50 protein-coding genes and 5 pseudogenes are annotated in these 44602 nt (G+C 57.1%); 36 read left to right on the top strand and 19 right to left on the bottom strand.

All coding sequences use genetic code 11. The annotated features are described in order from the left end of the window. Positions 1–182: 182 nt before the first annotated feature. Positions 183–385, top strand: a pseudogene (locus tag GGQ85_RS05095) (DUF6496 domain-containing protein); the annotation flags it as partial. 28 nt (positions 386–413) lie between these two features. Next, the gene (locus tag GGQ85_RS05090) at positions 414–1541 is read left to right on the top strand and encodes a YihY/virulence factor BrkB family protein (RefSeq protein ID WP_309773644.1); all 1128 of its coding nucleotides are present in this window, start codon (positions 414–416) and stop codon (positions 1539–1541) included. A 439-nt stretch (positions 1542–1980) separates the two neighbouring features. Here the strand turns inward: GGQ85_RS05090 and GGQ85_RS05085 are convergent, their stop codons facing one another. Further along, entirely contained in the window at positions 1981–2133 is a 153-nt protein-coding gene (locus GGQ85_RS05085) for a hypothetical protein (protein ID WP_173816036.1), read from the bottom strand. Between the two features lie 39 nt (positions 2134–2172). Beyond that, positions 2173–2535, bottom strand: a complete 363-nt coding sequence (locus tag GGQ85_RS05080) for a PRC-barrel domain-containing protein (RefSeq protein ID WP_079447966.1) — start codon at positions 2533–2535, stop codon at positions 2173–2175. A gap of 866 nt (positions 2536–3401) precedes the next feature. Here GGQ85_RS05080 and GGQ85_RS05075 point away from each other — a divergent pair. Beyond that, positions 3402–3593 (top strand): LOG family protein, encoded by a 192-nt coding sequence (locus GGQ85_RS05075; protein ID WP_309773643.1) that lies wholly within the window; start codon positions 3402–3404, stop codon positions 3591–3593. Between the two features lie 363 nt (positions 3594–3956). On the opposite strand, the gene GGQ85_RS05070 is transcribed toward GGQ85_RS05075, so the two are convergent. Genes GGQ85_RS05070 through GGQ85_RS05060 form a run of 3 tightly spaced genes read right to left on the bottom strand, consistent with a single transcriptional unit; the run spans position 3957 to position 7346 of the window. Continuing rightward, positions 3957–4736, bottom strand: coding sequence for a sulfite exporter TauE/SafE family protein (locus GGQ85_RS05070; RefSeq protein WP_309773642.1), 780 nt, complete (start codon positions 4734–4736; stop codon positions 3957–3959). A 14-nt stretch (positions 4737–4750) separates the two neighbouring features. After that, on the bottom strand, positions 4751–6415 hold the full coding sequence (locus tag GGQ85_RS05065; protein ID WP_309773641.1) for a bifunctional protein tyrosine phosphatase family protein/NAD(P)/FAD-dependent oxidoreductase: 1665 nt from the start codon (positions 6413–6415) through the stop codon (positions 4751–4753). A gap of 43 nt (positions 6416–6458) precedes the next feature. Beyond that, positions 6459–7346: an MBL fold metallo-hydrolase gene (locus GGQ85_RS05060; RefSeq protein WP_309773640.1), complete on the bottom strand. Its 888-nt coding sequence runs from the start codon at positions 7344–7346 to the stop codon at positions 6459–6461. A 421-nt stretch (positions 7347–7767) separates the two neighbouring features. Here GGQ85_RS05060 and GGQ85_RS05055 point away from each other — a divergent pair, with 421 nt between their 5' ends. The 7 genes from GGQ85_RS05055 to GGQ85_RS05025 all read left to right on the top strand — a co-directional run bounded on the left by GGQ85_RS05055 (position 7768) and on the right by GGQ85_RS05025 (position 13650). Continuing rightward, complete coding sequence (locus tag GGQ85_RS05055; protein WP_309773639.1) at positions 7768–8400, top strand: peroxiredoxin; 633 nt, start codon at positions 7768–7770, stop codon at positions 8398–8400. Beyond that, entirely contained in the window at positions 8397–8792 is a 396-nt protein-coding gene (locus GGQ85_RS05050; RefSeq protein ID WP_079447973.1) for an ArsR/SmtB family transcription factor, read from the top strand. Before GGQ85_RS05055 ends, GGQ85_RS05050 begins: the two co-directional genes overlap by 4 nt. A gap of 82 nt (positions 8793–8874) precedes the next feature. After that, on the top strand, positions 8875–9843 hold the full coding sequence (locus GGQ85_RS05045; RefSeq protein ID WP_309773638.1) for a DUF3732 domain-containing protein: 969 nt from the start codon (positions 8875–8877) through the stop codon (positions 9841–9843). 161 nt (positions 9844–10004) lie between these two features. Beyond that, the gene (gene tnpA / locus GGQ85_RS05040; protein ID WP_309773637.1) at positions 10005–10526 is read left to right on the top strand and encodes an IS66 family insertion sequence element accessory protein TnpA; all 522 of its coding nucleotides are present in this window, start codon (positions 10005–10007) and stop codon (positions 10524–10526) included. Continuing rightward, positions 10523–10882 carry an IS66 family insertion sequence element accessory protein TnpB gene (gene tnpB, locus GGQ85_RS05035; RefSeq protein WP_009798194.1) on the top strand — a complete coding sequence of 120 codons (360 nt, stop codon included), beginning with the start codon at positions 10523–10525 and terminating at the stop codon, positions 10880–10882. The genes tnpA and tnpB overlap by 4 nt, the downstream gene beginning before the upstream one ends. A 71-nt stretch (positions 10883–10953) precedes the next feature. After that, positions 10954–12495, top strand: a complete 1542-nt coding sequence (tnpC, locus tag GGQ85_RS05030; RefSeq protein WP_309773636.1) for an IS66 family transposase — start codon at positions 10954–10956, stop codon at positions 12493–12495. Between the two features lie 414 nt (positions 12496–12909). Further along, a complete protein-coding gene (locus tag GGQ85_RS05025; RefSeq protein WP_309773635.1) occupies positions 12910–13650 on the top strand; it encodes a DUF4336 domain-containing protein in 741 nt (246 codons plus the stop codon). Positions 13651–13947: 297 nt separating this feature from the next. Here the strand turns inward: GGQ85_RS05025 and GGQ85_RS05020 are convergent, their stop codons facing one another. Next, positions 13948–15006 carry an AI-2E family transporter gene (locus GGQ85_RS05020; protein WP_309773634.1) on the bottom strand — a complete coding sequence of 353 codons (1059 nt, stop codon included), beginning with the start codon at positions 15004–15006 and terminating at the stop codon, positions 13948–13950. A 434-nt stretch (positions 15007–15440) separates the two neighbouring features. On the opposite strand from GGQ85_RS05020, the gene GGQ85_RS05015 reads away from it, so the two are divergent. The 4 genes from GGQ85_RS05015 to GGQ85_RS05000 all read left to right on the top strand — a co-directional run bounded on the left by GGQ85_RS05015 (position 15441) and on the right by GGQ85_RS05000 (position 18197). After that, the gene (locus tag GGQ85_RS05015; protein ID WP_309773633.1) at positions 15441–15659 is read left to right on the top strand and encodes a hypothetical protein; all 219 of its coding nucleotides are present in this window, start codon (positions 15441–15443) and stop codon (positions 15657–15659) included. A 1005-nt stretch (positions 15660–16664) separates the two neighbouring features. Then, a complete protein-coding gene (locus GGQ85_RS05010; RefSeq protein ID WP_309773632.1) occupies positions 16665–16832 on the top strand; it encodes a hypothetical protein in 168 nt (55 codons plus the stop codon). A gap of 98 nt (positions 16833–16930) precedes the next feature. Then, positions 16931–17125, top strand: a complete 195-nt coding sequence (locus tag GGQ85_RS05005) for a hypothetical protein (RefSeq protein ID WP_309773631.1) — start codon at positions 16931–16933, stop codon at positions 17123–17125. 871 nt (positions 17126–17996) lie between these two features. Next, the gene (locus GGQ85_RS05000; RefSeq protein ID WP_309773630.1) at positions 17997–18197 is read left to right on the top strand and encodes a hypothetical protein; all 201 of its coding nucleotides are present in this window, start codon (positions 17997–17999) and stop codon (positions 18195–18197) included. A 923-nt stretch (positions 18198–19120) separates the two neighbouring features. Here the strand turns inward: GGQ85_RS05000 and GGQ85_RS04995 are convergent. After that, positions 19121–19381 (bottom strand): GlsB/YeaQ/YmgE family stress response membrane protein, encoded by a 261-nt coding sequence (locus GGQ85_RS04995; protein ID WP_309773629.1) that lies wholly within the window; start codon positions 19379–19381, stop codon positions 19121–19123. A gap of 33 nt (positions 19382–19414) precedes the next feature. Then, positions 19415–19877 (bottom strand): annotated as a pseudogene (locus GGQ85_RS04990) (YidB family protein). 350 nt (positions 19878–20227) lie between these two features. Here GGQ85_RS04990 and GGQ85_RS04985 point away from each other — a divergent pair. The 13 genes and pseudogenes from GGQ85_RS04985 (at position 20228) to GGQ85_RS04925 (ending at position 27045) form a co-directional block, all read left to right on the top strand. Further along, a complete protein-coding gene (locus GGQ85_RS04985) occupies positions 20228–20578 on the top strand; it encodes a hypothetical protein (protein ID WP_309773628.1) in 351 nt (116 codons plus the stop codon). Between the two features lie 467 nt (positions 20579–21045). Beyond that, positions 21046–21309, top strand: a complete 264-nt coding sequence (locus GGQ85_RS04980; RefSeq protein WP_309773627.1) for a hypothetical protein — start codon at positions 21046–21048, stop codon at positions 21307–21309. Positions 21310–21822: 513 nt separating this feature from the next. Then, positions 21823–22296: a DUF1810 domain-containing protein gene (locus GGQ85_RS04975; protein WP_309773626.1), complete on the top strand. Its 474-nt coding sequence runs from the start codon at positions 21823–21825 to the stop codon at positions 22294–22296. 15 nt (positions 22297–22311) lie between these two features. Beyond that, positions 22312–23082, top strand: a complete 771-nt coding sequence (gene xth, locus GGQ85_RS04970) for an exodeoxyribonuclease III (protein ID WP_309773625.1) — start codon at positions 22312–22314, stop codon at positions 23080–23082. A 120-nt stretch (positions 23083–23202) separates the two neighbouring features. Continuing rightward, positions 23203–23634 carry a pyridoxamine 5'-phosphate oxidase family protein gene (locus GGQ85_RS04965; RefSeq protein WP_309773624.1) on the top strand — a complete coding sequence of 144 codons (432 nt, stop codon included), beginning with the start codon at positions 23203–23205 and terminating at the stop codon, positions 23632–23634. Between the two features lie 3 nt (positions 23635–23637). Beyond that, positions 23638–23852, top strand: a pseudogene (locus GGQ85_RS21065) (nickel/cobalt efflux protein RcnA); the annotation flags it as partial. 368 nt (positions 23853–24220) lie between these two features. Beyond that, positions 24221–24652 carry a PRC-barrel domain-containing protein gene (locus GGQ85_RS04955; protein ID WP_309773623.1) on the top strand — a complete coding sequence of 144 codons (432 nt, stop codon included), beginning with the start codon at positions 24221–24223 and terminating at the stop codon, positions 24650–24652. Positions 24653–24934: 282 nt separating this feature from the next. Further along, positions 24935–25123: a hypothetical protein gene (locus GGQ85_RS04950; protein ID WP_309773622.1), complete on the top strand. Its 189-nt coding sequence runs from the start codon at positions 24935–24937 to the stop codon at positions 25121–25123. A gap of 346 nt (positions 25124–25469) precedes the next feature. After that, positions 25470–25643, top strand: a complete 174-nt coding sequence (locus GGQ85_RS04945) for a hypothetical protein (RefSeq protein WP_309773621.1) — start codon at positions 25470–25472, stop codon at positions 25641–25643. Between the two features lie 64 nt (positions 25644–25707). Then, positions 25708–25971, top strand: coding sequence for a hypothetical protein (locus GGQ85_RS04940; protein WP_309773620.1), 264 nt, complete (start codon positions 25708–25710; stop codon positions 25969–25971). An 85-nt stretch (positions 25972–26056) separates the two neighbouring features. After that, a complete protein-coding gene (locus tag GGQ85_RS04935) occupies positions 26057–26263 on the top strand; it encodes a hypothetical protein (RefSeq protein ID WP_309773619.1) in 207 nt (68 codons plus the stop codon). Positions 26264–26326: 63 nt separating this feature from the next. After that, positions 26327–26674 (top strand): hypothetical protein, encoded by a 348-nt coding sequence (locus tag GGQ85_RS04930; RefSeq protein WP_309773618.1) that lies wholly within the window; start codon positions 26327–26329, stop codon positions 26672–26674. Positions 26675–26814: 140 nt separating this feature from the next. Continuing rightward, a complete protein-coding gene (locus GGQ85_RS04925) occupies positions 26815–27045 on the top strand; it encodes a hypothetical protein (RefSeq protein WP_309773617.1) in 231 nt (76 codons plus the stop codon). Positions 27046–27177: 132 nt separating this feature from the next. On the opposite strand, the gene GGQ85_RS04920 is transcribed toward GGQ85_RS04925, so the two are convergent. Both GGQ85_RS04920 and GGQ85_RS04915 read right to left on the bottom strand, forming a co-directional pair. Continuing rightward, positions 27178–27627: a hypothetical protein gene (locus tag GGQ85_RS04920; RefSeq protein WP_309773616.1), complete on the bottom strand. Its 450-nt coding sequence runs from the start codon at positions 27625–27627 to the stop codon at positions 27178–27180. Positions 27628–28313: 686 nt separating this feature from the next. Next, the gene (locus tag GGQ85_RS04915) at positions 28314–29438 is read right to left on the bottom strand and encodes a DNA topoisomerase IB (protein ID WP_309773615.1); all 1125 of its coding nucleotides are present in this window, start codon (positions 29436–29438) and stop codon (positions 28314–28316) included. 314 nt (positions 29439–29752) lie between these two features. Between GGQ85_RS04915 and GGQ85_RS04910 the strand changes: the two genes are divergently transcribed. After that, complete coding sequence (locus GGQ85_RS04910) at positions 29753–30709, top strand: manganese catalase family protein (RefSeq protein WP_309773614.1); 957 nt, start codon at positions 29753–29755, stop codon at positions 30707–30709. A 205-nt stretch (positions 30710–30914) separates the two neighbouring features. On the opposite strand, the gene GGQ85_RS04905 is transcribed toward GGQ85_RS04910, so the two are convergent. The 3 genes from GGQ85_RS04905 to GGQ85_RS04895 form a co-directional block, all read right to left on the bottom strand. After that, on the bottom strand, positions 30915–31850 hold the full coding sequence (locus tag GGQ85_RS04905) for a hypothetical protein (RefSeq protein WP_309773613.1): 936 nt from the start codon (positions 31848–31850) through the stop codon (positions 30915–30917). A gap of 568 nt (positions 31851–32418) precedes the next feature. Continuing rightward, positions 32419–33591 carry a zinc-dependent alcohol dehydrogenase gene (locus GGQ85_RS04900; RefSeq protein WP_309773612.1) on the bottom strand — a complete coding sequence of 391 codons (1173 nt, stop codon included), beginning with the start codon at positions 33589–33591 and terminating at the stop codon, positions 32419–32421. 33 nt (positions 33592–33624) lie between these two features. Further along, positions 33625–34410 (bottom strand): SDR family NAD(P)-dependent oxidoreductase, encoded by a 786-nt coding sequence (locus GGQ85_RS04895; RefSeq protein WP_309773611.1) that lies wholly within the window; start codon positions 34408–34410, stop codon positions 33625–33627. 379 nt (positions 34411–34789) lie between these two features. Between GGQ85_RS04895 and GGQ85_RS04890 the strand changes: the two are divergent. The 3 genes and pseudogenes from GGQ85_RS04890 to GGQ85_RS04880 form a co-directional block, all read left to right on the top strand. After that, positions 34790–34975 (top strand): annotated as a pseudogene (locus GGQ85_RS04890) (DUF6496 domain-containing protein); the annotation flags it as partial. 28 nt (positions 34976–35003) lie between these two features. After that, positions 35004–36118 (top strand): annotated as a pseudogene (locus GGQ85_RS04885) (YihY/virulence factor BrkB family protein). A gap of 495 nt (positions 36119–36613) precedes the next feature. Beyond that, positions 36614–38119: an FAD-dependent oxidoreductase gene (locus tag GGQ85_RS04880; RefSeq protein WP_309773610.1), complete on the top strand. Its 1506-nt coding sequence runs from the start codon at positions 36614–36616 to the stop codon at positions 38117–38119. Positions 38120–38300: 181 nt separating this feature from the next. On the opposite strand, the gene GGQ85_RS04875 is transcribed toward GGQ85_RS04880, so the two are convergent. The 3 genes from GGQ85_RS04875 to GGQ85_RS04865 all read right to left on the bottom strand — a co-directional run bounded on the left by GGQ85_RS04875 (position 38301) and on the right by GGQ85_RS04865 (position 39829). Continuing rightward, positions 38301–38678, bottom strand: coding sequence for a PRC-barrel domain-containing protein (locus tag GGQ85_RS04875; RefSeq protein WP_309773609.1), 378 nt, complete (start codon positions 38676–38678; stop codon positions 38301–38303). 185 nt (positions 38679–38863) lie between these two features. Beyond that, positions 38864–39022, bottom strand: coding sequence for a hypothetical protein (locus GGQ85_RS04870; RefSeq protein WP_309773608.1), 159 nt, complete (start codon positions 39020–39022; stop codon positions 38864–38866). A 414-nt stretch (positions 39023–39436) separates the two neighbouring features. Next, a complete protein-coding gene (locus GGQ85_RS04865; protein WP_309773607.1) occupies positions 39437–39829 on the bottom strand; it encodes a DUF2231 domain-containing protein in 393 nt (130 codons plus the stop codon). Here GGQ85_RS04865 and GGQ85_RS04860 point away from each other — a divergent pair. Then, positions 39817–40095 (top strand): DUF3768 domain-containing protein, encoded by a 279-nt coding sequence (locus GGQ85_RS04860; RefSeq protein ID WP_309773606.1) that lies wholly within the window; start codon positions 39817–39819, stop codon positions 40093–40095. The genes GGQ85_RS04865 and GGQ85_RS04860 overlap by 13 nt on opposite strands. A gap of 1 nt (position 40096) precedes the next feature. After that, positions 40097–40600 (top strand): hypothetical protein, encoded by a 504-nt coding sequence (locus GGQ85_RS04855; protein WP_309773605.1) that lies wholly within the window; start codon positions 40097–40099, stop codon positions 40598–40600. 69 nt (positions 40601–40669) lie between these two features. Here GGQ85_RS04855 and GGQ85_RS04850 read toward each other — a convergent pair whose 3' ends face one another. Beyond that, the gene (locus tag GGQ85_RS04850) at positions 40670–40852 is read right to left on the bottom strand and encodes a hypothetical protein (protein ID WP_309773604.1); all 183 of its coding nucleotides are present in this window, start codon (positions 40850–40852) and stop codon (positions 40670–40672) included. A 174-nt stretch (positions 40853–41026) separates the two neighbouring features. Between GGQ85_RS04850 and GGQ85_RS04845 the strand changes: the two genes are divergently transcribed. Continuing rightward, entirely contained in the window at positions 41027–41158 is a 132-nt protein-coding gene (locus tag GGQ85_RS04845) for a hypothetical protein (RefSeq protein WP_309773603.1), read from the top strand. An 880-nt stretch (positions 41159–42038) separates the two neighbouring features. Then, complete coding sequence (locus GGQ85_RS20810) at positions 42039–42170, top strand: KGG domain-containing protein (protein WP_374708846.1); 132 nt, start codon at positions 42039–42041, stop codon at positions 42168–42170. On the opposite strand, the gene GGQ85_RS04840 is transcribed toward GGQ85_RS20810, so the two are convergent. Further along, a complete protein-coding gene (locus GGQ85_RS04840; protein WP_309773602.1) occupies positions 42155–42556 on the bottom strand; it encodes a hypothetical protein in 402 nt (133 codons plus the stop codon). The two genes, GGQ85_RS20810 and GGQ85_RS04840, sit on opposite strands and share 16 nt — an antisense overlap. A gap of 319 nt (positions 42557–42875) precedes the next feature. Here GGQ85_RS04840 and GGQ85_RS04835 point away from each other — a divergent pair, with 319 nt between their 5' ends. Continuing rightward, positions 42876–43097, top strand: coding sequence for a hypothetical protein (locus GGQ85_RS04835; protein ID WP_309773601.1), 222 nt, complete (start codon positions 42876–42878; stop codon positions 43095–43097). A gap of 418 nt (positions 43098–43515) precedes the next feature. On the opposite strand, the gene GGQ85_RS04830 is transcribed toward GGQ85_RS04835, so the two are convergent. Next, positions 43516–43701, bottom strand: coding sequence for a hypothetical protein (locus GGQ85_RS04830; protein WP_309773600.1), 186 nt, complete (start codon positions 43699–43701; stop codon positions 43516–43518). Positions 43702–44602: the final 901 nt, after the last annotated feature.

Here is a 44602-nt window from a genome sequence, read left to right as displayed (position 1 = left end):
AACGCCGAACCGAAGCCCTTCACATGGACTGCCGATCCCAACAAAATTATCCGAGCCGTCAGACGCGGGCACCAAGTGTTAGATTCCATCCACTAGGAACGAGTTCATGAATAGCAGGTTCGTTGTAGGCGAAAGCAACGGATGAAGACCCATGTTCATGCACAATAAGCGGTTACAATATACTGTTCGCGTTTCGGAACCAAACCCGGTGCTCGGCTCGTTTATGCTCGAAAGAGGCTGGAAAGGAGATGCGCCGCTACAAGAAAGGTACGGCGAAAGCGGCCCCAGCGGCAAGGGTGGCAAGGTGAAGAGTCGCAAGCAGGCCATCGCCATCGGCCTTTCAAAAGCACGCAACAAAGGCCAGAAAGTCCCAAAGAAAAAATCCAGCTAATCTGGGTGACAGTGAGCCACTCATGGCTGTTTCAGAGCGAAGATCTAACCAATTGCTGGACAGCGAAGCAGGGCTCGCCGCGGCAATGTTCGGTATCCTGGCTATCATTGTCCTGAAGCGGTCTTTCACGCAAAACAACAAGAAGCCACCGCCTGGCGCATCACGCCGGAATGCATCGCCCGCAACTCTCGCATCCGAGACCGACGATCGCGGCCGCAACGCACGATCTCCTTCCGAAATCTCAGCCAAAGGATGGAAGGACATTTTGCTTCGCGTGTATGCGAATATAGGCGAGCACCGCATCCTGTCCTTGGCCGCCGGCGTGACATATTACAGCATTCTCGCAATCTTTCCTGCTCTCGCGGCGCTTGTCGCCATCTATGGCCTGTTTTCCGATCCCGTCGGCGTCGCGAAACATCTCGACGAGTTGTCCGGCGTGGTGCCGGGCGGCGCGATTGATGTGGCGCGTGAACAGCTCACTCGCCTGAATTCGAAGAGTTCTCAGAGTCTTGGCTTCACCTTCATGATCGCGCTTTCCGTTTCCCTGTGGAGCGCGAACGCCGCGATGAAATCAATGTTCGATACGTTGAACATCATCTATGGCGAGCAGGAAAAGCGCGGCTACATCAAGCTTAATGCGATATCGCTGACGTTCACGATCGCAGGCATCGCATTCATCCTTGCTGCGCTGGGCGGCGTTGTGGCTATCCCGATTATCCTGAACTATCTTTGGCTTTCGGATGCCGCCGATTTCCTCGTTCGTATCATGAGATGGCCAGCCATGTTTGTTGGCTTGGCGCTCGCGCTGGCGTGCATGTATCGATTTGGCCCCAGCCGGCAAACGCCGCGTTGGAAGTGGATCAGTTGGGGCAGCACCATCGCTACGCTGGCCTGGCTTGCCGCTTCGGCCCTGTTCTCATGGTATGCCGCGAATTTCGGCAAGTTCAATGAAACCTACGGCTCGCTCGGCGCAGCGGTCGGATTCATGACTTGGCTTTGGATCTCGGCGATCCTCATCTTACTGGGCGCGGAATTGGACGCGGAAATGGAGCATCAAACGGCGTTTGATACCACGACCGGCAAACCGAAACCGATGGGGATGCGCGGCGCACGAATGGCGGACACGTTAGGCGCTCCGCAAGCACGCTAATAAGTCAATGGATTGAGGCGTTCTGCGATCTGTGAAATGGAGGTCACCCGTGGGAACGTCTCGTTCCGCCCGGGCTTGTTGATGCCAACCGCTATACGAACGGCCAGTCTTTCGGGGGACGAAAAAACCAGCGTGAACACTCGTGGCATGCGCTTCTCACCATGTCGGCAACGGCATGACTCTAGGTTCTAATTCAGATGCTTCGTTTTATCACGCGAACAACTTCGCTCGAATACGTAGCTCGTATCTGCTCAATATCATTGCATTGGGGACCCTCCACGTACGGCGGTTGCATACCGCGCTTTATCGAACGCACGGCACGATCTGCGTCGGTGTCGGCCTTCTCATAATGATTTCGGAGGAAGGGCTTTCGAAGGACGCGCGGCCCTGCGGGATGGACGCAGGGCCGCGCTAGCTGGCCACAAGCCGTCTGTACGGCTCAGGCTGCGAAGTATGAGATGTACACGATGATGAACGCCGCCACGACCAAACCGGTCCCTGCAACGAGCACGTTGCGTACCGTCGGCCCGCGCTCCGCGCCACGCGCTTCCGTTGCGGTCTCGACGATGTGTCCGTCTTCCATTCTAGCCATCATCTCTCTCCTTTGAGCTCGATATCAGTTTACGGACGATTATCCGGGCCGGATGACTTCATCGTTGTAATAATCGTCCAGCTCCGCGTAGCGGGCGTCCCAGTCGAAGATGGTATCGGTACCGTTCTTTGGCGCGCCCTTCAGCCGGTTCTCGCTGATGTCGGAATGGTAGCCGTCGAGATTCGAATCGTATCGCAGCACCTTCCACGGCACTGGAAACTGATCCGTGCCGAAGCCGAGAAATCCGCCGAAGCTCAGCACCGCGTAAGCAATTTCTCCGGTGCTCTTGTTGAGCATCACGTGGTCGATCGACCCGATCTTCTTCTTGTCGGCGCCGTAGACGGCTTTGCCCGACTCCTTGTCGCTCTTGGTAAGGTTGCCGGCTCGTGCTTCGATAGACATCAGATTCTCCTTGCTTTAGGGCGCTAGCGGCGCGTTGCGGTCCATGAAGCTCGCGAGTTGCGAGCAACGTGGATGAATCTCCGAAAGTGTGCTGCTGGATTGGCCGCCACGGATGACGACTCGCGTTCCATCGGGTTGCGTGATCACAATGCTCAGTCCTTCAACCGGATCTGTTTCAATCGCGAACATCGGTCGCTGCATGGCTTCGCTCCAGCCTCAATTACGCCCATGCCGGTTGATACGGCCATGAAAGCGCTTGCATGGAATAACGCCGATGGGACGAGTTGGTTGCTGGGGAAAATGCCAACTGCGTGCCGCTGAATGCTACTGAGCCATCAAGCCGAAGGAAGGCGTTCTCCCTCAGAGTTCCAGCGCTCTTTTATGTAACGAACTTGCATTCCAGATGAATAGCGGGCGCATCACGAGGTGTACGCGGCGGTGACAAAATAGACCAGAGCGCCGGCCTGATGCGGGCGCCGGCGGAGTAAAAACGGTCCAGTGGCTAGCCTCATCACCCTACCGCTGGCAGCTTTGTTACGGAGGCAGCCGGCGTGATAGACATGAAAGACATGCAGATCGTATGGTTCAGAAAATGGATGAATGAACCAACTGACATCTCGAAACGGTTCGCGGAGTACGCTGCTCGCGGTCGAGGATACCGAATTCCTGCTGCGCGACGAGATGCGAGCGATCCGCTTTGCCTTGAGTACTGCCGAGAAAGATGTGGCGGCAAGATTACGGCACCGCTCGGAGCTCTACAGCATTGCTCGCGAGTTCGGCCGTATTGCTTCGGAACGCGGAGGCGCTTTCGCGCCCAGGAACAGATGGCGTGATCATGTCATGCCACCGGCGGCGGACCCGGTATCATGGAAGCTGCGAACCGTGGCGCGGCTGACATCGGCGCGTCGAGCACCGGCTTCAACATAACGAAGCCGCATGAGCAGGCGCCAAACCCCTATATTACGCCGGAATTGAGCTTCCACTTCCACTACTTTGCCATGCGCAAAATGCATCTGGCGATTCGCGCTAACGCGCTCGCAATCTTTCCCGGCGATTAGGCTCGATGGGCGAATTGTTCGAGTTGCTGACCCCGCAACAGACACGAAAAGCGTCTCATGCCCCAATTGAGTTTGCGGAAACCGCTGAAGACGGTTGGACCTCTCTGGTTCGGCGCAGCTTGCGCGCGCATGGTGACGATGTTGATGCCGCTGGTTAGATCGACTCGGAATTGCTCGAGCGCGTATCATTTGGTGTCGCCCTGTAATGATCGGTGGGGCGGCTATGCGAGCTGGCGTGCGTTGTAGAACCGCCAGCGGATGTCTCATAAGTGCGGTGATATTTCATCGGTCGGCCTCGGAGGAGACACTGACCGTCTCAGTCCCAACTGGGCAAGATTGAATTACCACATCTTGATCAAGTCTTCAGCCGACGAAACCGCGGACGACGACGTAGACACCGACGCCCGCAACTATCACGGCGAACACAATAGACAAGGCTCGCTTCTGCTTCGCCAACCGCGCGGCAATCCGGCCACCAAAAAAACTGCCGGCAATGCCACCCAGCACAAACATGACGACCAACCGCCAGTCGATTAATCCGGATAGAGCATAGTTTGCGGCCGTCGTAAGTCCGAAGGCGAAAACCGATACCAGGGATGATCCGATTGCCGCCAGCAAGGGTAGTCGGGCCCCCGCAACGAGGCCTGGAACGACGAGAAAGCCGCCGCCGATGCCGAAGAATCCTGCAAGCAGCCCTGTCCCACTTCCGAAAACTGCCAGACGCGGAGCAACTGCCGTCATGCTATCCTTCGTCAATGGAACGAACTTTTTGATCTGGCCTTGCGGCTCTCTAAGCATGAGGAGTGCGATAACGATCATGAGCAGCCCGAACAGGAAGAGCAGCCATTGACCGTCGAACGACTTGCCGATCGTCGAACCCAGACCTGCGCCGACCATCCCGCAAGCTGCAAACACCAGCGCACAAGGCCAACGCACATTGCCGGCGCGGGCATGGACGACCAGGCTCGATAGCGCACTCAGTGCAACAGCCACCGCACTAGTCCCGATGGCCACGTGTGTTGATTGTACGCCTACCACATAGACGAGAAGTGGGACGGCGAGGATAGAACCTCCTCCGCCGATCAGCCCGAGAACGATCCCCACCAGAGTCCCGGCTCCGACCGCGAGTATGTCATGGATCATGGGCGCGCTCGCCCTCAGCGCACATCTGGAGCGGCCATCCACTCCTTACCCTTGAGCATCGCATGCCAATAGATCGGCGGCAGGATTCTCTCCTTCAGCCACCAGGCTGCCCGGGTCGGCTTCCTGCCGTCCAGGATGAAGGTGGGAAAGCTCGGCAAAAGCTTTCCACCATAACCGAATTCGGCCAGGACAATTTTGCCGCGCTCGACGGTTAACGGACACGATCCATAACCATCATACACTGCCTGCTTTGTTCGAAGACCCAAATCAACGCAGATATTCTCGGCAACGATCGGGGCTTGCTTGCGGGCCGCCGCAGCAGTCTTTGCATTCGGAGCTGAGCATACGTCGCCCAGAGACCAGATATTGGCGTATGTCTTGTGACGAAGGGTTCCCTGATCCACATCGACCCATCCGGCTGCGTCCGCCAGTGGACTTACACGGATGAAGTCTGGCGCACACTGAGGCGGTGTCACGTGGATCATATCGAATTGCGCTTCGACGGTCTCCGTCGAACCATCGGCGGAGGTCTTGGTGAAGTACGCTTTCTTTCCCGGCCCATCGACGGCGACGAGATTGTGCTGGAACTTCAGCTTCGCATCGTACTTCTTTACATATCCCATCAAGGCAGGCACGTAATCGGCGACGCCGAACAGCACGCCACCCGCATTATAGAAGCCGACATCGATGTCACGGAGGCGGCCCTGACGATACCAATGATCCGCCGACAGATACATCGCCTTCTGCGGTGCGCCAGCGCACTTGATTGGCATCGACGGCTGCGTGAAGATCGCATTTCCCGATTTCAGTGAACGAACAAGCTCCCAAGTATAAGGCGCAAGGTCGAAGCGATAGTTGGAGGTCACTCCATTGCGACCGAGCGTTTTGGTCAGCCCGTCGATCTTGGCCCAATCGAGCTTCAGACCGGGACAGACGACGAGACGGCTATATTTTACGACGCGACATCCTTCCAGAATGACAGCGTTCTCCGCCGGCTCGAACGCGGTGACGGCAGCCTTGATCCAGGTGACGCCAGCGGGCACTACCGCCGCCATCGTATGGACGGTTGACGCGGCGTCGAAGACGCCGGCGCCGACCATGGTCCATCCGGGCTGATAATAATGAATATCGGCAGGATCGATGACTGCAACACCGAGGTTGGGTGCGCGCGCCAGCAGGCTAGATGCGCAGGCGATGCCAGCGGCGCCGCCGCCGACAATGACGACATCGTAGCTCGCGTCTGCCAGATGTACCGGGGTACTGCCACCGTTAGCGATCCTCCGCACGATTCCGGACATATCGTAGCCGGCTGCCTTGGCGGCGCCGAGCAGCGCCGGAAGGGGTTGCGTGGATGCATTCGCCAAACACCAAAGCGAAATGGACCGTGTTCCGGTACGGCAGAATGCCAGGGCCGGCTTCGGCAGGTTCTTCAACAACTGCCCGAATTGCACGGCGTCGTCATCGGACATCTTTCCAGGAACAACGGGCAGATGGACAAACTCGAGTCCACGGGCGGATGCCGCCGATTCCAGTTCCCGAGCCGATGGCTGATCGGCAGCCTCACCGTCCGGCCGATTGCAGATGATCGAACGGAAACCGGCCTGCTTCAGCGCGACCATATCCTGCGGCATAATTTGCGCCGACACGCTCAGTTCGTCGGATAATTTCTTCACGTCCATACGTTTCTCCCTCCCGCTGATAATTCGACTTGTCGCTCGGCTCTCAGAGCGTGTTGATCGGCACTTTCAGAAATGTCTTCCCGCTTTTATCCGGTTCAGGCAGGTGTCCCGCGCGCGTATTGACCTGAAGCGACGGCAAAATGAGACGCGGCATCGAAAGGGTCTTGTCGCGGGCTTCGCGCATTTTCACGAAGGAATCTTCGCTCACGCCATCGCGAACATGAATGTTGTGCATGCGCTCTTCGCGGACAGTCGTTTCCCATCGAATCTCGCGACCGTCGGGTCCATAATCGTGGCATAGAAATAACCGCGTTTCCGGCGGCAATGTCTCCAGGAGCTTCCGGACCGAGCGATAAAGTGTGCGGGCGTCGCCTCCCGGAAAATCTGCCCGCGCCGTACCTGCGTCAGGCATAAACAACGTGTCGCCGGTGAAGGCGGCGTCTCCGATCACGTGGGTCGTGCAAGCCGGTGTATGTCCCGGCGTATGCATGACAAACGCGGTGATATTGCCGATCGAATAGGTATCGCCATCCTTGAACAGCCGGTCGAACTGACTGCCGTCGCGCTTGAACTCCGTGCCTTCGTTGAAAACTTCTCCGAAGGTCTCCTGCACGATCACAATGTGCTCGCCTATTCCGAGCTTGCCGCCAAGCTGTTGCTGGATGTATGGCGCGGCCGAAAGATGATCGGCGTGTGCGTGGGTTTCGATGAGCCAATCGACTTGCAACCCGTTACGACGGACATAAGCGATGATCAGATCCGCTGATTTGTAACTGATACGACCAGCCGCGTAGTCGATGTCCATGACGGAATCGATGACTGCGCAGGACGACGAGGACGGATCCTTGACGACATAGCTGATGGTGTTGGTCTCGGGGTCGAAGAACGGAGTAACCTCGGGCTTAACCGCGATGTTGATCGGATAGCTCATTGCGAACTCCCTGGGTTCGGCAGGTATGGACAGTCCTCATCCTCAACGGCCAAGCGGAGCTGATTGCGGGTTGCGAGGCTCAAGATGGGAGCAGGAGAGATTGGGTGTCTCCGCCAGACCGCCGATCCTCGTGCCAAGGACCAAGGTCCAAGCCGCCCGAAAGCGACAACAACCGTCATCCATCGCCCATCAATTACATAATATCACATATAATTATATGTAATCGTGAAATTGATATGAGTCAAGCAATCAAGCTTGACGAGTATGTCATTTTTTCTTGCGGGATTTCTTGCGGGCGGCATTTCTTGTCTTGTCTTGCGACGGCAGCGTCGTAATATACGATTTTCATAACTATAAAATTATGTAATTGTACTGTAGCGATCGAATCGTCGAGCGACAGGAACCTGCAGGTGATTCCAAGATGGCCCTCTTGATGAACGACTTGACGCCCCGCCCCACTCCTTCCCCGTTGCGGATGGGAGACACCGCTCCCGACTTCGAAGCTCGATCCACGAAGGGTCCGATCCGGCTTTCGGATTACAGGGGCCGATGGCTCGTGTTCTTCTCGCACCCGGCAGATTTTACGCCCGTATGCACGACGGAATTTGTCGCGCTTGCCAAAGCGCAAGACCGCTTCGCCGCGCTGGACTGCGCACTGTTAGGTCTTTCGGTCGATAGCCTCTATTCGCACCTCGCCTGGACCCGGACGATCGCAGAACTGTTCGCGGTGGAGATTCCATTTCCAGTGATCGAGGACCCGTCGATGATGGTAGGTCGTGCCTACGGCATGATTGACGAAACTTCCGAGAACAGCGCGAGCGTGCGGGCAACCTATTTCATAAATCCCGAAGGCGTCATTCGCGCGATTACCCACTATCCGCTTACAATCGGCCGCTCAATCGACGAGATGGTGCGGATGGTGGCGGCGCTGCAGGCAACCGTGTCGGGCCAGAAGTTGGCGCCGGCCAACTGGCAGATCGGAGAACCGCTGCTCCTGCCTGCTGATGAAAAAACGCAAAAAGATACTAATTGGTTCTGCCGGAGCGCGGCATGACGGCGTTATGGCAATCGCGCGAGCAAGCAGATTCTGCGGCTGACAAATTGCGCAAGTTCGCTCAACCTCAGCGCCTGATGATCCTATCGCTATTGCGGGAAGGCGAGAAGTCGGTGACGGAAATCGATGCGGCGACCAGGATCGGACAGCCTGCGCTCAGCCAACAGCTCGCGGAACTCCGTAAGGCCGAACTCGTCACGACGCGGCGCCAGGCGAAACAGATCTATTACAGCCTGGCTCATGAATCAGTGGCGCTTTGCGTTCGCAGCATCGAGGCCGTCTTCAACGCCGGAGATCCGGAACAGGCCTTGTTGAACGTGGTGAGGCGCGACCTCCATCTAGAGGGTGAAGGCGTCGTGCGCGGCGCGGCGAATTTCGCGCGACTTCGTTGATTGTACGGCTTTCGACGCGCCAAGGCATGACGACCGATGCGCTGTCCGTGGCAATATATGGAGGGAATGATGCCGCAACGAAATGATCGCTCAGATGGGCAATCGAAACAACGCGGCCGCTCGCGTCGTTGGCCGCATCAGCCTTTTCCTGGAAAACCTCGCCACTGACGAAGAGCTGGAACGCCTGCTAAGCGAGGATCGCCGGCTGAAGGCGGTCATCGAAGATATTGAAGGCCGTTTGGGTGCCGATGACTCTGAGTCTAGGCTGGTGGCTACCCTCAGCAACATCGCCATGCACATGTCGGGATACATTAAAGGCCTCAACGGCGAGTTTAATGAATTCCCGGCGAGGCTTGACCTTCATAATCTAACCGTGGTGATCGATCGTCCGGGCAGACCTGTTTACATGAACAAATCCGGGGGAGGAGCCAGCCATCTGGCGTATCACTTGGCTGCACTGCATTCCCTTCACCGCTTCGCAGCAAACTACAAGCAGCCAATCCCAAGGTTCATGGTGATTGATCAACCGACTCAGGTCTACTTCCCATCGGAGAGCGCTTATCGGGCTGCGGGCGGCTCCATTGAACAGACAGAAGAGCAACAGGACGCAAACTTGGACGCCGTCAGGAGACTGTTTGAAATTCTTGCGCGGTTCACGACCAAGGATGTGCCAGGCTTTCAGCTTATCGTCACGGAGCACGCCAATCTCCGGGATAAATGGTTCCAGGATGCTCTTGTCGAAGACCCATGGACGAAACCGCCAGCGGAGCGTCAGCCGGAGACTTGCGGCATTTCAATTGCCTATGACCATGAAATGGGCGCGCGGAGGCGAAAGCTGAATGCACGAAAGCCAGCTATTGGCGGGCTTTTCGTTAATTCTTCGGAGATTCCAGAAAATATCAGACTGCATGGCTGGCGGCGCAGTGCCGCGCAACCAAATCTCCATCGAAATTCGCTGCTAACAGGGAATTCTACAGGGAATTTCGCCAATTTGGTGCTTGAGAGACTGGGATCAGATACGAAAAGTGCCTGTATTGCAGGAGTTTCTTGAGTAATTCCCTGCAAAGCTTATCAGGGAAAATGGTTCGAAGAACAGGGAACGGAAAACTTAAAGCAGTGAGCGAATGGTAAGCGTCCATTTCTCGCACCCTTGTTCGATCGTTAGCGACTCCGATCTGTTCCTGTCTTCAATTTGAAGATGGAGAGAACAGCATGACGAGCGAACATCGAGGGTGGAGACGTCAAGGCGAGGATTTTTGGCGGGCGCATCACGAGGCATGGACGCGTAGCGACTTGAATCAACGTCAATATTGTGAAGCGCAAGGCATTCCGCTCAAGGCGTTTGGCAACTGGCGATCGTTGTTTAAAGTGGAGCCACAGCCGCCCAAGCGGAAGCTGTTGTATCGACGACGCCCCTTAAGTCCTCCCCTTAGTCCGCCGTTAAGTCCCCTTGTAAGTCCGGGGTCTTATCCCTCCTCGGCGGCAGCGGAGCCCATTGTTCCAAGACCACGTGAAGGGCATCGGCGACGGTTCAGCGAAGCCGACAAGCGTTGGATTCTTGAAGAGATGATACGGTCCGGTGCGAGCGGCAGCGAGATCTCGCGCCGCTACGGCATCGCTCCGCGCGTTCTGCGCCGATGGAAGCAGGACGTTGCCGCAGCGAAAGAGCTCGGCTTCGTCACTGTGCAGATCGCCGACGGAGCGACACCTGCGGCCGAGAGGGCCATGCCATGACGGCCTTGCTTCCTCCAAACGTAAAGGTGCACCTGGCTCTGGGCTACATCGATATGCGCAAAGGCATCGACGGTCTCGCGATGCTGGTGCAAGGCGTCCTGCACCAGGATCCATTTACCGGACATCTGTTTGTCTTCCGAGGTCGCACCAGGGCCAACCTTATCAAGATCATCTACTGGGATGGCACCGGCTTCTGCCTGTTCACAAAACGGCTCGAGCACGGCGTCTTTCTGTGGCCGCCGAGCATTGCGCCTGGCGAAACGCTGTCGTTGACCTCGGCACAGCTATCGCTGCTGATCGAAGGTGTCGATTGGCGCGCGCCCGAGCAACGCTGGCGTCCGGCAATTGCCGGATGATCTGCGACCGATTGACTCGATGATGCAAGAAATGCGGCGAGAACGGTGCGAGTCAGTTAGATTCTTCTCGTATGAACGTCGATCTCGCCGCACTGCCCGACGACGTGGAGACGCTGCAAAAGCTGGTGCGTTCGCTTGTAGCCGAGCGCGTCAGCCTCAGCGAGGCGAAGGCCGAGATCGAACGGCTCAATCTCATCATCAAGAGGCTGCAGCGCAACCAGTACGGCCGCCGGGCTGAGCGGCTCGATGACGAGCAGTTGCAACTCGGCTTCGAAGACCTCAACGCCGATCTTGCGCGCGTCGAAACTAGCCTTCCGCCTCCGCCAGCCGAGAGCCGTCCCCCGAGGACCCAAAGCGAGCGCCCGAGCCTGCCGGTGCACTTGCCCCGCGAGGATGTCAGGCTCGATGTTGAGCATCAAACCTGCCCCTGTTGCGGCGGCATACTACACTTGATCGGCGAAACGACGAGCGAGATGCTCGACCACGTGCCGGCGCGGCTGCGGGTCATCCGAATCTGCCGGACGCGCTATGGCTGTCGGGCCTGCGGGACTATCCATCAAGCGCCAGCACCAGAGCGGCCGATCGCCAAGGGGCTGGCCTCCCCGGCTCTGCTCGCCCATGTTCTGGTCTCCAAATACTGCGATCACCTCCCGCTTTACAGGCAGAGCCAGATCTTCGCCCGGCAGGGCGTCACGTTGGACCGCTCGACCTTGGCGAACTGGATCGGCGGCGCCTGCTGGTGGCTGGAGCCCCTTCAATCCAAGCTCGCTGAACACATCTTTGCATCGCAGAAACTGTTCGCCGACGACACGCCGATCCCGGTACTCGATCCCGGCCGCGGCCGCACCAAAACTGGCCGGTTGTGGGTGTACGCCCGCGATGACCGGCCTTGGAACGGGCCGGATCCGCCAGCCGCGGTCTATCTCTACAGTCCGGATCGCAAGGCTGAGCGTCCCGCTGCTCATCTGGCCAACTTCAGCGGCATCGTTCAGGTCGACGGTTATCCCGGGTTCGATCGGCTTCGCGACGGCGGCACCATCCAGCTCGCAGCTTGTTGGGCTCACGCCAGGCGGAAGTTCTACGAGGTGCAGCAGGCGACCGCCTCGCCTGTCGCGACCGAAGCGCTGCGACGCATCGCCGAGCTTTACGTGATCGAGGCCGCCATCCGCGGCCAGACCGCAGACGCACGGCAAAGCATGCGTCGATCAAAGTCGTTGCCTCTGGTCACAGCGATGAAAGCATGGCTTGAAATGCAACTCGCCCAAATCCCGCCGCGCGGCGGGCTCGCCGATGCCACTCGCTATGCCCTGAGCCGCTGGGATGCTCTTTGCTGCTTCCTCAATGACGGCCGCATCGAGCTCGACACCAACACCGTCGAACGCGCCATTCGTCCGGTCACGCTCGGACGAAAGAACCACCTGTTCGCCGGATCAGATGGCGGGGCTCAGCGCTGGGCCACAGTCTGCTCCCTCATCACTACGGCAAAGCTAAATGACGTCGAGCCCTTCACCTATCTCAAGGACATCCTTGAACGCATGTCGGCCGGCCATCCCATGAGCCGGCTCGATCAGCTCTTGCCATGGAACTGGCGCCCGGCAACTATCCTCAACTAAAATGACGTGTCAGGAATAGACGCTTACGGAATACCGTACGCATTGAGCGCTTCGAGAGATCACGACCTGGAAATCCGAATGCGCAAATCTCCTGACTTCCTCGCGCCCGCTATGCCTAATCTGAACGCCGATGAAGCAACTACGGAGTTGCGGAAATCGAGGCTGCCATCGGGCTTGATCTGCAAACGTTGCTGGATGGAGCGAAGCTGAAAAGCCTGGATGCCATGTCAGGTCCCGCAAACCTGCTTGGCCTCTTCTTGGTATTCGCAAGTGCGCAAATTTCGGCTGTTCTTGGTAGGTATTAGCAACGACTTCACACGACAAGCAGACAGGAGGAACGCATGCTCGCGACGCCGGTTTGATTGAAGTTGCCGGTGCCGAGGAATCGGCCGGCATTATCTAATCGGAGCTTATATGTTAGAATCTAGAACTGTTTACCCTCCGCTCGACGTCCTGAAGCCGGTTGCACCTGATATCTGGATCGTTGACAGCGGCCCACTCCACGCAATGGGACTCGCCATTCCCGTTCGGATGACTGTGGTTCGCTTGAAGAGCGGTGACCTCTGGCTGCATTCACCTACGCGCTATGACGAAGGGCTCGACTCGGAGCTCCACCGGATTGGCACGATCCGACATCTTGTTGCGCCAAACGTAGCGCACTGGTCTTTTCTGAAAGATTGGCAGGCACGCTATCCCGATGTTGTGACCTGGGCGGCGCTTGGCCTGCGGCAACGTTCGCAGGTGAAGAAGTCCGGGGTCGCTCTCGATCACGATCTGGGACCCTATGCCCCAGAAGCCTGGGCGCTTGATATCGAACAGGCGGTCGTACCCGGTGGGTTCGGCGTCAACGAGGTGGCCTTTTTCCATCGCTCAACATCCACGCTCGTGCTGACCGATCTCATCCAGAATTTCGAGCCCGAGAAGATCAGTCCTCTTGTCCGGCCGCTGGTGCGCTTGGCAGGTGCCATAGCGCCCAACGGGAAAGCTCCCGTGCATCTTCGGTTCGCAATCAACAGAAAAAGAGACATAGCCGCAGCTGCTGCCCGAAAGCTGGTGGGCTGGGCGCCGGAGCGCGTCATCTTCGCCCATGGACGTTGGTTCGACCGCGATGGAGCAACGCAACTCCGGCGCGCGCTGCGCTGGCTTATAGACTGACGCGACGGCTCAGCTCGAGTCCTTAGGGACAGTCACCTACGCTCAGGGGATAATCAAATGAGCGGCATAACAACCCACCTGCCATCGCCGCGCTGGAATTGGAATCCCTCTTCCGCGGGAAGCAGAAGAGGGCGTCACCTCCGTCGAAATCCTGAAACTCGAGCGCGGATTGAGCCCTCGCGAATAGCAGAATTCGGTCGATCGTTGCAGACTGATCGCGATACCAGATGCCGACGTGGCGCGGAGGGATTGTTTGTCCGGAGAGAGCACGCGCCAAGATACGTCACCGCGCCGTCGCTATGCGCCGTCCTGCACCGCTCCTCGGGATGCCGAAAATATTTCCCAGCTCACCATGAACATTGCCGCGATCAGCGGACCGATGACGAAACCGTTCAGGCCGAAGACTTCGATGCCGCCGAGCGTGGAAATCAGCACCACATAGTCAGGCAGTTTGGTGCCCTTCCCGACCAGAAATGGGCGGAGCAGATTGTCCACCAATCCGATCACCAGCACGCCGTACAGGCTTAGTCCGATACCCTGCCATACGGCGCCGGTCACCAGTAAGTAGATCGCAACCGGAAGCCAGACCAATGTGGCGCCGACCGCAGGGATCAGCGACAGAAACGCCATCACCACGGCCCATAGCAGTGCCGCGTGGAATCCCAGGAACCAGAACGCAATGCCGCCAAGCGCACCTTGGACGATGGCGACCACAATCCCACCTTTTACGGTGGCGCGAACGACCTCGGCGAATCTCGTAAAGAGCGCCGCCTTTTGGTCGCTATGGAGTGGAATGGCCTTCTTGATCTGTTCAGCTAGTGCTCTGCCGTCCCGCAATAGGAAGAACAAAAGATAGAGCATGATGCCGAGACCGACCATGAAGTCGAACGTGTTCACCCCGATGCTAAGCGCCTGCGGGGCGAGAACTTGACCCCCCTTCATCAGGCCAGCCGCGAACCGCTCGCGCAGGGCAGAAAAATCCGTCAGGTTGAACCGCTCGATTAGGCCCGTTGCCCAGGCAGGCAGTACCTCGAGTATCCGCTGAGAGTAGTTGGCGAAACTGTACTCGCCGGACTGGTACTTCGCGAACACGATCGATGCTTCCTGAACCAGGGAGGCCGTGATCATCGCAAGCGGCAGGATGACGATCGCGATAATGATCAGAACGGTACCCGCGGCAGCAAGGCTTGGCCGGTCGGGCACCAATGTGAGCAGCCTTCGATAAGTTGGCGCAAAAATCACCGCCATGACGATCGCCCAGAGCACAGCGCCATAGAACGGCTGAAGAACCCAGGCGAACGCCAGGGTGACAGCGACAAGCAGCAACAGAAAACTCTGGTGTTCAATCCTACGCACGGCTCTCGTTCTCGCGTTCCAATTGCGTTGTAGGACCGATCAAGGACCAAGCACGGCCTGCACACTTTCCTCGGCCCACGGTTATGGCAAGACAATGGACGTTACGGGTTAAAGTTGGGAAGCCAGAAGCGCAAATTCGATTTCAACGCTAATCTCTCGATCGGCGATGGATTGGGATACGCCTCGGACTGATACCGGGGGGATACTCAAGCCGCATTCGAGCGTCCGCCTGGCGATTAGTGCAAGCCAACTCCTCAGTTAAACTGTAGGGGCTGGCGTCACCTCGCCGCCCCGCTGTTCCTCAGCTCTTGACCCGATGCGCTTCACTGTGACTCAGCTTTATGACTCTTAGGAAGCACCACGTTTAGCACACCGTTCTTAAAGTGTGCCTCGATCTTGTCTTCCTAAACGTCCGGAGCGGGAGACGGTTCAAAGTGACCACAGAGGCGCGGAACGAGGCGCTGCAGGATCGCGTCGGCGAGTTTCGCGAAATAGTGGCTCCAGTCCTGCTGCAGCTCATCCACGATCTTGCGCGGGCCGAGATCGAGGTCGAAGTCATCAATCGTCGCGTACCGTGGGCGAGCGCCTTCGGGCTTCTTTCTCGCCCATCGATCTTTGAACTCTGCACGACCGATTCGCTCAGAAGGTATTGAACTATAGATAACGTATAGTGCGGCGACCCATCCTTAAACTTACCTGAATAGTCACTACAAGCACCGGTCGGGGCATGACAACCGAAGCACGCGCCCGCCACCGGCCGTAGCAGATGGCGGGGGAGCTTGCAAAGTCCCGCAATGGGGCGGACCTGTAAATGATCCTAATAGTCCGAAGAGTTATTTTTCATTTTCTTGTTCGGTGTATTGGGATGCTTTCGAGGTGCTTGCTGGCTGCTTGCCGTCCCTTGGGGCCATCATCCTATTGTGCCCGGTAGCCGATCCCGATGCTGAATTTGCGCCCTGCTCACCCGCAGAAGGCACACCGCTCCGGGGATGCGCTCCACCGTCTACATTGTCGCCTTGGGCGAATGAGACCTGAGGGATTCCAAAAGCGAGACCCAAGGTTAGCGCAGCAGCTAATGCAATCCTTTTTGTCATATCTTCACTCCCATAATAGACGGGACTGAATTTGTTTCCAGCCGACCGGCGCATGAGAGATAGATCACATGACAACGATTACACCGCGAGACTTGTAGGATGCCCTACGCGCTTCGCTACGGACCTGGATGCGTACGGCAGCACGATGGGAAGTGATGGACTCGTCTCGCTCGATGGTCGGTTCGACAAGGACTCGATCGCGAGTTTTAACGTCCGGGGCAGCCCCAGGTTGGAAGATCATCAGTTTTTACGGCTCTCACCGGCCTCTAGCCGGCAGAATCCCTCGAGCTCGTCAACGGTCTTGAGAAAAACTCAGACGTGACACTGCACGGCCTTCTTGAAGACCTCAAGCTTCCTTCGGTTCCTGCGCTCAAAGTGGATGTGATAGGGACTTTGAACAGCTCGTCGCCCCTCTCGTTGGTCACTAAGATGAAGTTCTCTTCGCGCACCATGTCTGGTTTTTCCGTTCCGACGCGGTGAGCGATGAAGCTTCCGTGTTCCAGCGCTTCATCATCATTGATGTTCGTGACCCATCAGGTCATTAGCTGGAAGCTGGCCTGCCAAATGGAAGAAGTACCTGGGCATGGTTCATGCAATTCCGCTGACGATCCGACGTTCCAAATGCCGATCGCTGCCGAGCCCGAACTCGCCGGCGAGGGGCTGGCCGACCGAGCGGACAGCGAGTGCGCGAGGTGGGTGCAGGATTCCTGGCTCGAGGAAGCCGCCATTTAGCGTCAGCGCAAGAGTCCGACGGAGCGCGCCCGCGATCGCGGGCGCGGAACGCCATGATCAGGGCGACGTTTACTCGGCTCATGACAAGGGAGCTTACAATGGCTGAGAAATTTGACCCTACACGTCGCGATGTGAACGCGGAGGATCCAAAGGAGGCCATAAAGGCCGACAAGGAAATGCATGAGCGGCTGGAGAAAGGACTGGAAGATACGTTTCCCGCGTCAGATCCGGTCAGCGCAACGCAGCCCGGCAATCAAAGTCCGACGTCCGCGATCAATAAGAACACCACTTAGGATTGAGGATGCGACATCGTTGCCATTCGCGCTTCCGTCTGGACGAATGGAAGGCAGCGCCGCACACATAAAACTAAAGAACCCGCCGGCGAAGGGGCTTTCACCGACGGGCTCCAGGAGATGGACGGTCGGCAAAACCATCCGACGAACCAATGCTGTTGGCACCGATTGAGTTGCTAGATTAACGGTCACAAACAGTTGTCCCAAACCAGTCAAAAAAGGCCAGCCGGATGGGTGCCGCGGCGCCTGATCGGGGACGGAGAGTCAGGCATGACCCCTTCCCGCAATGCGTGGCAGACATCCGCCAAGACAGTAGATTGATCCAGCGGTTGGACCAGCTCGCGGCAAAGTATGCTCCTCGTTTAGGAACGGCAACGGCTCGGGAGGTTGCTTTGGAACCCGAAATGGAGCGCAGTCATGGCATTTCCGGATCAAAACGACCCTTTCAGGAAAGCGCGCTCGGTGGATCGCGACCCAAATCGCCAGCAGGCCAGCCCTTCATCTTCTCGTCCCGTAGCGGATCGCAGTCGACGCACGTGAGAATACGCTTACCTATCCCGCCCGGCGGCAATGCCCTGGGCATCGGCTTTCCGCAGGTGGGCATTCGGTCTTTTTGCGGAGTTGGACCATCTCATTAGGGATCCACGGCAGACCGCCAGAGTCGAGCCGCGTTGTGTGAAAACTCCTGGTGCCGGATGTGCCGAAAGGCAAAGGGCATTCAAGCGCTCGTGAACACGCTGTGTCCAATAGTGCGCAGAACTCCCCGTTCGAATACGCGATGTTGGTTGATCACCGCACTGATCGTGACTTTTATCGGTGACGAGAACGCCCGCTAGCGCTCACGCCTTCCTCTCACGGAAAGGATAGCGCCATGCCTACGCGGCGTCGTTTTAAGCAGACCACGTCATTCCAGGACCGTCTTACGGCCTTTATCGCGGATACGCGCTCTGAGGCCGACGCCGCCACGCACGGCGCGGACCGCTTCGAGCTGCTGAAGAAGATCACTCAGGCCGAGACTGCGGCTGACATCGAGGCGTGGGCGACCTCGTCCGAACTGCGACCGACGAAGTAGGCGCGCCCGCATTCCCAGCGCCGCGCATCCTCCAAGATCACTCCCATCAAAGAACCAGCATGAAGAATCCCACCACGGCGCAGGTCCAGCAGCGCTCGTTTGAGCTGTGGCGGCAGGCGGGCTTCCCCAAAGGCAGGATAAAAAGTTCGAACAGCGGACCTCGCAGGAACTGCGGACCGAAGAGAAGCAGAGGAGCGAGACGGCATGAGACAACTGCCGCGTATTCTGCGGCGTGGGCTGGGCGTGCGAGAGCCATCCCGGCAAGGCTTTTGACTACGAGTTCGGCCGCGCGTGTACCGAAGGGATACCGTGCGAGTGCAAAGACAGCACCCCACCTGACACGAGCCAGGTCATCATCTTCGAAGAAAGACGGTGCACTAGCGCATTGCATTGCAATTCATCGGTCGCGCTCTTACACTTGATTGCAACACACATGATGAGAGACAAGCAGCATGAGCAAGATAGAAAGCATCTGCGCCGATCTCGGAATAACGACTGCCCCAGTGTCATGAGCCCCCGGCCCGTTGCGAACCAAAGCTGATCAGACGCTACGTCGGATGCTTCTCGATCACAGCGACGGTCATGTCATCATCACGCTGCGCACCATCGTGGAATCATCAAGCAATGAACGCGCGCTGACGGCGGCTGGCAATTATGACTCCCTACGTCTTTGAGGGGCGCAATCACGGATTTGAAGCCGGTCATCGCCGGGGAGGATAACCGGTTACCTGACCTCAAGACGCAATTGGCCCGGCCGCGTTCCGACGTCTTGCAGGACAAGTTCACCGGATTACAGAAAACGGTCACATGATCCACCAAACTGCACCCGCGTCGGTGATGGGGCGATACGCGAGACGCCTACCCCCACGTGATTGCTCATGACCTTTCACTGATGTCTTCATTAGCTGCAAGCTGTCTCGCGCTTAGATAGCGCGTCGACGGCCTGCAAAGAAGCTATAGATAAACAACACAATGACAGCGCCCACTATAGCGCCGATCAAGCCCGCCCCTTCTCCAGGTTGGTACCACCCGAGTCCCTGACCAAGATAAGTTGCGACGAAAGCTCCGACGATGCCAAGCACTGCGGTTAGGATAAAGCCGGTCGGTTCATTGTCGCCCGGCATGATGAACTTCGCTATTACCCCAGCTACAAATCCAATGATTATTGTCCAGATGATACCCATAATCACAAATCCCCGTTCTATAGAGTTCGATCATCAGCTCGGAATGCGCCCGTCCGGCGTATACTTATCAACGGCAGTAGGAAGCTCGCGAGAAAGTCTTGTCAGCAGTTCTTCCTGAGACAGACCCGTTTGCTGTTCCAAGGCGGCCAATACATCCGCTCCGATAGCCTGCTTTAAACTCGGCGCAGGAAGCTCCTGGTTAGGCCCTTTGCTAACCCACGAATCGGCGGCATCTCCCTGACCATTTTCTTTGAACCGCTCGAGCAATTCGCCTAACCCCCCGCTAAGGAGACTACCCACGCCACTGCCTGCGAGAGCTCCACTTAAGTTACCGAGCAGCCCGCCTAAAGGCTGTCCCTGTTGGAGCTCCGGGCTCAGCATGATGGGTGTTATCGCCTGCGCCTTTTAAAAGCTCCGCAAGCTTGTCCCTGTTCTGGTAACCGGCCAACGCGAGCAAGCCGAGTAACGCCGTCATCGATGGCATTCCACGTGACATTAAATTTACTCCAGGCTGAGCATGAACTCCGCACAAACGTTTGATGCCGTCGACCGTTCCACTCTCTGGCCGCAAAAATCAATTGCACGCCCCGGCCATCCTAAAGCCCGCAAGGAAGCAGACAAGCTCGCGCGCGCCGTGGGACCAGCTCGCCTGCTGGCTCTGAAAGACCTACCGAGCTGGACGCGACCTTCGACATGACCTCTGTCAGGATATGAACGAATGTTAATCTTGGGTGACACGGAGGAACGAGAAACGTCCGTTCTGATTAGCTCAACACACGTAAATGGGAGTTCGTATTATGCGAAAGTTGATTATTGCGATAGCGGTTGGTGCCGCGGCAATGTTCAGTGTTTCCGCTGCAAACGCAGCCAAACAAAAGGGCCGAACCGACGTCGCCCAGTCCTCGAGCGGAAGCAAAGCTCAACATCGGCACTATCGACACCCTCATAGTCGTTCGCACTATGGCCACCATGACCGTCGGTACGGCCAATCTGGCCCCGGATACTACCGTGATCAGGGAAGCTATGGTCACGCTCCGCATGGCGGCGGCTATGGTGGCTCAGGTTATGGCGGGGGCGGTTATGGCCAAGGTGGCGGCTACGGTGGCCCGGGTTATGGTGGAGGGTATGGCCCGGGTTACGGCGGCTATGGTGGCCCTGGTTACGGCGGCGGGTATGGTTATGGTGGGCCGGGGATAACATTTGGCTTCGGCAGTGGCGGGTATGGGGGTTGGTGATAAAAATAGCCCGCAGCAATGCGGGCTTTTTTTTAAATTCCGACCCCTTTACGACGCTTTAGATAAAAAAAACGGATGCTCTATGGGCGAGGTTATGCTCGGAAGGCGGTATCGCGCCCGAGCAGTAGCGAAACCTAGCGGCGTCCTCGGTACTAGCCTGAGCGGCTTACGGCAGGATGTGGTTGGTCTAATCTTGATGTTCTCGGCGCCGCCGTTTTCTACCGTCGTGTCGAGCTCTTTCCGCTTCTCGTCGGTCGGCTCCTGCATGGTCTTGCCGGTCTGTCGTTCTTCTGCTGATTGCGCGGGATTAACGGCAGTGTGCCCGCCGCTTTCCTGAAAAGGAGATGCGATCTTGCCGCACCGTGCAGTTGGCGACTGGGGAACCATAAAAAAACGCAGGCGTTTTGAATGGCGAAGCCGGAGGAACCCATGCCGCAACAGATGCCCGTGCCCATTTCCGTGATGCAGAAGTCGCTCGCTATAGCGATGCACTATCTCGTGGAGACGGGGCAAGCGTATCCGCTCTCTCAGACCAGGCGCTTCTGCGCCGAGGTAGTGTGCCGTGAGTGGAAGACCGGCAGGCGACATCCCGTCTGGCTCGCGAACAAGGCGATCGGCGCGCTGGAGCGGACGAGAAAGGAACACTGGTTCCGCATCATGCACGAGCCCGTGATGGCGTCGGCAGAAGGCTGACCGCGGCACTTCGAGTGAACTGTGCGCCAGCTTGCGCATTAACCGCGCACATGAAGCAAGGAGAGATGATTTCAAATCCGAACGAAGGCGTGCAGCAGCCGACGCGAAGATCTCGAACAAGGACGAGAAGTGGCATTTTGCTTGTGACAGAAATTCCCGGTTGCAAATGCGGATAGCGCTTGCGAGCGCGTCCATGGCGTGGCGCGTCGGTGCCGAATTAGAGGCACGCGGTGGGCGTAACGCGAAGACGATGGTGAGTTAATCGGGGCCTATATGTCTGTATCAAGAACGGTTTATCCTTCGCTCGATAATCGCCATTAATAAGAAAGGAACGGTAGATCATGACGACCTTTCTCGCCTGTTACCGCCGATTCACACGCGCATGAGTGCCGTCAGCTCGATGGTGGATTCAACCGCCCTCGGAACGTCGAATGCTACAGCGTTACCCCGCGCGACTACGTGTCCAAGCTAGGCCACGCCGGCGCGGTCTAAAATTCGGTTCTAGGTGACAATATGCAGCAGGACACGACCGACAAATACGACCTCCAACGCTTTGTCCTCGGACAGCAGCAGGTTTATGCGACGGCGCTGTCCGAGCTAATGGCCGGGCGAAAGAGGACGCACTGGATCTGGTTCATCTTCCCGCAAGTCGAAGGCTTGGGCCATAGCGCGATGTCGCAGCGGTACGCGATCAAGTCGAAATCGGAGGCAATGGCATATCTCGCCCACCCACTTCTCGGCACGCGGCTAGTGGAATGCACGTGCGCTGTCCTCTCGGTCGTGGACCGGTCCGCCCATGAGATTTTTGGCTCGCCCGACGACGTCAAATACAAGTCGTCGATGACGCTGTTCGACGCGGTCGATGCCGGCAGTCTCTTCCGCCAATGTTTGGATCGCTACTTCGATGGCGAACTTGATCCGGCGACACTCACTGTCCTCGACCAATGGGGCGCAGCGGGCGGGCCTCCGGTATGCAGGTCTCCATAATCGAAAGCATTCGAGTTGAAGATCGCGACATTCAACGTCAACAATGTCAACAAGCGCCTGCCGAACCTGTTGGCCTGGCTGCGGTCGTCAAAACCCGACATCGTCTGTCTGCAGGAGCTCAAGACTGAGCAGGCGGAGTTTCCCGAAGCCGAGTTGAAGAAGGCAGGGTATTCGTCGGCATGGATCGGACAGCGAAGCTGGAACGGCGTCGCGATCCTAGCAAAACGAAGAGACGTCATCGTTACGCGGCGTAGGTTGCCGGGCGATCCGAAGGATCATCAGAGCCGCTATCTTGAAGCTGCTGTAGAAGGCCTTGTCGTAGCCGCGATATATGCGCCGAACGGCAACCCCCAGCCCGGGCCCAAGTTCGACTACAAGCTCGCCTGGCTCAAGAGGCTCGACCGCCACGCATCGAGGCTTCTGAAGGCCGGTGCCCCCGTCGTCCTCGCCGGCGACTTCAACGTGGTACCGACGGAAGCTGACATTTACCCGACTAAATCCTGGGACAAGGATGCTCTGGTGCAACCGCAGGCGCGTAAGCTCTATCGTGCGATGCTCGACCATGGATGGTCCGACTCGCTGCGACAAATCCATCCGAAGGGCCCGCCCTTCACTTTCTGGAGCTACTGGCGCAATCGCTTCGAACGCGACGCGGGCTTACGGATCGACCATATCCTTCTCAGTCCCGATCTGGCCCCGCGGCTGAAGAAGGCCGGCGTTGACCGCAAGGTCCGCGGCCGGGACAACGCGAGCGACCATGCGCCGGCGTGGATCGTGCTGAGCTGAGATTCCGCCAATGCGCAACGTGGTCCTCATGTCGGACGGCGAATGGCTTTGCGAGGCCGTCCGGTGGCGGAACATGAAAAGGTTGGTGCCGTTGTCAACGACAGCAACGGAGAAGAATTTATGTCGAAGAGAGCGCTCGCCGAAATCGCCAAAGACATGGCTGGCATTGATATCGCCATCCTGTCCACCCACACCGAGAGCGGCGAGATCGCAAACCGCCCGATGAGCAATAATGGCGACGTTACCTACGACGGGACGTCGTACTACTTCAGCTACGAACAGGCGCGGGCTGTATCCGACATCCAGCGAAATCCGAAGGTTGCGCTCGGTTTCTCCTCCGAAGCGGGTCTGTTGTCGAAAGGCACCTACGTCGCCGTCGAGGGCGAGGCCCAATTAATCCGAGACAAGGACGCCTTCAAACGTCATTGGACCAGCGATCTCGACAAGTGGTTCGACAACGGCGTAGATACGGCAGGTATCGTTCTCATCAAGGTGACGGCGAAACGGGTGACCTATTGGAAGGGCAGCGAAGTAGGCGAAGTCGAGATCTGACGCTGGCTTTTCGTCAACAGCGCCATCCTGCTCGGCGCGCTGCATGGGCTCAACCCCCGCCATTCCAAGAGTACGATGGCTGCCTTTAGGCCGTGTTGCTCGGATTGTCGGCCGCGATCTCGCACACCGCGGTCGTATGGGCCGCCGCGCTGATCGGCCTCTACTGTAGCGAGGCGCGTCTGAGCATCGCGTCGGCGGTCATCATCCTTGGCGTCGCCGTGCTGCTTCGAACTCGGTTTAGCGATCACCGTGGTATCGGCCGGACACCGCGGTGCTGAGCATTCGACATGTCGAGCGCCACAGAGCGGATTTAGCCGTTTCGCGCATCGGACCCCGTGCGTGTCGGCGGCGCTTGTAGTGCTCGGAAATCCGACCACTGCCCAAGCAATTTTAAGGCATATTCTGAAAATCAGGCAATTTTCACTCGTGGCATATCAATAGCTTAGTTGGGCATTTCAGAAATGAGCGGAAGCGATTCATGGGAGTCGCCACATAGAGGAGATTGAAGTCGGGGAACTCCGTCAGAAGTGGACAAGAAGCATGCCAGGGAACCAAAGCCCATGGTCGCTGTTTTCAAGATCCTACCATGGAGGTTAGCTTGAAAACATTTGCCACTGCACTTGCACTTCTCGTGTTGTCGACTGCGTCGTTCGCCCAAACACCGGCGCACACGCCTTCGCAAGCCGCAGCTCCTGTTGCTGCCGCTGGCGACTGGAGCGCATCTAAGTTGTCAGGTGTGAACGTCTACAATGAAGCTAATGACAAGATCGGCGAGATCTCCGATCTGATCGTCTCTGCACAAGGTGAACTTAAGGGCGTTGTCATCGAAGCCGGCGGCTTCCTGGGAATGGGAAAGCATCATGTGCTGGTCGCCATGAAAAGCTTGAAGTTCTCGAACGAGGCCGGCAAGACGACCACCGGAAAAACGTCTGAGACCAAGAGAGAATGGTATCCAGATCGCGCTATCCTGAATGTCACGAAGGATGAACTCAAAGCTATGCCTGAGTTCAAGTATTAATTCTCAATAGGGCTCCAAGCTTATGTTTGGGGCCCTACTGCGGCCTTTGGGCCTAGACGATTGTCTCCTTGCGGACAAAGGACGATCAGCATGAATAAGAATAAAGGTGATTCGGTCTCGCCTGAATCCGCAAGCAATTTGTGTTTTTTCCTCCGGAAGCTTTGGGATTTTGGCGGCGTTCGTCGGATCCGGTTTTATTGTGGCGGCCGCGACGATCTAAAATAGTCCGGTTCCTCCCAACCACTGACTGGGCCGGATCTTACTCCGCATAGGAGCCTTCACATGCCGACAGGAATGTACCGCAGGATAGATGGGTTTGCGCAGGTGGATTACGACGGGACAAGTATTCCTGTCTCGCGCATAAAATATGAAGAAAACGGCTACAAGCCAGAGTTCGAAAAGCTACCGGCCGAAGCTGAATTTTTGGCGTCGCGAGAAGAGGCGATGAAGCGGGACGCAAAGGGGGCTTAGAAAGTCCGCTGCTTGAATATAGAGGCGAAGCTTTAAACTATTACTATCGCGGCCTCCGCCTGGGAGGGTCATCTGCTGAAACATCGGAGATTTCAGACCCTCGCCGAATAACAGACAATATCCACAGCAATCGGTACCAGCACAAAAATCCCATTGTGATGGCAAAGACTGAAGTTTGATGCATGCCCGCCACGTCCCACTCGCCAATTGGTTGCGATTTTTTTCAGTAAGAAAGGGCAAGATGGCGAAGGTGCCGCTTGAGGTGCTTTCGCGCGTCGGATCGGTGATAACTTCCGCCCGGGTTCGAGAAGGATCGATGGGCGTTGAACGGAAGGCAGGATGTTAGATGGCCGAAAATCCGCCAGATCAATGTGACGATTTGCTTGTCGCGATTGAACGGCTTGCCAATCCAGCTCAGCCCCTCCCAAACGGCAAAATCGCTGGCGCCGGTTTCATCGCCGCTGCGAAAAAGGCAGTGGCGCGGCTGCAAACACTGATCGACGAGAGCGAAGATCGTTGATGCTCCGAGGCCATCCGCGCCTAGTCGACTCGGGCTGACGTGCGCAAGCAACGGAGTTGGAAGCATGATTGAGGAGGCCCCCGAAATTGAAGTGTCACCTCTGAGTGGTATAGTGGCTCACGATCGACTTGTTGAAGGAGACGAGAGCTGGACGCTTGAAGTGACGGATCACGAAGGTGGATCGACCGTCTGGGAAGATCGGTTTTCTACTGATAATGAGGCGCATGCCGAGTTTTATCGAGTGCTCGAAACCGATGGCATCCAATCGTTTTTAGAAGATCAGCCGGAATCGAGGCATCTCTTGCAAAGGCCCCCTTTCAACGAATGAGGTGATCTGGATCTCGATGAATTCATGACCGCCGCGCAGCGCCAGCCGTCGCCTGGTCACGCTTGGACTGAAGAAGGGAAATAAGATGAAGGCGCCCGATTGGTTCAAAAGGTCTGAGCCCCGTTCGAAAGAGGAGAAGCAAGCCCGCAAGGCGATCAAGGAAGCAGACGCACGCGTGGCTATGGCCGAGCACGAGAAAGCGGCAGAGGCGTTTGCCAACAACCGCGAGCGCATGAAGGCGCTGCGGCTGGCTCGTGAGGCTGGCGAGGGCACTCCGCCGAAGAGGGATTGAAAGCGATCTCAGCGTTGAAAAAGCAGTTTGGCGCCAACTAATGGAAAGTGGGGAAGCGACCGAATGCGTAGGTTCAAGACAAGTTTGTTGATTGGTCTGTCGCTTCTTCCCGCCCTTTGCCTTCTGTTTTTTTCAGGTCTGATAGCTATTGAGACTTGGCCCTACATGTGGGGTTCAACCCCACATGCCCCACCTCCTCCGGTTTCTCCACCTTCTCAACAACTCGACAGTTTTTCCGAAACTAAGCAATTTTTCCTCGCTGTAGCCACCTTTTTGCTAACTACAGTAAGTACCGTCTCGACGCTGTGGTTGGCTTGGCGGAGCGACAAAAGACAGTCTCGTGAATTCGAACTGAAAATCGCGCAGCTTCAATCGGAGCTTGGTAAGGCGAAAAATGTAGCTTCAAATTGATCCGCTTACGGGGAAGCCTAACTACGATGCAGTTAGCGTAGCCGAGGGGATCAGAGTGACGTTTCAATAAGTAGATCACGGCGGTCGAGGGAGCGAAATTTAAAGTACTGAAGTGTTGAAAGGAACCGCGCGAGGGGGCGATGAACAAGCGAAAGGCCTTAGTTCACATCAAAAGTCTGATGAAGGCGCGGGGGCTAGAAACGCCCTCCCCACAGAAAGATAAAGAGCCCGCCCTCGATCCCGTTGAAGCCTTGCATCATATCAAGACACTTTCCCGCGCCGCGCAGGACAGTATCGATATGGCCACAGTGCAGCAGCACTTAAAGATGATCCAAGCGATCGTGGAGAAGGCGCTGCCGATGCGGAAATAAAAACCCCGCCGGAGCGGGGTTTGAATTCGCAAGCAAGCGCGTGGGGTGACCGCTAGCCCATGTTCACCTGTTTCCAGACAGAGACTTCGTTTGGGGCGTAGTGAAGCTGAAGCGGGCTCTCACGTCTCCATGTCAATACCAACCATAGGGCTGGTAGCAGCCGTACCCGCCCCACCCCCCACAACCATAATTCCCATAGCCATACGGGCCGCCGCCCCAGCCCCAGCCACCATAGGGATAGCCCCAACCACCGCCCCATCCCAAGCCACCGAACCCTACCGCAACGGGGAAGCCCCATCCCCAGCCGCCGCGTCGCCATCCTCCGCCGCCCCAACCTCTGCCCGCCCAGCCCACGCGCCTGAACCCGCCGCCGGCGAACCCGCCTCTAAATCCGCCGGGCATCCTCATTCCAAATCCGCCGCCCCGAAAACCGCCGAATCCGCCGCCGCGAAAACCACCGCCTCCAAATCCGCCACCGCGGAATCCTCCTCCTCTCTGCGCTGCCGCCTCATTCGGCACCAGAGCAAGAGTCGATGCAACGATTGCCACGCCACTTAGGATGGCCAGTACTTTCTTGCGCATTGCACACTCCGTTTCACACTTGCGTCAGCCAGAACTTTGAATGGTCAGGTCCATGACGAACATTCAACAACTCCCAGCCGCTCCAACAACGTTCCTACGGGACTGCGTGGCAGCCCGTTCTGATAGCGACTATGGGCGGTAGATCAGCCTGCTGACATTATAGCGGCGCAAGCTGTTAATCTTGCATGCCAACGGTCCTGAAGCACCCCGCCACCCGGCGAGCTTGCTCCCCTAACTGTGTGAAGGCTCCCCCGCATAGCCGTCATCGGCCTTTACCTGCCGGCGCCTGGCCGCCATCCAATCGGCAAGGTCTTTCGGGGTACGGACCATCGCGATACTCCACATGCGACGCGGAAAATGTGATGTTCGCGTCGGCGGATGGAATACGGCCCAGCACTAATGTGCAGTGACAAGTTTTCCAGCCGTCAACGTGAGGCGGTCAGCCTTGATAAGTACGCTGTCATTCCCAACTTACGGCCGGACGAAAAGACTGACGAGGACAAAGACGGCGCAGAATAGCAGACCTACAAGCATGATCTTTCGGTTTGCGCCTTTGTCATGAACGAACATCACGACAGATTAACGGATGGAATTGAGCGAGCAATTTTACGAAGGGACTAACCTTACTGGGTAACCCTATTCGTCTGCTAACCAGTTCTGCGGCAAATAATCGCCTCACCCTATGGCTAGGCAGCGTTCGTGCTCACGCGATTGTTCGCGAGCCGATTGCCTGAGAGTTCACGGGCTAATCGCCCCCGTAACATAGCTAGAACCGCTGCCTCCTCCGGCTTGAGGCCGTCCAACTCGTCCCGCAACTCGTTCTCGACCGCCTTTTTGATTTCAAGCACGAGGTTACCGTCGAGATATGATGTCAGCACCTCGGGATGCACGTAACATTTGCGACAGATGGTCGGGGTGTTGCCCAAGCGCGCCGCCACGTTCTCAATTGCGGAGCGAAGGTTGCGCTTGGCCTGGGCCGCACTGTCGAAGGCCTTCACCTCATTCAGGGCCATTGCTGCAAGGACGGTACCAGCCCAAGTCCGAAAATCCTTTGCCGTAATGTTCCGTCCGGTGATCTCCTTCAGATACTCGTTGACGTCGCCTGAGGTCACGTCCTGCGGCTTCCCATCTTCATCCAGGTACTGCAATAACTCTTGGCCAGGAAGCTCCTGGCAGGCCCTGATGATTTTTGCGATGCGCCGGTTTCTCACGCGCAGCGACCACTGCTTGCCACTCTTACCGATAAATCGGAAGCGGACTTCGTTGCCCTCCACCGTCGCGTGGCGGGTCTTCAGCGTGGTTAGACCATAGCTATTGTTTTGCTTCGCATAGTCATCGTTGCCGACGCGGATAAGAGTGGTTTCGAGAAGGTATACGACCGTAGCAAGAATTTTCTCTCGCCGGAGTCCCCGACATGCCATGTGCTCGCGAATCTGGGCTCGAATCCCAGGCAGAGCCTCAGCAAACGCCACCACGTGTTCGAATTTAGTGCTCTCGCGCACCTCACGGAAACGCTGGTGGTAGCGATACTGCTTCCTGCCTTTCGCGTCGCGGCCCGTCGCTTGAATATGCCCATACGCAAACGGACAAATCCACACGTCAGTCCAAGCCGGCGGAATTGCGAGCGACTTGATGCGACCGAGCGCATTTGCCTCTGTGAGCCTGGAGCCGTCAGCACGAGTGTAGCAGAATCCTTTGCCCGATCTGCGCCGCCGTATACCGGGCTTCCCGTCTGAGACATATCTCAGCCCGGCCGACTCCGCTGCATCCTTAGGATCGACGATCGCCTGCTCGGCCGCGGCTGCGAACAAGGTTTTCCCCTTAGTTTCCTACAGCAGAAACTTCACGCGGTAGTCAAAGTTCCTGACGCGCCCCTCCTCGTTGCCATTTGGACAGGATTAGCGATGAAATAGCCACTTTCGACGTGCTTAAGGCTTTCCGACTTTCTACGGACGCGAGACCTCTTTTCAGAACTTCGACTTGTCGTCGACCTCATAGTCGTTCCCGTTGGCTATGCGCACGCAAAACGCCACTACCGAAGCAAGGTGGTTCAAGTCCAAGTTTTTTTTAGGAACGGGTTCATGAACAGCAGGTTCGTTGTAGGCAAAACCAACGGAGAAGATGAATGTTCATGCACAATAAGCGGCTACAATATACTGTCCGCGTTTCGGAACCAAACCCGGTGCTCGGCTCATTTATGCTCGAACAATTCGGCGGTCCGGACGGTGAGCTCGCAGCCGCGATGCGCTATTTCACGCAAGGTTTGGGAGAAGACGATCCGGGCCGCAAGGACATGCTTCTTGATATCGCCACCGAAGAGCTCAGTCATCTCGAGGTGATTGGTTCCATCGTTGCCATGCTTAACAAGGGCGCCAAGGCGCAGATTTCCGAGGGCAGCATGAAGGAGGCCGAGCTCTATTTGTCCCTCACCAAGGGTGGGAATAGCCATACACAGTCGCTTCTTTATGGCGGTGGACCCGCCCTGACGAACTCCTCTGGGGTACCATGGACTGCAGCTTATATCGACAGCCGTGGGGATCCCACATGCGACTTGCGCTCGAACATTGCGGCTGAAAGCCGAGCCAAGATTGTCTACGAGCGACTGATCAATTTAACAGATGACCCTGGCATTAAGGATGCGCTGGGCTTTTTGATGACCCGGGAAATCGCCCACCAAAAGTCATTCGAGAAGGCGCTCTATGCCATCGCGGACAACTTTCCACCCGGTAAGCTGCCCGGACTCAAACCGTTCGCGGATACCTACGTAAACACTTCGCAAGGCGGCGTCGAGCAGAATGGCCCCTGGAACAGCGGTAAGCAGTGGGACCGGGTGGATGATTTGGAAGCAGCACTTCCCGCAGACGGGGGTGATGGCGATGCTACCGTTCAGCTCAGTTCGATTGACACGACAGCGCTCAAGGCACTTGCGACGCGCACAATGTCGCAGCAAGGCGGCGACCCCAAGACCGGAGCCGATTTGGGCGCTGGTCCTGGCGCAGGAAAGGTCACTGACGGCGATAAGGGTGGCGCGGAAGATATGGACGAAGCCGAAGCAATGGCGAAAAAAAGAACGGCGGCGTAACGCAACGCTGTAAGTGGTACGGTTCACTCTCGAGGTTAGCTAAACTGCTTAAGCGCGGCTGAACCGTACCGCCAAATTTGCTGGCAGACGGCCCGAACAGTCCGGAAGATCGAATGGCTTCCCGGAAGACATTGAGGCGCGCCGTTCCGGCGGTATGGGGCGGGAGATAGGGCGCAAGCCGCCCCATTTGAGATACTTGAGACGGCTATCCGCTTCCAAGTTGGTTGGATCGCCACCATTGAGAAATCGCTTTGGTCAGATCGTCCCACAGGACGGTCGGCAAATCTGGCACCGCAAGACGAACGACATACCTCTTGGCAATTGTGTCTTGTGCCCATTCCGTTGTCGCAAAATCAAAACCAAAGCTTCCCGCGTGACGGATAGGAAGGCCAGCTTGACCGAGATGTCCACTCATCTCGGTGGCGGCTTTACGGGCGGCAGCTTCATCAACAAGTCGCTCGGAACCTAAAGTAACATAGAGGCCGTGAACAAACCGGAGCTCCGCTTCCGAACCATTGAGAGCCGTACGGAAATAACGGGAACTTCGGCGGCCGTTGCTCAGAATTGATGCTACCCTCCAGCGCGTCAATGATCGGAAAGGTGGATTTCCAACATACGGGGGAAAATGGTCGGGAAGCGCAGCCCCTCCAAATAGCCTTACCGCTGTTTGGGTTTCGATGAACAGCCGATGAAGTTCCGACCCACAAGCACGGCCTTCGGCGTTTATAAAAGCAATCGACCCCAGGCGGCCATACTCTACCCCCAGCGAGTCCAGTTTTGTATGGCTCCGAACAAGCACGACAGGAATGTCCGACCGCTTTGCTTGTCGCAAAACGCGCCGCATCATTGCAGAGCCGCCGGCAAAGCAGGTAGTGTCGAAAATCAAAAGGTCGACCGAGGAATTCAGAGCATAAAGCGCGGCTTTAAAGGACCAGGCCGGTACACAAGAATCGAGCAAAAGAAATTTCGGCGACCCTTGCTGTCTGACGAGATTCTCATCCGTCAGCTCAACGGTCCGCAAATGACGTGCATACCCTTGGATCAATTCAATCGTTTCTGAGTACGAGCCCGGTGAGATCAAGATGTCTGCTTTGCGCCAGACGTGACTCGTAGCAAGCAAGAGCGCGGTGATCGCAGCCATCCCAGACGCGGTGTATATTGTCGAGGCTACAGATATCTCGTCCAATTCATAGAAAGAGGGACCGTCTACGCCGAGGTCCGCGCGCTGGTAATCATAGTTGAACTCGAATGGACCCGCGACACATGGCCTGTGCGACCAGGATGTCTCTGTCGCTCTCCAGTTACCAAAGTCGTGCTGAGCCCGCAGTGCCGCCGTAAGCTGAAATTTTTGCTCAACGACGTCGTTTGGCGAGCGGGGCGGTCCGAGACACAGAGGCCTAGTAAGGCAATTGTTGAGGAGCGCAATCTCCTTTCGTTTCCTATCCAGATATTCTTCGGTGGTTTCCACTTGTGCTTTATCCAGAGGCATCAGCAGACATTCAACGTTCGACCTCGTCGGTAAGATCCAATTCGTCGCCGGCAGAGGTCAGAATGAAACGCCAGCGGATCCTTGCGCCTCCGCCGACGTTTGCCTCGCGGCGGGTTCGGATTTCTGACAGGATCTAGTAGTGAAACCAAAATTTGCACTGACTGGGTTTGATCTCTTTGAGTCCTGAACGTAAGCAATAGTTGCAATCTGCGGGTAGAGCTCAAGATGGCCTCAGCACCACTTTAATGCACCCGTCGGCCTTGTCGCGAAACGTCTCGTAGAGCTTCGGTCCGTCGGCAAGCGTTGCGCGATGAGTGATTACAAATGAGGGATCAATCTCGCCCTGTTGAATGCGATCGAGAAGCTGAGGAAGATAATGCTGAACCGGGGTCTGAGCCATTCGGAATGTGAGGCCGCGATTAATCGCCGATCCCATGGGTATCTTATCAACGAACCCACCGTAAACGCCCACAATTGAAACCACGCCGAAATTGCGGCAGCATTGGATCGCTTGCCGAAGCACGTGAGGGCGATCGGTCCCCATGAAAGTCGCCACCTTGATGCGGTCAACGACTGCATCGAACCCAGACCCAGTGTCGGGCTCGGTACCAACCGCGTCGATGCAAGCATCTGCCCCTCGACCGCCCGTCAGATCCTGGATGCGATCGTAAATATCATCTTTCCTAAAATCGAGCGCGATTGCACCGGAAGCCTCAGCCAACCGCAATCGCTCCGGAACAGTATCGATGGCGATGACACGTTCGGCGCCAAGGAGGAAGGCGCTTTTGATGGCGAACTGGCCGACCGGTCCGCACCCCCACACTGCAACCGTCTCACCACCTTTTAGTTCGCAAAAATCCGCAGCCATAAATCCTGTCGGAAAAATGTCGGATAGAAATAGAACCTGCTCGTCCGAGAGCCCATCTGGAACCTTGATCGGACCGACGTCGGCGTAAGGAACACGCATGTACTCAGCCTGCCCGCCGGGAAAGCCGCCGAGAAGATGCGAGTACCCGAACAAACCGGCCGGTGAATGGCCCCACATCTCCTCCGCTTTCTTCTTGTTCGGATTGGACCGCTCGCACCCGGAGTAGAAGCCACGCTTGCAGAAAAAGCACTCACCGCATGAGATGGTAAAAGGCACCACCACGCGATCGCCAATTTTCAGCTTCTTATTATCGCGACCGACCTCGACAACTTCTCCCATGGTTTCGTGACCGACGACATCACCCTTTTCCATCGTCGGAATAATGCCGTTGAAAATATGAAGATCAGAACCGCAGATAGCGCAGGCGGTGACGCGAATAATTGCATCACGCCCGTCTCGAATGGCGGGGTCGGGGACGCTCTCGCAACGAATGTCGCTCTTGCCATGCCAAGTCAACGCCTTCATCGCCACCGCCTTTTGCCAGCGTCTAGGTCTCGCTCAATGTTCTGCCGTACCGGGCTGGGCCATTTTGCGGTGCTGCTCCGCCAGTGTCTCAGCTGGCGTGATGTTCGCCAGGGACGACTGCAGCTTATTCTTCCAGCCGCTCACGACATCCCCTTCACCCTTCATCATGGCCTCGAAGCCAGCCTTAGCAACATCGGTCGGATCATCCTTCTCTTCCGTCCCGACCTTGGTATCCATCATGTCAGCCCGCCTGAAAAATTCAGTGTCTGTTGCGCCCGGCATGAGGCAAGTAACCGTTATGCCCGTATCTTTCAGTTCCTCACGCAAGGCAAACGAGAAAGAATTGAGGAACGACTTGCTGCCGTTATAAACAGCCTGAAAACTGCCAGGTACGAAGCCGGCGATTGAACCTGTGATCAGGATGCGGCCTGCATTGCGCCGTCGCATGTCGTTCCCGATCTTATGGATCAAATACGTCGTTCCCACGATGTTTGTGTCAATCACGCGCCGTGCCCTCTCATAGTCCTGATCGAGGAATGAACGGCCGAGCCCAATCCCCGCGTTAGCGAGAAGCGCGCTGACAGGTCGTCCCTTCACTGCGGCATAAAGTTTGTCGATACCATCCTCCGAAGCAAGATCAGCCTGAACGGCCTCGACCATAGCGCCACCGGTACTCAGGTCATTAGCAACCTGTTCGATCGCAGACTCGTCGGCGGCGATCAGCAAGCTGAACCCATGGGTCGCGCAACACCGCGCCAGTTCCCGGCCGATACCGGTTGATGCGCCTGTAATAATCGCTAATCCGTTCTTGTCCGACATAAACTGCTCCTGGTGCATGCATTCGGCAACTGCATGCTTCTCAGAACGTTCCTAACGCCCCATTGGACGATGAGCGTGCGGCTTGAGATCCCGTCAGAAAGAACGAAGCCTCCAAACGGAAGTTGGGAGGCCAGGACGGGCTTATAAATGCGCTCCTAATCAGTTGATCAGAGCCGCTGGCTTACCTCCGGCCCTGCTCGGGGGTTACCCGTTCCATATAGGCAGCTTTCCGCGGCTCTCATTGCAGGAACCGCACGTCTCCTCCCCGCATTGTTCTCGAATGCATCAGTTGGAGATGGCCATGGCAAAGAAGACGAAAGCCTCAAAAAGAAAGACGAAGACCCCGAAGAAGTCGACCAAGCCATCTAAGCAGACCACCAAGAAGCGTCGCTATTCGAAAGGCGCCGGAAAAGAGGTTGGAAAGGAGATGCGCCGCTATAAGAAAGGTGTGACGAAAAGCGGCCCCAGCGGCAAGGCCGGCAAGGTGAAGAGTCGCAAGCAGGCCATCGCCATCGGCCTTTCAAAGGCACGCAGCAAAGGCCAGAAAGTCCCAAAGAAAAAATCCAGCTAATCTGAGTGACAGTGAGCCACTGATGGCTGTTTCAGAGCGAAGATCTAACCAATTGCTGGACAGCGAAGCAGGGCTCGTCGCGACAATGTTCGGTATCCTGGCTATCATTGTCCTGAAGCGGTCTTTTACGCAAAACAACAAGAAGCCGCCGCTTGGCGCATCACGCCGGAATGTATCGCCTGGAACTCTCGCGGCCGAGGCCGACGATCGCGGCCGCCACGCACAATCTCCTTCCGAAATCTCCGTCAAAGGATGGAAGGACATTTTTCTCCGGGTGTATGCGAATATAGGCGAGCATCGCATCCTGTCCTTGGCCGCTGGCGTAACATATTACAGCATTCTCGCAATCTTCCCTGCCCTCGCGGCGCTTGTCGCCATCTATGGCCTGTTTTCCGATCCCATCGGCATCGCGAAACATCTCGATGAGTTGTCCAGCGTGGTGCCGAGCGGCGCGATAGATGTGGCGCGTGAACAGCTCACGCGGCTAAGTTCGAAGAGTTCTCAGAGTCTTGGCTTCACCTTCATGATCGCGCTTTCCGTTTCCCTGTGGAGCGCGAACGCCGCAATGAAATCAATGTTCGATACGTTGAACATCATCTATGGCGAGCAGGAAAAGCGCGGCTATATCAAGCTCAACGCGATATCACTGACGTTCACGATCGCAGGCATCGCATTCATCCTTGCTGCGCTCGGCGGCGTTGTGGTTATCCCGATTTTCCTGAACTATCTTTGGCTTTCGGATGCCGCCGATTTCCTCGTTCGTATCATGAGATGGCCGGCCATGTTTGTTGGCTTGGCGCTCGTCCTGGCGTGCATGTATCGATTTGGCCCCAGCCGGCAAACGCCGCGTTGGAGGTGGATCAGTTGGGGCAGCACCATCGCTACGCTGGCCTGGCTTGCCGCTTCGGCCCTGCAGCGAATTTCGGCAAGTTCAACGAAACCTACGGCTCGCTCGGCGCAGCCGTCGGATTCATGACTTGGCTTTGGATCTCGGCGATCCTGATCTTGCTGGGGGCAGAGTTGGACGCGGAAATGGAGCATCAAACGACGTTCGATACCACGACCGGCAAACCGAAACCGATGGGGATGCGTGGCGCACGAATGGCAGACACCTTAGGCGCTCCGCAAACACTCTGATCAGTCATTGGATTGAGGCATTCTGCGGTCTGTGAAATGGAGGTCTCCCGTGGAAACGTCTCATTCCGCCCGAGCTTGTTAGTATCACCGCCATGCGACCGGCCCAGTCTTTCGGGGACGAAAAACTAGCGTGAACATTCGTGACATGAGCCTTTCACATGTCGGCAACCGCGAATGACTCTGGGTTCGAATTCAGATGCTTCGTTTATCACGCGAACAACTTCGCTCCAAGACTTGCGATGGGGACGATCACATATGCAATCCCGGGGCGGGAGCGGCCGCCGAGAACCGCCGAGACAAGCCGGCTCACTTGTCCCCTGGTCCCAACGCGTATCCAGAGCTTAGCTGCGATGCCTCGTTTGGCCTTCGCTGAAGCTCGCGAGCGTCCTGAACGATTAGACCGCGATTCTCGGTCGGCTGAAGGATGTCAAGGATGAGGCCCCTCAATTGGAACTCTGACAGGAGAGCGGACGTTTTCAACGTTTGGGAGTTTTCATGACCAGCACCTCGATATGGATGGATGTTGACGTAATGCCTACCGCCGAATCGCTGGTTGGGGAGACAGAGTGCGATGTTGCAGTGATAGGATCAGGGATTGCCGGCATTTCAACAGCCTACGAACTCTGCAAGCGCGGTAAGTCGGTTATCGTGATCGACCGCGGTCGCATTGCGGGTGGTATGACGTCCCGGACATCCGCGCACCTGGCACCTTTATGCGACGATCTCGTAAGCGAGATGGTCAGTCTCAAGGGGCTCGAAGCCACAAAGCTCTTCTGCGACAGCCAGGCAGCAGCTGTGAACCGTATCGAAGAGATTCAGAAAAATGAGAACATCGACTGCGATTTCCGAAGGCTGGATGGCTACCTGTTCCAGGGTCGCGGTATGCCGGCCGACATCATCGAAAAGGAGCTCGACGCGGTCCGCGAGGTCGGAGCGCCAGTGGACCGGCTCAAAGGTATGCCGTTTAACGGATGCGAGAACCGCTATGTTTTGCGCTATGCGAGACAGGCGGCTTTCCACCCGCTCAAATACCTCGCGGGGGTGGCGAAGGCCTGTGAAGAGAACAGCGTTACCTTTTTCGCGAACAGTCCGGTTGGAGAAGTCGGGGAGAAAGACGGCATCGTCACGGTTAAGACGGCCCGGGGCGTTATTCGCGCAAAGCACGCGGTTGTCGCCACCAACTCATCGATCTCGGACCGCTTCGCCATTCACACCAAGACCGCGCCGTATAGAACCTATGTCATGGCGTTTGAAATCGAACGCGGAGTGTTGCCCGATGCGCTCTACTGGGACACGGAAAATCCTTATCATTACGTGCGGCTTCAGCCGGGCCCAGGACAAACCGATTTTGTGTTGGTCGGTGGTGAAGACCATAAGAGCGCAACGGCAGATGATGCTGACATTCGCTTTGGAAAGCTTGAGGCTTGGGCGCGCAGCCTGATCCCGGCGCTGAAAAAAGAGACCCATCGTTGGTCCGGGCAGGTGCTGGAAACAGTCGATTATGCTGGCTTTATCGGCCGCGATCCCGGGGGCAGCAATATTTATGTCGCTATGGGCGACTCAGGCCAGGGATTAACCCATGGCGTCATGGGCGCGATGCTAAACACGGGTCTTATTCTCGGCGAAGATCATCCATGGAAGGATCTGTATGCGCCCGGCCGAATTCCGCTCAAAGCGGCAAAAAACTTTGTTACGGAAAATATAACAGCGATCAGAAGCTTTGCTGAATACGTTGCGCCGGGAGAAATTGGCTCACTCGACGAGCTTAAACCCGGGCATGGCGCAATCGTCCGGCACGGCCTCGAAAAGCTTGCCGCGTACCGCGACTCTAATGGCGGCCTGCATCTCAACTCCGCATCCTGCAGCCATGTCGGCTGCCACCTGCACTTCAACAGTTTCGAGACTTGTTGGGATTGCCCTTGTCACGGCTCGATGTTCAGCGTGGATGGATGTCCGATCAATGCTCCTGCCATAGGACCACTTGGCGAAGTCAAGGAATAAAGGCTGCTGAATGGGAGGTGGGGAGTGGGATGATTTATAGCGCCAAAAACGGTAATTGATCTGCAGCCGCTGCTGGCGCTTGTCAGCCGGCGGAAAGCAGGCCTTTTTCCAACTAGTCTTGTCCTCGCTGAGCTGGCGAATACCGGCTCAGCTTGCTAAGGTCAAAAGCGGGGCTTCTTGTTTATCCGAGCGCCGAATGAGTAACGCGGGGGCCATAGTAGTCGTCGACTGATTTGGTGCGGCCAGGCTCGTCCCAATTCCAGCTGCTCTCGTCCTGATACTTCGGAGCGTTCTCGAGATGGTCCGCGGTGACACCCATCCGGTACCCTCCAACTTCAGTGTCATACTTCAAACTATCCCATGGAAGCGGATAGTGGTCGTTGCCGATACCGAGGAAGCCGCCGAAGCCGAGAACCGCGTACGACACGCGCCCGCTCGTTTTCTCGATCATGACGCGCTCAATCTCGCCGATCTTCTGGTTGTCGGGGCCGTAGACGCCGGTCCCTTCCACCTTATCGCTGCCGATCATTGTGCTTGTCTCTCTTCCTTCAATAACCATGGAATTCTCCTTTGTGATTTGAAGAAGACTAACTGCCCTCGCGACCGCGTTTTGGTTTTCGTACGGCAAAAGGCCGCTGCGGCGGGCAATTTTCTGTCGGGGGAGTTAGCGGCCGAAGAACAGCCACAGCAGAAGGATTACGGGTATCGGCACGCCAACGAGCCAGAGCAGGAGTCCGCGTCCCATCACTGTCCGCCTCCAAAATACACGATGTAGACGACCACGAAGGCCGCGATCACCAGAGCCGTGCCCGCAACCAGGACGTTGCGTACAGTGGGGCCGCGCTCCGCGCCGCGCGCTTCCATCGCAGTCTCGACAATATGTCCGTCTTCCATTCTTGCCATGTCAGTTCTCCCGAGATTTGTGCTAAGCGGATGCAGCTTTCTCCGCTTCAGTCAGAAGTTGAACACCTTCAGCGAGCGATCGTTCCGCGCGCCGTTATCGGAAGCGCTGCGAAGGGTCATGCAGGACCACGTGAGGCACGGTCCGAACTCCTGGGTGCATAAAAAGAAACCGGACCGTGCCAGCCGCCGGCAGGAGACCGCCGCCGCCTGCAGAATAATTCCGTTAAAAGTCTCTCGTTCCTAAGCTTCGCGCCCGGTTCGCTGCTTCTTTCATCTCTTGCCGCGCGCCATTCTGCTGACAAACATAAACTCTGCGAGGCGATTGGCAGGGTTGAGACAAAATGATGAAAACCCCCGCAGTACGGGGGTTTCATCGCTTGAATGCATGCAAGGCTGCTTGGAAAAGCTTCGCCTCTAGTCGGCCACGCCTACGCGGTGTCGGAACACCATTTCGCCGCCCTTCCAGCCGGCGAATATAAGCACGAGGACGACGATGCCCGAGAGGACCATGCCAGTCGGCACTACGGCGGAGCTGCCATGCTCGAACCTCGAATACCAGTTAAAGAGCGCGAGCAGCAGCGCGATGCCGTTGCTGACTGCGTGCACCCGCGTGTCGGACAGGTCGCGGACGCGGTTGTCGCCAAACACTTCGACAAGGCCGGTTACGGCGGCGACCGCGGCCGTAATGAGCCCAACGCTGAGGAGCCAGAACGAGGACGTCGCCCAGAACTCATTTGAGGTCGCGTAGAAGGCGATGTCTGAAGCGAAGGCGAAAACGAAGCAGGCGATGGGGAATGCGATCACCATTGGGTGGATGGGATGTCGACGGTGGCCGCGCTGTGCCGACGAACAGGAGGAACGGGGTGCTGACGTCCGTCAGGCTCTTCGGCCCGTTCAACGGGGACAACGACCCCCACGGCGAGCATGACTTCGTGTCCGTCAAGGTGGACGGCGAAACGTACTTCGGCAAGATCGACTACTACGCGCCCAACATGGAGCACGGGAGCGAGGACCCGGCGGACGAAGCGAAGACGGTCCGCGTGCTCACGATAGCACGTTCCTCGGAATACTGACGTGCCCCGCATCAACCGCGCGTACGTCACGCGGCTGGAGGACCTCATCATGCAGCTCGATAGCACCTTCTCCGACATAGAGAGCTCGCACACCAAGGGCTACCTGTCGCGGGACATGGCCGCGTTCCACAAAGAGGCCGGCCGCATCCGCGACAGCAGGAACGCAATGGCGAAGAAGACCCGAGGGCCGCTTGGCCTTCTTTTTTTAGCAAGCGCGCCTGCGTCATTCTGTCAGCCGGCGCCGATGGAACGATCGGAATCCGAAGGCATTCAGTCTGCGGCGATGGCGACCTTCAGTTACAGCATTACGGACCTTTCCCAGTACGAATCGGACCTCATCGAGGTCCCGTGGGAGTCGGAGCACCAAGCGGTCAGCTTCGGGAGCGAGATCGCGCGCGAGATGCTCGAGCGGATGCCCGAATTGGCGGTCAGGGGCTGGAGCGTCAGCGTGTACGACAGCAGGAGGAAGCTCGTCTCAGTCGTTCCCATCGCCGCGGTTTGCTAGTCGGGCCGCAGTGACAAAGCAAAGCCGCCAGCTCTTGCGGAGCCGGCGGCCAATTCGCGCGCGAACCAATCAGCTGTAGCTCTCGCCCTCGCCGGTGCCCGAGGACCCCTCGCCCTTGTTCTTCTCGTCCTTCTCATCATCCTTCTTCGGAATCTTCACGCCCGGCTGCTGGTTGGGCTGTACGCCGGCCTTCATATCGGACTTCAGCGGCGCCTTCGAGCTGTGGTCTACCTTGTCGTTCGGGTTTGACATCGAACTCTCCATGCTTCGTGTGCGCCGGTAATGCGCGAGCGCGCGCAAAGTTCAATTCGCATCGCATGCGGCTTACCACCGTAGGTTGGCGCGTGCTTTTGTCGCGGATGCGGCCCCTTAGGAACGCGCGCGAGGCGCCCATGTTCTTGCCATCAGCGAAAAGGAGACCTTGCAATGGGCAGCGATAACAGCAGCTCGAACTTCCCGCCGCCGGAACCCAAGCGGGACCCAGAAAAGGCGCTGGAAGATGAAAGGCGGAATGAGCCGGACAAGTGCCGCATCATCCCGTTCCGAAAGAAACGGTGATAGCGCGCAAAGCGTCGGCTTAGACTAAGAGCTAAGTGCCGAGGGAAGCCGTCCGCGCCCGCGAGCTAAGGGGTTTTCTTTTGCGCCTACTAGTGCTGCGTTTGCGTTGAGGCTGCCGGCGGGCTCGTGGGCTTATAATGCGTGCCACGCCCACTAGCAGTAATTAGGACCAGCACCACGATGAGCGCAATACCGACAACCCAGCTTGTCTCGATGCTAGTCATATTGCTCGCCCTCCTGAGGTATGCAGTCGGGGCATCATGCTGCGCCTTGTCATCAATAGCAACCTGCGAGGCGCCGGTTCACGCTCGCCGTGACAGATCTCGAAGCGCCGCTGCGGCCTCTGTCCCCCTCTCCCGACGCTTATCCCCATGCTCGCGCTTAACGAGCGGTCGTGAGTGCTATACAGGCGCTAAGGTTCGCAGGGCGCTTATGAATTGATCTCACCTAGTTTATGCATTCAACCGAGTATTCGGACACTAGCTGGCCGGGCGTTTTCTACTCGCCGGCAAGCCGCAAGTCGCGCCTGGTCACTTTCCTGCTCGCGTTCTTCCTGGGCATGTTCGGGGCGCACGGCTTCTAATTCGGTAAGACCGGCACCGCGATCGCTCAGCTCGTGCTCTCGATCACGGTCGTCGGCATGCTGGTATCCGGGCCGTGGGTCTTAGTCGACTGGATCGCTATCCTGTGCGGCAATTGCAAGGATGGCATGGGCCGCAGGATTACCCGCTGGGATAACTAGCATGCGGGACTTCTTCACTCGGCGCACCAGAACAAATTTCGAATTCGCGGGCTCTGGCGTCTTCAGTATTCTTCTCGTTTACGCAGATGGCTGGTATTTTGCGCTATGGTTCGGATCGTACTTGCTCTTTAGAGCCGTATCAGAATTTCTCGCTTATCGCGGACGGGCGCAGGGCAAGAAGAACAACCGGGCAATTTCGCACATGGTCCGAAGCGAGCGGCGAAGGCGGGCCGCAAGGGTGGGAAGACTAAGCACTACTCGCATCGATAACTTTCGGTCTCGCGCGGGAAACCATTGAGCACGGGGCTGTAGCGATGGCCGTCTGCCGCAGCAGCCTTGTCAGAGAAGCGCGCAATGCATTCGAAGTCGTCCATATTGGCCGCCAACTGGTTCACCAGCCAAACGCGCCAGTATTGGTTGCCCGAATACCCGCAACCCAGGGGCGGACGATACGAGGCCGCGCCGGCGCTCTCGCTCGACATTTCCCAGCGCGTCGCATCGATGCAGGCGCCGTAGCGGGCCTTGCTCACCGGCCGCCATGCTAGCCGGCCCGTTTCCTTATGGGTCGCATACCCCGCCCACGGATTTTCGCCGGACCCGGATGGGCTGCAGGAGCCCATGAGCATGCCCCACAGGAGGACAAGTATGATACGCAACTCTCACCTCATCTCGGCTAGACGAACCACTTCCCTACCCTACTAGCAGCGTCCCGGCCATCCCCTCTCCCGCTTGAAGCGGGATCCCTGCCCGATAGGGGAGCGGGAGCGTGCAATAATCTCGGTATGGAATTCGATAACTTCTCAACCAAGCAGCGCTAACGAGCCGGCGGCAAGCGATGCCCCGACTGCGACACTGTGTCGTGCTTTCCAACCCGCGTCTTCAACTCCGTCGTGTACAACAGGCTCATCTGCGAGCGCGGCCGCGTCGTCGACGGCAAGGGCCATAGGATCAGGGCCGCGTGCTACGATAAGGCTCATGGCGAAGAAAAAGGAGAAGGCCGCTCCGGCTGTTGAAGAGAGCGGGCTTCACCCGAACGCGAGCTCTTCTGCCGATATATCACTCAGAATAAAGCGTGAATATCTATTGATCCGAAGTGTTATTCTTCATTTTCTTGTTGGGCTTATTGCGATGCATCGACGTGCTTGCGGGCTCCTTCCCATTCCTTGGAGCCATCATCCTGTTGTGTCCCGTGGCTGAACCGGATGCTGAGTTAGCGCCTTGCTCTCCCGCAGTGGGCACACCAGTGCGCGGATGCGCCCCACCGTCGACATTGTCGCCCTGGGCGAATGAAGTTTGAGAGCATCCAAGAGCGAGACCGAAGCCTATCACAGCCAATGCAAACTGCTTAGTCATACCCTCACCTCCATCATGTTTGCCATCGCGGTACAAAGTAAGAGGCGCAGCCAGAAATCGTTCCAGTATTCTCGGAACCTATCTCGTGCGCACTGTATTCTCTGACGGCTCATCGACACCTCTAAAACTGTAGCCCGCCCCCGTAGTGGAAGGCTTTTCTATGCAGGTGCCTCAGGTGATCAGACCCGGCCTTTATTTTTGCAAACACCGCTTCGCCCGCGCTATCTGATTCTCAGACACGCCGGCCGCTTTTGCTACCGCTTCAGCTTTTTGCCTCACCTACAGCAGCGACCACAGTTCGCACGTCGGCGCAGGTCGCTATGTGTTCACGGAGCCATTTCTTGACGGCGGCCGCCGACACGTCGGCATGGGCCTTTTCACCGATCAGGCATACCAGTCCGAACCCGACCCAGACAACAACTGCGAGGAGAAACCGATGCCTCTTCATTGCAGTGCGAACCTTGCGCCGTGCGATTGCACGATCTTGAAGCCTGAATCGGCCGGGGATGGATAGGCGTCGAATGACGCTTGCTATTTGCATAGTAGTCAACCCACCCCGATTATCTGGCGCTCCAGCACGACGACGGCTTCTCACGGCAAATAGTGAGGGAGCAACGTTCGTAAACCGCAGTCAGTTCCTTAGCGAGTCATAGCGATCGGATCGGTCGAGACCGACTTGCGGCCTGGGCAATGTGCCCACAGCGCACTCAGCTTTATAATTGGCGAGAACTTATGCCGTACTACGCCAGCAGGTAGGCGGCATACCTCGGGAAGGTCCCGCGATATCTCGCGTGATGCCTGACTCCACCAGCCTCATGAGCATCTCATTTGGCATTTGCTCTAGACTGTCGAAGAGAATACGGCGGCCTCCGATGAGCCCGTCACCAATTTCGCTCGGGATGAACAGGCCGTACTTCACGTTCTCACTGACAGACGCCACTCGCTCAACGACAGCACGACCAGCCGCTATCTTCGTACCCGTGCCCACTAAGCCCCAATACCAGTCAAGAGATGAGAGACCGCGCATACCCGCAGTTTGCCGATTTGCACTTTCCAGTGGAAGCATCGCCAATTCGGAGTGACCTAGCGTGAGAACCCGCGGAACGATACCGCCGAGAGATAGTTTGAGCACGTGGAGGTGACAAATGCATTCAGCACCAGGAAATCAAATCCCAGATATGCCAAATCCTATGCCGCCCTCTTCTCCCGGCCCGACCTCATTCCGGAGATCAAAGAGCCACCATCGCCGGATTTGCCTGGCGAGAGGCCCATTCCAAATCCGGATGAAAAGCGAGATCCTCCAGAGCGAACCTAACCAATCGATGAGCTGCTCCATCTAACGGGAGCTA

The organism is Nitrobacter vulgaris (genome assembly GCF_031453995.1).
GTDB classification, from domain to species: domain Bacteria; phylum Pseudomonadota; class Alphaproteobacteria; order Rhizobiales; family Xanthobacteraceae; genus Nitrobacter; species Nitrobacter vulgaris.
Note: the sequence above shows the minus strand (reverse complement) of the source record. Positions and strands in the feature narration are given on the sequence as shown.

Bases quoted from the DNA above. Each gene is read 5' to 3' on its own strand.
- GGQ85_RS04865 (WP_309773607.1), bottom strand. From the start codon at position 39,829: ATGGTGATCGCATTCCCCATCGCCTGCTTCGTTTTCGCCTTCGCTTCA.
- GGQ85_RS04950 (WP_309773622.1), top strand. From the start codon at position 24,935: ATGCCGACAGGAATGTACCGCAGGATAGATGGGTTTGCGCAGGTGGAT.
- GGQ85_RS04935 (WP_309773619.1), top strand. From the start codon at position 26,057: ATGAAGGCGCCCGATTGGTTCAAAAGGTCTGAGCCCCGTTCGAAAGAG.
- GGQ85_RS04880 (WP_309773610.1), top strand. From the start codon at position 36,614: ATGACCAGCACCTCGATATGGATGGATGTTGACGTAATGCCTACCGCC.
- GGQ85_RS05000 (WP_309773630.1), top strand. From the start codon at position 17,997: ATGCCTACGCGGCGTCGTTTTAAGCAGACCACGTCATTCCAGGACCGT.
- GGQ85_RS04955 (WP_309773623.1), top strand. From the start codon at position 24,221: ATGGAGGTTAGCTTGAAAACATTTGCCACTGCACTTGCACTTCTCGTG.
- GGQ85_RS04850 (WP_309773604.1), bottom strand. From the start codon at position 40,852: ATGTCAAACCCGAACGACAAGGTAGACCACAGCTCGAAGGCGCCGCTG.
- GGQ85_RS05025 (WP_309773635.1), top strand. From the start codon at position 12,910: ATGTTAGAATCTAGAACTGTTTACCCTCCGCTCGACGTCCTGAAGCCG.
- tnpB (WP_009798194.1), top strand. From the start codon at position 10,523: ATGACGGCCTTGCTTCCTCCAAACGTAAAGGTGCACCTGGCTCTGGGC.
- GGQ85_RS05050 (WP_079447973.1), top strand. From the start codon at position 8,397: ATGACGGCGTTATGGCAATCGCGCGAGCAAGCAGATTCTGCGGCTGAC.
- tnpC (WP_309773636.1), top strand. From the start codon at position 10,954: ATGAACGTCGATCTCGCCGCACTGCCCGACGACGTGGAGACGCTGCAA.
- GGQ85_RS04920 (WP_309773616.1), bottom strand. From the start codon at position 27,627: ATGCGCAAGAAAGTACTGGCCATCCTAAGTGGCGTGGCAATCGTTGCA.
- GGQ85_RS04845 (WP_309773603.1), top strand. From the start codon at position 41,027: ATGGGCAGCGATAACAGCAGCTCGAACTTCCCGCCGCCGGAACCCAAG.
- GGQ85_RS05010 (WP_309773632.1), top strand. From the start codon at position 16,665: ATGGAAGAAGTACCTGGGCATGGTTCATGCAATTCCGCTGACGATCCG.
- GGQ85_RS04940 (WP_309773620.1), top strand. From the start codon at position 25,708: ATGATTGAGGAGGCCCCCGAAATTGAAGTGTCACCTCTGAGTGGTATA.
- GGQ85_RS05055 (WP_309773639.1), top strand. From the start codon at position 7,768: ATGGCCCTCTTGATGAACGACTTGACGCCCCGCCCCACTCCTTCCCCG.
- GGQ85_RS04945 (WP_309773621.1), top strand. From the start codon at position 25,470: ATGGCCGAAAATCCGCCAGATCAATGTGACGATTTGCTTGTCGCGATT.
- GGQ85_RS04930 (WP_309773618.1), top strand. From the start codon at position 26,327: ATGCGTAGGTTCAAGACAAGTTTGTTGATTGGTCTGTCGCTTCTTCCC.
- GGQ85_RS04860 (WP_309773606.1), top strand. From the start codon at position 39,817: ATGCGATCACCATTGGGTGGATGGGATGTCGACGGTGGCCGCGCTGTG.
- GGQ85_RS04830 (WP_309773600.1), bottom strand. From the start codon at position 43,701: ATGAAGAGGCATCGGTTTCTCCTCGCAGTTGTTGTCTGGGTCGGGTTC.
- GGQ85_RS04835 (WP_309773601.1), top strand. From the start codon at position 42,876: ATGGCGAAGAAAAAGGAGAAGGCCGCTCCGGCTGTTGAAGAGAGCGGG.
- GGQ85_RS04870 (WP_309773608.1), bottom strand. From the start codon at position 39,022: ATGGCAAGAATGGAAGACGGACATATTGTCGAGACTGCGATGGAAGCG.
- tnpA (WP_309773637.1), top strand. From the start codon at position 10,005: ATGACGAGCGAACATCGAGGGTGGAGACGTCAAGGCGAGGATTTTTGG.
- GGQ85_RS05065 (WP_309773641.1), bottom strand. From the start codon at position 6,415: ATGGACGTGAAGAAATTATCCGACGAACTGAGCGTGTCGGCGCAAATT.
- GGQ85_RS04975 (WP_309773626.1), top strand. From the start codon at position 21,823: ATGCAGCAGGACACGACCGACAAATACGACCTCCAACGCTTTGTCCTC.
- GGQ85_RS05090 (WP_309773644.1), top strand. From the start codon at position 414: ATGGCTGTTTCAGAGCGAAGATCTAACCAATTGCTGGACAGCGAAGCA.
- GGQ85_RS04980 (WP_309773627.1), top strand. From the start codon at position 21,046: ATGCCGCAACAGATGCCCGTGCCCATTTCCGTGATGCAGAAGTCGCTC.
- GGQ85_RS04965 (WP_309773624.1), top strand. From the start codon at position 23,203: ATGTCGAAGAGAGCGCTCGCCGAAATCGCCAAAGACATGGCTGGCATT.
- GGQ85_RS05045 (WP_309773638.1), top strand. From the start codon at position 8,875: ATGATCGCTCAGATGGGCAATCGAAACAACGCGGCCGCTCGCGTCGTT.
- GGQ85_RS05060 (WP_309773640.1), bottom strand. From the start codon at position 7,346: ATGAGCTATCCGATCAACATCGCGGTTAAGCCCGAGGTTACTCCGTTC.
- GGQ85_RS05070 (WP_309773642.1), bottom strand. From the start codon at position 4,736: ATGATCCATGACATACTCGCGGTCGGAGCCGGGACTCTGGTGGGGATC.
- GGQ85_RS04875 (WP_309773609.1), bottom strand. From the start codon at position 38,678: ATGGTTATTGAAGGAAGAGAGACAAGCACAATGATCGGCAGCGATAAG.
- GGQ85_RS04895 (WP_309773611.1), bottom strand. From the start codon at position 34,410: ATGTCGGACAAGAACGGATTAGCGATTATTACAGGCGCATCAACCGGT.
- GGQ85_RS04905 (WP_309773613.1), bottom strand. From the start codon at position 31,850: ATGGCTGCGATCACCGCGCTCTTGCTTGCTACGAGTCACGTCTGGCGC.
- GGQ85_RS05085 (WP_173816036.1), bottom strand. From the start codon at position 2,133: ATGGCTAGAATGGAAGACGGACACATCGTCGAGACCGCAACGGAAGCG.
- GGQ85_RS04925 (WP_309773617.1), top strand. From the start codon at position 26,815: ATGAACAAGCGAAAGGCCTTAGTTCACATCAAAAGTCTGATGAAGGCG.
- GGQ85_RS05005 (WP_309773631.1), top strand. From the start codon at position 16,931: ATGGCTGAGAAATTTGACCCTACACGTCGCGATGTGAACGCGGAGGAT.
- GGQ85_RS04995 (WP_309773629.1), bottom strand. From the start codon at position 19,381: ATGGGTATCATCTGGACAATAATCATTGGATTTGTAGCTGGGGTAATA.
- GGQ85_RS05080 (WP_079447966.1), bottom strand. From the start codon at position 2,535: ATGTCTATCGAAGCACGAGCCGGCAACCTTACCAAGAGCGACAAGGAG.
- GGQ85_RS04900 (WP_309773612.1), bottom strand. From the start codon at position 33,591: ATGAAGGCGTTGACTTGGCATGGCAAGAGCGACATTCGTTGCGAGAGC.
- GGQ85_RS04910 (WP_309773614.1), top strand. From the start codon at position 29,753: ATGTTCATGCACAATAAGCGGCTACAATATACTGTCCGCGTTTCGGAA.
- GGQ85_RS05075 (WP_309773643.1), top strand. From the start codon at position 3,402: ATGGAAGCTGCGAACCGTGGCGCGGCTGACATCGGCGCGTCGAGCACC.